Source organism: Confluentibacter flavum, from assembly GCF_002843175.1.
Lineage (GTDB): Bacteria > Bacteroidota > Bacteroidia > Flavobacteriales > Flavobacteriaceae > Confluentibacter > Confluentibacter flavum.
The window spans coordinates 1-48,444 of sequence record NZ_PJEO01000021.1; the positions used below are offsets into that span (position 1 = coordinate 1).

Sequence of the window (48,444 nt, forward strand, 5' to 3'; positions counted from 1 at the left end):
TATTTAGTTTTATAGGTTTTCATTTTAAGTTTGTTTTGCTGGTGCATTAGATTTGGAGTCAGCATATGATTTGATAAATGCGGTCTTTTTTCATTATAAATCGCTACTGTTTCTTTAATTATTTGCTTCATAATTGGTAAGTCTTTGTTGTATTTGTCAATATTGAATTCCTGCTTTAAGATGCCGTTTATTCTTTCTGCCACAGCATTTTCGTAGGGATCAGAGTTTTGGGTCATACTTGGGTTTATTTTGTGCTTACTGAGTTCTTTTTGATATTCATTGGCGCAATATTGCAATCCTCTGTCAGAATGGTGTATCAACGGTAATCCCGTGTTTCCTCTCTGCTTAACAGCTAGTTTCAAAGCTACCAAACTGCTTTCTGTATTTAAATTATCAGACACATTATAGCCCACTATTTTCTTTGAATAAGCATCAGTTATCAAACTTAAATAACAAGGTTTCTCTCGTTTTCCGATATAAGTGATGTCCGACACCCAAACCTGTTCTGGCCTGGTTATTTGTAAATCCAGTAGTTGGTTTTTGTACTTTCTAAAGCGATGGTGTGAGTTTGTGGTTATGTGGTACGAACGCTTTGGAACGATCAATAAGTGGTTGGCCCTTAGTATATCAATAAATTTATCCCTTCCTATTTTCAATGTTTTTAAATCTTGATTTAGTAAATAGTACAACTTTTTGGCTCCTAACCTTGGCATTTGTGTTCTGATTTCTAAAACCATTTTCACAACCAATGCTGCCTTGTCCTGCTTGATAATGCGACGTTTTATACTTCGATAATAAACCTGTCTGTCTACCCCGAACAAAGTACAGGCAAACATTACTGTTTGTTTTTCTTGTTCTTTAAAATGGTCGATTGTTCGGGTGACGAGTTTTTTCGGATGTCAATTTGATATTCTTTTTCGGCAATATCAATCATCATATCGAATATGATGGCCTTCTTATCGGCAACGAAAGCTTGCTGTTCTAAAAATGCTTTTTGCTTTTCAAGTAGCTTGACCTTTGCTTCCAGTTCCATTATTTTTTGTTCAGGGGATTTTGGCATATTGGAGGGCGTTTTGTTTTCCCAATCAAAGCTACCAAATTTTCTTAACCATTCAACTATTGTTGAACGTGCCTGGATCCCATATTTGCGGCAAGCTTCATGAGTTGACAACTTGCCATGTTCAATTTCCTGAACTACTTGTAGTTTAAAAGACATTGTGTAGTCTTTCTGTGTACGCTTTACATAGCGGTTTTCTTGGTGGTTTTCCATAAGGATACTTTTTGTGTATCGCTATTTCAGGACAAGACAGCCTGTTTAATTAAAAAAGCCTCCAATTTCTTGAAGGCTTTTGTTTTTATAAATGGGTTCCTTCCCGATAACTATCGGGATTCAGGAATGACAAAAAAATTATTTTTTTGCTTTTTTGGCAGGTTTGCCATCCATTTTATCTTTAAGAGCTTGTAAAGCTTCATTAGCATCGCCTAAAGTTGGTTTTGCTTCTGCTGCTTGAGCTTCTGCTTTTTTAACAGCCGCTTTTACGTTTGCTACTTCTTCTGCTTTAAATACAGCAGTATGAGACGCTACAACACGTTTAAACTCTTTATTGAACTCAATAATTTTAAATTCGGCTTTTTCACCTTGTTTAAGTTTACCACCATCTTCTTTTTCAAGGTGACGTGTAGGAACAAAAGCAACGATATCTTCGTTAAACTCTACAGTAGCTCCTTTATCAACTATTTCAGAAATAACGGCTGTATGAACAGTTTCTAAAGCGAAATCTGTTTCGTATTCATCCCAAGGATTTACAGTGGTTTGTTTGTGACCTAAACTTAATTTACGTCCTTCAACATCCAATTCTAATACGACAACATCTAATTTATCACCAACGGCACAGAACTCACTAGGATGTTTGATTTTCTTAGTCCAAGATAAATCTGAAATGTAAATCAATCCATCAATACCCTCTTCTAATTCAACAAAAACACCAAAGTTTGTAAAGTTACGTACTGTACCAACATGTTTAGAACCTAATGGATATTTAGTTGTAATATCTGTCCATGGATCTGATGTTAATTGTTTGATACCAAGTGACATTTTACGCTCTTCTCTATCTAAAGTTAAGATAACTGCTTGAACTTCATCTCCAACAGACACGAAGTCTTGAGCTGAACGTAAATGCGTTGACCATGACATTTCAGACACGTGGATTAATCCTTCAACACCATCAGCAACTTCAATAAATGCACCGTAATCTGCAATAACAACTACCTTACCTGTTACTTTATCGCCAACGGTAACTGTATCTGCTAAAGCTTCCCATGGGTGTTTGCTTAATTGTTTTAAACCTAATTGGATTCTTGATTTGTTTTCATCAAAATCAAGGATTACAACATTCAGTTTTTCGTCTAATTCTACTATTTCATTAGGATGGTTAATTCTAGACCAAGATAAATCTGTGATATGAATTAAACCGTCAACGCCACCAAGATCAATAAACACACCGTAAGATGTAATGTTTTTAACAACACCTTCCAATACTTGACCTTTTTCTAACTGACCAATAATTTCTTTTTTCTGTACTTCAATATCCGCTTCAATAAGCGCTTTATGGGATACTACAACGTTTTTGAATTCGTGGTTGATTTTAACCACTTTAAACTCCATAGTTTTATTCACATATTGATCGTAATCCCTGATTGGTTTCACATCAATTTGAGAACCTGGTAAGAATGCTTCGATGCCAAAAACATCGACAATCATACCACCTTTAGTTCTGCATTTAACAAAACCATTAACGATTTCACCTGTGTCATGCGCTGCATTAACACGATCCCATGCTTTAATAACACGAGCTTTTCTGTGCGATAATACTAATTGTCCTGTTGCATCTTCACGAACATCAATTAATACTTCTACCTTGTCTCCTACTTTTAAGTTCGGATTGTAGCGAAACTCATTTAAAGAGATAACACCTTCAGATTTTGCATTGATATCAATAATAGCATCTCTATCAGAAATGTGTACTACGGTACCAATAACAACTTCATCATTAAGTGTGTCAACAAAGTTTTCTGCTACTAATTTTTCAAATTCTTTTAGTTGTTTGTCATCAACCTCATCAATACCTTCTTGGTAATTGTGCCAGTTAAAGTTTTCTAAGAATTTTTCAGGATTTGCTTGAGCTTCAGATACTACTGGAGCTTCTACGGTTGCTGCATCTACTGCTTCAACTTCAGCTTGATTTGCTTTTTCAGCCATTTAAGATAATTAAGTAATGTAATGGGATTCTGCTTTTGCGAAACGTCATTACATAATATTTTGTATTCTGTATGCTTCGGAAGATTTAAGCAATTTACACACAGAAGTGTTATAAATATTTTTAGTCTCGTTCCTTCTGTCGTTCCTGTAATTGCCAAAAGGAGTGCAAAAATACACAAATTCAATAAATTAGCCTAATTAGAATAGAAATATTTTATGTAGGAATATTTGTGATTGAATTAATTTGAAAATGCATTAAACCTTAGTATATTTAGTAAATTATAAAATTTAAAGTTATGACAACAAAAGCAAAATATCAACGCGTACTCGATTTAGGGGAAACTTTAAACATTAAGGATGGCGATGTTAAAGAAGAGAATGGTGTTTTAAAAGTTAAAGGAACTGCCAAAACCCAATATGAAAAAAACCTGCTTTGGGATAAAATCAAGGAAATTGGCGGAGAAAATCCTTCTGATATCATGGCTAATATAAAAGTTGCCGATGAAAGCGTTTACCATAGACATACCGTAAAAAGTGGGGAAACTCTAGGGAAAATTGCTAAACAGTATTATGATAATCCTTCTAAATACCAAGTGATATTTAAAGCAAATTCAGATATTTTAAAAAATCCTGATCTAATTCATCCGGGACAGGAATTAATTATTCCGAACTTATAAATTCAAAAAGAGGTTTTAAACCTCTTTTTTTATGCGTTCTCTTTTAATGCTTTGTTTACTATGCCTAAAATAACATGGAATTGTTCGTCTTTGGACATATTGGAATTATCAATTTCTATAGCATCTTCTGCTTTAACCAAAGGAGAATCCTTTCTATGTGAATCAATATAATCACGCTCTTGAACATTTTTCAGAACATCGTCATACAAGACTTCATCGCCGTCTTTAATAAGTTCATCAAAACGTCTTTTTGCTCTATTCTCCGGACTGGCAGTTAAAAATAATTTAAGTTCTGCATCAGGAAAAACAACAGTGCCTATATCCCTTCCATCCATAACAACACCTTTCCCTTTCCCAAGTTTTTGTTGTTGGTTGACCAATTGACTTCTAACTTCTGAAACTTCGGCAACCTTACTTACAAAACTCGATACTTCCAAGGTTCTTATATGTTTTTCAATGTTTTCACCATTTAAATACACTTCAGCAAAACCGACATCTTTATTAAAAATAAAGTTAATATGAATAGCATCTAAATGGGACACCAGCGAATCGATGTCAAATTTTTCTTTATTTATAAAATTATGAGTCATGGCAAACCAAGTCACCGCTCTGTACATAGCGCCAGAATCTACATAAGCATAACCCAAATGTTTAGCCAATCGCTTAGCTACCGTACTTTTCCCAGTAGAAGAATATCCGTCTATAGCTATGGTTATTTTGCTCATTGGTTGTTGGCTGTTGGCTGTTAGCTGTTAGCTGTTAGCTGTTAGCAAAATTAACTTTTAACTTTTAACTTTTAAAACTTATTACTTTAAATCTATTTGTAAGCCAAAAAAATTGGAATTGGCTGCACTGGTATATTTAGCGTGGGTATAGCTAAATCTCATTTTATTCAGTTTTATAGAAAACCCTGCCGATATTCCTGAAAAATTTCGCTGTTCGTTAATCCTTAGCTCCTCACCTCTTCTAAAATTATAACCCAAGCGGATATTAAATCCTTTTTCGGGAAATAATTCGGCCCCTAAAATGGTATGCCTGATAACCTGACCTAAAAAACCGATTTTTTCTGTGGATTGATTACCGCTTAAATCACTTGTGGTGCGCGCAGGATTTGGTCTGGCAATAGGCCATTCCTGTAAATTCTCCAGAGTTATATGCCATCTAATTGGGACATTTTCCAAGCGTTGCGACATGCCAAAATCAACCTCAAAAGGCAATGGCTCGTTTTGTCCTGCATACGTGGTAATTTGAGTTCCCAAGTTTCTTATAGCTAGAGCTGCGTTAAAATTTATATCGTCGTTTATGTACAACAAACCTAAATCTGCTGCAACACCAAATGATGAATATTGTTCTAATTTGGATGTTATTAATTTTAGGTTTCCACCAAAATAAAAATCTGTATAGCCTATTTGCAAAGCATAACCTAAAGAAAGAGCAGCTTCATTTCCTGTAAATGTTCCTGTTTTGTTTCCATTTTCATCATAGCCATCAAAATCACCGTAATTTACATACGTAATGCCCGCATGAAATGTTTGAGTACGCCTATCCACCGTGTATGCATACGCCGCAGAACCATAACTGATGCCTCCCAAATAACTTACATAGTTTACAGCTAATTGATTATCCATATTAGCATTAATAGTAGCAGGGTTAAAAAGTCCTTGTGTCACATCATAATCAACATTGGTAAGCACTTTTCCACCTAAAGCTGCTTGCCTAGGCGACGATACCAGATTGAGAAATTGATATGTTGATTCTCCCCCAACTTGTGCCATAGTTAAGAAACTAAAAAACAAACAAAAAAGAAAGCTGATTTTTCTAATCATAAATACAATACAAAGAAAGCAAATCTATCTTAAAACGGTAGCACGTATTTTTTATTTTAAAACAGAAAATGAGGCTGAATAAAAAGGATTCTTTTGTCAACCTGAACTTGTTTCAGGTTCTCATAGTGATTGATAATCATTTTGATGAGATTCTGAAATATCCCGATAACTATCGGGACAGAATGACAAATTTTTAGCTTTTACTCAGCCTCTTCTATTATAAAAACGTTAACCCTATAATGTCTTAGCGTTTACTACTTTTTGATTTGTTAATGCCAATTTAATAACATCACTCATATCGGTTACGTAATGAAACGTTAACCCTTTTAAATATTCGGCTTTAATTTCCTCAATATCCCGTCTATTATCTTCACATAAAATAATCTCTTTTATGCGTGCGCGTTTTGCTGCTAATATCTTTTCTTTAATTCCACCAACAGGCAACACTTTTCCACGAAGTGTGATTTCGCCCGTCATTGCCAAGCTTTTCTTTACTCTTTTTTGGGTGAATAATGATACTAATGATGTTAGCATCGTAATACCAGCACTAGGCCCATCTTTAGGCGTTGCGCCTTCAGGTACGTGAATGTGTACATTGTAATTTTCAAACGCCAAAGACTCGATACCAAATTCTTCGGCATTGGATTTTATATATTCCATCGCAATGGTAGCGGATTCTTTCATCACCGTACCAAGATTCCCCGTTATAGTAAGTAGTCCTTTTCCTTTCGATAAAATAGATTCTATAAACAATATATCGCCTCCAACACTCGTCCAAGCCAATCCCGTAACAACACCAGCCACATTGTTATTTTCATATTTATCACGCTCCATTTTAGGTCCGCCCAAAACTTTAATAATATCTTCATTTGATATTTTAACAACGTATTCTTCTTCCATAGCAATATTTTTGGCGGCATAACGCACCATTTTTGCTATTTGTTTTTCCAGACCACGAACACCAGATTCCCTAGTGTAACCTTCTACTATTTTTTCTAACTGCGCTTTGCCTATTTTAAGATGGGTCTCCGTTAAACCATGTTCCTTTAATTGTTTTGGCAATAAATGACGTCTTGCTATTTCAACCTTTTCTTCGATGGTGTAACCAGACACATTAATCACTTCCATTCTATCTCTTAATGCCGGTTGAATGGTTGATAAATTATTTGATGTCGCTATAAACATCACTTTAGAAAGGTCGTAACCCATTTCTAAAAAATTATCGTAAAACTCATTGTTTTGTTCTGGATCCAACACCTCTAACATCGCAGATGATGGGTCTCCTTGGTGTGAGTTGGACAATTTATCAATTTCATCTAAAACAAACACAGGATTTGAGGTACCAGCTTTTTTCAAACTTTGAATAATACGTCCTGGCATGGCGCCAATATACGTTTTTCTGTGACCGCGAATTTCCGCTTCATCACGTAAACCACCCAACGAAATACGCACATATTCCCTACCCAATGCTTCTGCAATGGATTTCCCTAACGATGTTTTACCAACCCCTGGAGGACCGTACAAACAAAGAATAGGTGATTTCATATCGTTACGCAATTTCAAAACAGCCAGATATTCTATAATTCTTCGCTTAACATCTTCCAGTCCGAAATGGTCCCTGTCCAAAATTCGCATGGCACGTTTTAAATCAAACTTATCCTTGCTAAATTCATTCCAAGGCAAATCCAAAAGCAAGTCTAAATAATTACGTTGAATAGAGTACTCGGCTACTTGCGGATTCATGCGTTCTATTTTCGCTAACTCTTTTTCAAAATGCTTGGCTACTTTTTCGTCCCATTTTTTATCCTGGGCACGCAACTTCATTTCCTCTATTTCTTCATCATGATTAACGCCACCCAATTCTTCCTGAATGGTTTTCATTTGTTGATGCAAGAAATATTCCCGTTGTTGTTGGCTCATATCCATTTGAACCCTAGACTGAATATCGTTTTTAAGTTCTAACTTTTGAAATTCAACATTCATATATTTAAGGGTTGCCAATGCCCTTTTTTTCAAATCGTCAATCTCTAAAAGCTTTTGTTTTTCGGCAACCGAAAGATTCATATTAGACGACACAAAATTCACTAAAAACGAATTGCTTTCTATATTTTTTATGGCAAAAGAAGCTTCACTGGGAATGTTCGGACTCTCTTTAATGATCTGTAAAGCCAAGTCTTTAATAGACTCAATAATTGCAAAAAATTCTTTGTTGTTGATGGTTGGTTTGGCCTCGGGAAGTTCTCTGATGGTCGCATTCATATAAGGCTCCTCAGTAATAACCTCTGCCACCTTAAAACGTTTTTTACCTTGAATGATAACAGTAACATTGCCATCGGGCATTTTTAAAACACGTAAAATTTTAGCAACGGTTCCTGTTTCATAAATATCTTTTGCCGAAGGATCTTCTAAAGATTCGTCTTTTTGAGATACCACGCCGATAACTTTATTCCCTTTGTTGGCATCATTTATCAAGCGAATGGATTTATCCCTGCCCGCCGTAATAGGAATGACTACGCCTGGGAATAACACCGTATTTCTTAAAGATAAAATAGGTAATGTTTCCGGTAGTTTTTCGTTGTTTATTTCTTCTTCATCTTCAGGCGTCATTAATGGAATTAATTCTGAGTTTTCATCAAATTCCTGTAATGACAAACTGTCAAGTGTTATAAAATTAGATTTCTTCATATATATATTTAAGTCAATCTGTCATTAAAACAAACCGAACTATTTATAATGTTGATTTATATAAAACACAAAAGTATTAATTATCAGAAGGTTATAATAATAATAGAACTTTTATTCGTATTTTAATTTCAATAGTTGTGCCAGAAGTTATTTTAAGTTTCTAAGCTGCAAAGCTCCTAAGTTGTCAATATGTAATTTTTTTCTTTTCTACTTTGAATCTTTGAATCTTTGAGACTTTGAACCTTTGAACTACATCTTCCCAGCTTTCTTCAAAACAAATAATAATACAATAGGAATAGCCAATAAACCAATCATCAATAAATTGGTTTGAAACAACCAAGGTGATAAGATTAACGTGATGGCATAACCGCCTATGGCACCACCAAAATGGGCATCATGACCAATATTACCGACTTTGTTTTTCATACCATAAATGGAGTACAATAAGTAGCCAATGCCAAAAATATAAGCTGGGATTGGTATGGGGATAAAAAACAGCATAAGACTCATATCTGGCTGTAGCAAGATAGCAGAATACAAAATACCTGTAACAGCACCACTCGCCCCAACTGCACTGTAATAATATTCGTTTTTATGAAAGTAAAGTGACAGTAAACTACCAAACAACAAACTAGCAAAATAGATGATAATAAAATTGAATTGTCCTAAATAGTTAATGATTACACTGGAAAAAAAATACAATGTTAACATATTGAACAACAAATGTTGCGTATCCACATGCAAAAAGCCTGAACTAAACATTCTTATTTTTTCACCTCTTTGAATCGGCCCTACTTGAAATTTGTATTTTTCAAAAAAAGAAAAATCACCATATCCTTTATAAGAAATGATAACATTGGCGGCTATAATAACAATAGTAATGATATCTAAATCACCCATAAGGTATAAATGTTAAATTGTAAATGACATATATTTGCAAATCTAAAATTAATTCATGCAATTTCTAGTTTATATTTTAGTTTATCCCTTTTTATGGCTTGTTTCTATATTGCCTTTTCGGTTATTATATCTAGTGTCCGATGGTGTTTATGTATTGCTTTATTATATTATTGGCTACAGAAAAAAAACCGTGACCCAAAACTTAAGATTGGTCTTTCCTAAGAAATCGGATAAAGAAATCGCAACCATTAGAAAGGCTTTCTATCATCATTTAAGCGATATGTTTTTAGAAATGACCAAAACCATTACCATTTCTGAAAGTGAACTGAAAACACGTTTTAAAATTACCAATCCCGAAGAATTTAAGCGATTGGAATCTTTAAATAAAAGCATCATTGTAATTTTTGGGCATTATGGTAGTTGGGAATGGTCTATCGTCCTGCAGCAATATATTAATTTTAAAGGTTTAGGAGTCTATAAGCCTCTTGCTAACAAATATTTTAATAGGTTGGTGAAAAACATTCGTTCAAAATTCAATACCGATTTAATAAGCACAAAAGAAACTATTAGTGTTATTAACAGCCATGAAGCAAAAGGCATTAAAAGCATTACTGGTTTTATAAGCGACCAATCTCCACGACTGACCAAAGATGTGTATTGGGGGGAATTTATGGGTGTAAAAGTGCCTTGTTTTACAGGCGCAGAACGATTGGCAAAAAAATTGGATTTAACAACGGCCTACCTAAAAGTGACCAAAGTTAAACGTGGTTTTTATGAAGCTGAAATTATAACACTTGCTGAAAATCCAAATGATTACCAAGATTACCACTTGACCGATATGTTTTTGGCTGAAGTTGAAAAACAAATTTATGAAGCTCCCGAATACTATTTTTGGACGCATAAACGGTGGAAGCATCGGGAGAAAAGAATTTAATTCTGTTTTTGGTTTAGAAATTTTTCAATCATTGGGACAACCAAATCGCGATCTTTAAAATCAGTTTTTAATGTTGTTACCTCTCCTATATACTCGCCATGCCCACCTGGTATGATTGCTAATTCAGAATTAGCAATTTGTCTGTGCATCTCAATGGCATGTTCTGGAGTAATCACATCTTTATCACCTATTATAATTAAAGTCGGTACTTTGATGGATTTGATTTGTTCATCAGGAATATCTTTAAAGTTAACCATTCTTTTGGCGTCTCTGTCATGCATTATTTGCAAACCATTTGGGTCTCGTGACACTTTTAAATAAGCTTCTTTTAATTGCTGGGGCATATTTTCCAATCTTGCTTGTTCCATAAATCCCCAAAATTGTTCAGGAACGCCGTTACGTTTGGCGAGAGCTGAACCTAAAATAATTTTGCCAACTATTTCAGGATGGCGAATGGCAATTTGTAATGTAGTTGTACCGCCGTTGCTGAAACCGAAAAAATCAGCGCTCTCAATTTTTAAGTTTTTGAGAAGTGTAGCAACATCATCAGCATCTTGTTCGAATGAGGTTTCTGTATTTCTATCATTTGTTCGACCATGAGACTGTAAATCCATAGCTATCACTTTTCTGTTTTTAGCTAATAATGGAATGATTTTTTCAAAACTGGACTGAATAGTTGAACCTCCCCCATGGATTAAAACAAGAGGTTTACCTTGTCCATACGTTTCATAGTACATTTTTAGCCCATTCACTTCTGAATAGCCACTTTTGAAGTCCAAACTATCTGTTAGTGTTTCCATTATGCTAACTGTTGTTTTTTCTTTTTCTTTACATGAAGTCACTGTTAAAAGAGCTAAACTAAAAATCGCTAGAATTTGCTTCATTATACCATAACTTTAATTCATGTGATTACTTCGTCGTGCCTCCTCGTAATGACGTTATATTTTCGCAATCTCCCCAATCTCATCAATAAACCTATCCGCCAAAGTATCCGCTTCTTGTTGCGATTTGGCTTCTGTATATATTCTAACAATAGGTTCGGTATTGCTTTTACGTAAATGCACCCAACTTTCGAGAAAGTCTATTTTAACACCATCAATCGTGGTTAATTGTTCGTTTTGGTAACGTTTTTCAATGGTTTTTAAAATGCCATCTACATCCAAACCTGGCGTTAATTCTATCTTCTTTTTACTCATAAAGTAATTGGGATAGGTTTTTCTTAGGGCACTAACGCTTATTCTTTTATCGGCCAACAAACTTAAGAACAGGGCAATACCAACCAAGGCATCACGCCCATAGTGCGACTCTGGGTAAATAACGCCCCCATTGCCTTCGCCACCAATAACAACCTTATTTTTTTTCATTAAACTTACCACATTCACCTCGCCCACGGCACTGGCCTCATAACTGCCTCCGTACTTTTCGGTAACATCTCTCAAGGCCCTTGTAGAACTCATATTGCTAACGGTATTTCCCGGTGTTCTGCTCAATACATAATCGGCACAGGCCACCAAGGTATATTCTTCGCCAAACATCTCGCCGTTTTCATCAATAAACGCTAAACGGTCCACATCGGGATCGACTACAATCCCAAAATCAGCTCCCGTTTCCACTACTTTTTTTGACAAATCCGTTAAGTGTTCCTTTAATGGCTCTGGATTGTGTGGGAACTCGCCATTTGGTTCACAATACAATTTCACGACATGCACGCCTAAACGCTCTAAAAGCAACGGAATCACAATACCACCTGTTGAGTTTACGCCATCAACCACAACCTTAAATTTGGCATCTTCAATGGCTGGCACATTTACTAGATCCAAATCCAAAACTTCAATAATATGTAAATCAAAATAAGCCTTATTTTTAGTTATTTTTCCCAAGCTATCAACATCGGCAAAAGCAATGGTATCACTTTCGGCTATCTCTAAAATTTTGGCGCCTTCATCAGCATCTAAAAACTCGCCTTTGCTATTCAATAATTTTAAGGCATTCCATTGTTTTGGGTTATGACTTGCTGTTAAAATAATACCACCATCGGCATGTTCCATGGGTACTGCCATTTCTACTGTTGGTGTGGTGGATAAACCCAAGTCAATCACGTGGATTCCGAGTCCGACCAAGGTATTCATCACCAAATTTTGAATCATTTCCCCAGAAATTCGGGCATCCCTCCCAACTACCACTCTATAAGTGTCTTTATCACGTTGTTGTTTGATCCAAACCCCATAAGCGGCTGCAAATTTAACGGCATCGATAGGTGTTAGGTTATCGCCAACGTGTCCGCCAATAGTACCTCTAATTCCTGAAATTGATTTTATTAGTGTCATATGTAGTTTCTTATTTTTAACAAATATAACAGTAATAAATTGTAAATCTAAAATTGCAATTTGTAAATTACACCAATGAATTTTCTAGCACATATTTATCTCTCTGGAGACAACGACTTAGTTACTATTGGAAATTTTATTGCGGATGGCATTAAGGGCAACGACTATAAAAAATTCAATAAAGAGTTTCAAATCGGCATTTTATTGCACAGGCATATAGACACCTTTACAGATGCCCACGAAACCGTTAGGCTAAGCACCAAGCGTTTACATGAAAAATATGGGCATTATTCTGGGATCATTGTCGATATTTTATATGACCATTTTTTGGCAAAGAATTGGCATTTGTATTGTGATATTCCTTTAGAGGACTATACTGAAAATTTCTATAATTCCTTAGAAGAACATTATAATTTACTCCCCATTGGCATTCAAAAAATGATGCCATTCATGTTGGCTGATAATTGGCTTTTAAGTTATGCGTCCATTGATGGTATTTCTAGAGTTTTAGTAGGTATGAACAGGCGGACAAAAAATCGTTCTGGAATGGATGAAGCCGTGCATGAGTTGGAAGTTTTTTACGAAGAATTTGAAACGGAATTCACGCTCTTTTTTGATGAACTCATTATTTTTTCAAAACAGAAATTAAAGGAATTATCAAAAAAGTACGCTCGTTAGAATTCTGTTTTCATGGATTAAACGCAAATGAAGGTACCGATAATCGAAGTGATATTACCTGCATCGGATTTTAATATTTTTCCTTGAACGGGTCAATTGTATTTAATATTTTAGAACCCATAAACCTTATCTAACAAAAAGATAATCAATATAATGACCGCCAAATCTAAAAGAATATTCAAAATAATTACTGGTATCATTATCTTTTTTACCCTACCTAGTTTGTTGCTTTTTGGATATGTTATATTTAAATATAATGAAGATTTACCGACGGGAGTTTCAGGAGAAAAAGCCGATTTGTTAGCCCATAAAATGCTAAATTCCTTAAACTACGAAGCTTATAAAAACACCGATTACATAGCGTGGAATTTTAAAAGGAGGCATCATTATGAATGGCAAAAACAAGACAATATTTGTGATGTATATTGGAAAGAATTTAGAGTTACCCTTAATTTAAACAATCCCGAGTTAAGCAAAGCCTATGTACATAGTTTTAAGGTGGAAAACGACATCGCAAAAGAACTCAAGGACAAAGCATTAAAATATTTTTACAACGATTCTTTTTGGCTTGTAGCACCTTACACTGTTTTCAATAAGGATGTTGATAGAAAATTGGTTAGCGAAAATTCATTCCTGGTCACATATAATTCTGGAGGGGACACCCCTGGCGATTCCTATTTATGGGTGCTAGATGATGATGGTAAACCTATTAGTTTTAAAATTTGGGCATCTATCTTACCAATTGACGGATTGGAAGCTACCTGGACGGATTGGACAACCACCGAAACGGGTGCCATACTACCAACCTTTCATAAGTTATTGTTTTTTGGATTGGAAATGGATGGTATAAAAACATCTAAATAATATCTAAAATAGCCTCGGTTGGTCTGCCAATCACCGCTTTTTTACCATTAATAATAATGGGGCGTTCAATAAGTTTTGGATTTTTAACCATAGCTTTTATAATATCACTATCGTTCAAATCTTTTCCTTTAAATTGGTCTTTCCAAATAGATTCACTTTGCCTTACCAAATCAATAGGTTTCATGCCTAAAAGCTTGATGATGTCTTTTAACTCTTTTTCAGTTGGGATATCTTCAAGGTATTTAATAATCTCAAAAGATTTTCCGGATTTTTCAAGAACTTCCAATCCGCTACGTGATTTGCTGCAACGATTATTGTGATATATTTTAATCATTATACATGAATATGATAGGCTTTTAATTGTTCTAAAAGCAGGTCAGGGTTTTTAAAATGAATACCGTTAATATTTAATCTCTTTGCAGCTTCAATATTGCGTAAATTATCATCGATAAACAAGGCCTTTTCTGCTTTTATGTTGAAACGGTTGAGGGTTAAATGATAGATATCGTCAAACGGTTTTCTTGTTTTTTCTTCACCAGATACCAATATGCCTTCAAACCAGTGTAAAAATTCGAAGCGTTCTAAAGCAATTGGGAATGTTTCGTGGCTCCAATTGGTCAGTGCAACGACTTTGTATTTTTTTGATGCAATGAGTTTATCTAGAATGTCTACCGTGTCCTGAATAGCACCTCCAAGCATTTCTTCCCATCGACCATAGAAAGCCCTAATCTCTGTTTCATAATCTGGAAAGCGTGTCACTAAATCTTCTGTCGCTTGAGCTAACGGATAACCAGCATCTTGGTTTTCATTCCACTCATGGGTACAAATGGTATCAAAAAACCATTTCATTTTTTGTCGGTCGCCATTAAAAATACCCAAAAATACATACTCTGGATTCCAATCAATCAACACGCCACCTAAGTCGAATATAATAGTATCAATATGTTTCATAAATATTATAAAGAATCTGGAGCTTCTTCTTTTTGTCCCATAGTCATTAAATAGGCTTTTAAAAACGGGGTAATGTCACCATTCAAAACCGTATCCACATTACCTGTTTCATGTCCTGTTCTAACATCTTTAATTAATTTATAAGGATGCAACACATAGTTTCTAATCTGGCTGCCCCACTCTATTTTCATCTTGCCTGCTTCAATATCATCTCTTTGGGATAATTGTTTTTGAAGCTCAATTTCATAGAGTTGCGATTTTAACATTTGAAGTGCTCTGGCTCTGTTATCGTGTTGCGAACGCGTCTCTGAACAAGAAATTTGAATGCCTGAAGGCTTATGGGTTAATTGAACTTTTGTTTCTACTTTATTAACATTTTGTCCGCCAGCACCACTAGAACGCGCCGTTGTAATTTCAATGTCCGCTGGATTGATTTCTATTTCAATGGTATCATCAACGAGCGGATACACATATACGGAAGCAAAACTGGTATGTCGCTTGGCATTGCTATCAAAGGGAGAAATACGTACCAATCGGTGTACACCATTTTCACCTTTTAGCCAACCAAAGGCAAAATCGCCTTCTATCTCTAAAGTAACGGTTTTGATACCGGCTACATCGCCTTCTTGAAAGTTGAGTTCTTTAACCTTAAAACCACTTTTTTCGGCAAACATTAAGTACATACGCATCAGCATACTTGCCCAATCGCAACTTTCGGTACCACCAGCACCTGCTGTAATTTGCAAAACAGCACTTAAGCTATCGCCTTCATCAGAAAGCATGTTTCTAAATTCTACTTCTTCTAAAAGCAAAACAACTTTGTTCTGTAAGTCGTCAATTTCCTTTTCAGTAGCTTCACCGTCCTTATAGTATTCCAAAAGAATTTCCAACTCTTCAATTTGAGTGGCAATGGTATTATAATCCTGCACCCATTTTTTTAATGAGCGAAGGTTTTTCATAATTATTTCTGCTCCTTTGGGATCGTTCCAAAACGCTGGATTGGCAACTTTTTCTTCTTCATTCTGAATCAGAATTTGTTTTTTGTCAATCTCTAAATAGGTTTTAAGCTTTTTACTCCGTTTAGTAAGCTCTGCAAATTGCTCGTTTGTAATCATAATGGCAAAAATACAATAAAGGAAATTAATTTATTGCACAGAAAACGTCATGATTTCATGCAATGGTATACCAGAATCTGAAATACCTTCAATCTCAATAATATAATCACCTGTATTATCACTTGTAAAAAATGAAATCTCTTTTGTTGGTTCTTTTATGGTTGTTTTAATAGTTGGTTCCCAATGCAGTGTGGTTCTAAAATCTGCTTTCATGACATTGCTAGATTCTTTGCTATAGTCTGGTGCATAGAACTCCCTGGCTGTGTAAAATCCTTTCATTTTGAAATCAATTATACCCGGTTTACGTTTCTCATCAAAAACCCTTGCCCCTTCTCTGGTAAAAATAGCAATAACCCAAATAGTTTCGCTAGTGTACATAAGTGCATCTGGCGGTTTAAGTACGTCTATAAAGGAAACCATCTCTAATGGTATTGACTCTATATGTTTAGGATGTACCTTCATGTTGTTTAATAAATATATTGGAGCTGAAGTGTTATTATTAAGTGAACTAAATCTAGCACGTCCTGGAACCATTGCCTCTACTAAAGCGCCTATCGGATTAAGGCCAGTAAAAGCTCCGTACTCATCCAATTTACGAGTTTCTACATCTATCCTAGTATTTGCCGAGCCACCATGTTGAGCTCTATTGTTCATTTCTTCTTGTCTTTCCTCATACTTTTCTTTTCTTTTACCAACAACGGTTACCTCTGCAAGTCTTTCCGCATTTTTATCATATTCAGTATTAATCTGATTGATGTATTCAGACATTTTTAGAAAATTATCAATCTGGATTTCATTAACACTTTTATTTTTTAAAACAGTATTCCTATTTACTTCTGGACTTTGATAATTGTCATCATCAATGAGGATTTCAACATTCCTATCATTTAACTCCTTTGATTGAAAATCTGTAAGTCTTGATTCAATCATCATGGGTATGGAATCAAAAAATACAAAAGGGCCAAAACTAAATTTTCCTTGCGAATTGGATTTTTGAACTGGTTCTTGGGACAATATATCTCCCAAAAAAGTTAACCTTGTTGCCGCACTAGTAATGGTATAGGGCTTTTTTAACAATTTGGTAGTACCAGAAATAGTTATGCCTTTTTCTATATCGAATTCATTGCCCTGACCTTGTCCATTCAAAAGATTTTGCCATGTAAAGCGTCTCCAACCGTTGGTCATCATCACCAAATCCAAAAGAAAATTGGTTTTATAATTCGCTTCTTTGGTGAAAAAATAACCTGGGTCCTTAATGTCTCCCCTTAAATCTGAATTGAGCAACAACCATGTTTTTATGTTCTCTTGCCTGTTATTGTGGGGAAACATGCCCATGTCCCTTACACTCATGGATAATTGACTTGGAAGGTTTTTGCCATCGGTATCTTTGGTGCTGATATTTAAAGCTATTTTTTCTCTTTTACCCAAAGTCTCCTTGTCCTTCAATATTTTAATGGTTCCCTTATCTTTTGGTACATCTACAAAAATCAATCGCTCGCAAACAGGATTGCTGTTGGAATCAAACAATGTTAAGGTTACAACACCATCTTTCAGATCTTTAGTTGGTAATTTTAATGAATAATCGTCAGTATCTTCAGATTCCAATCTGCTAAATATCATGTGACCTCGTTGATGTGCTACAAAATAAGTACCCTTTAAGCCTAAGGGCATATTCGATTTTACATTTACCAAAAAGTGGTACTCATCATTTGTAACGTTGAGGACATAACCTTTTGGCAAAGCAATTGGCAATGGATATTTATATTCTGAGCCATTAACCTCAACATTGGCAAAGTATGATTTGTTTGCCTCTGGAACAAACGTAAAAAAACCCATTCCAAATTCGGTTGTTGAAAATTGGGCAACGATGTTGTTTTCATTATCGGTAACAAAACAGGAAAGGTATATTTTACTGTATATGTGGTTCTTTATTTTAACGGCTACCTTGCTCCTAATATTCTCAACTAAATGGCCTCCTTCTGGATAGAAATTCAAATCGGGCATTTCGGCCATCAAGCTTAGTTCATCCGTTTTTTCACCTAAGGGCGCATTACCTGTTTTGTCCGAACCCAAAACGTAAAGTTCCTTTTGAAAGAAATAGTTTGGATCACCATTTCTCATATAATTGGTATAAGCCCTTAGCAGATAGCTTCCCTGTTCCCAGTCTTCATTGATTTTAAAATCGCCCGTGAAACTGATGTCTTCCGTAAAAAGTCTTTTTTTGCCCACTATACTATCCCTGCCATTGATCAGCTCTACGTAAACCACATGGCTTTTTGAACTCTTGGCATGAGTGATGCCATTGACCAAATAACCTGTAAACCAAATGTTGTCATCCAAAGAATAATAAGGCTTGTCTATTTGGACGTAGATTTTTTCAGGCCAATCGTTTTCAGAGTAATTTTTGAGGTTTTCATCAACCAAATCGGTAAATAGACCCCTGTTTAAAACAGCAAATGATGTTAAAACGATGAATACTAGAAAGTAAGAAATGGCTTTTTTCATAAAATTTTTTCAAAATTTAAAAGCTTCAAACCCATGATGCTTTTTCCAAATTTATGAAAAAAAGATAAATCTTACAATCGTCTCGATTCTTATTTAATTTCTGTACTATAAGGAAATAACAACTGTACACCTTTTTTTTGTGTCATGGACTTTATTCTTTTAAGAATCTCGTAATTTTCTTCACCCAATTCTTCTTTTAAGATATTTTCTTTGGTTTTAACCAAACCAAAATCCCTCAATATTTTATCTAAGTCTTTTTCAAAAATAGGGAGTTCCTTGATTTTATAATCTTCAATATTGGCAGCTTCGGCAGCTCTTTTTAAAGCTAAATCCAAACCACCTAATTCATCAACCAAACCATTATTTATGGCATCTGCACCTGTCCATACACGTCCTTCAGCAATTATTTTAACATCATCTTGCTTCATATTTCTACCATCTGCGACGCGCTTAGTAAACAATTCATAAATATCAATAACGCCTTCTTTAATAAAATCGTGTTGCGATTCACTCAATGGTTCAAAAAAGCTATAGGTAACGGCATTTTTATTGGTCACAACTTGTTCTGCATTAATACCCCAACTATCAGCTAATTCCTTGCCATTGGGCAACATACCAAATACACCGATACTTCCTGTAATAGTAGTAGGTTCAGCAATAATTTTATCCGCGTTACAGGCTATATAATAACCCCCAGAAGCTGCCAAATCGCCCATAGATACAATAACAGGTTTTGTTTTTTTTGTCAGTTCAATCTCCCTCCATATAAGTTCGCTAGCTAAAGCATCTCCTCCAGGAGAATTAATCCGGAGTACAATGGCTTTCACTTTATCGTCTTCTCTTGCTTCTTTTAAGGAGACACTCATCGTGCCTTGTCCGACATTATCCTCATCACCTTCACCATAAATAATATCGCCTTCGGCATAAATAACGGCGATGCTATTTTTACTGCTTTTTGATTTTAGTTTATTAGCCGTGTGAATGGCATAATCTTCAATAGTGATACGCTCTATATCATCTGCATGATCAACATTCAAGGCCTGTTTTATGCCGCTAATATATTCATCATAATAGGCGATTTTATCAATTAGATTGGTGTTTTTCGCCAAAGCGGCATTTCTAGCCAATAAATTATCTGCGATGCTATCTAGATGTTCAACTGAAATATGCCTGCTTTCCGAAACATCTTTTTTTACTTGTTTCCAGATAGAATTTAAGTAAACACTTATTTGTTCCCTGTTTTCATCACTCATTTCATTAACCAAAAAAGGCTCTACAGCACTTTTGTATTTTCCATAACGGATGACTTCCATTTTTAAACCCGTTTTATCTTGGATATCTTTTAGGTATAACTGTTCGGAATAGAGTCCTTTAAACTCCAAAGCCCCAGCTGGGTTCATATAAATAGTATCTGCAACCGAACATAAATAATAATCTTTTTGGGTATATATATCTGAATAGGCTGTGATAAACTTGCCTGATTTTTTAAATTTCAATAATGCATCACGAATTTCCTTGGTTTGGGTAATGCCTGCATCGATAAAACTATTATCTATAGTTATTCCCTTGATTTTATTATCAGTAGCTGCATATTCTATGGCATCAATAATATTAAAAAGACCATTTTTTCTGTCTTCGTTCAAAAAAGTATATTCTTTAAACTCCACTTTACCTGCATAATCTTTTATGGGAAAATCTAAAGTTAGTTCCAAAACAGAATTAGGTTTTACGGTAACGGTTTCTTCTGAAGATGATCCAACTACCAATCCAACTATTATGAGCAATCCGAAACAAATAAACAGAAACACAAAAAGGCCAACAACTGTCGATAATACACGTTTTATAAAATTCATTATTTATATTTTTTTAATGTTTGTAGCATAATAGAAATTAATGTTACAAAGAACCTAAAAGTTTTAGTTTTTACAAGTTTTTATATCAAAAATAGCATGATTTTATATAAGCCATATATAAATGATTTCCCTAAAGAATTTTTAACTTTGCCCTTTTAATAGTTTTCACAAAACTTAATGATACATATTCACGAAAAGACATTACGCGATATAGAATTCCCAACTGTTTTAAAGCAGATTAGTGAGCTTTGTGTCACGCATTTAGGTAATGAACGTGCCTTGCAAATTTCGCCTTTAAGGACTAAGGAAGAGTTGCTTTATGCACTTAAATTGACCAATGAATATCTATCATCATTTTACAACGATAACCACATTCCCAATCATAGTTTTGATACCATCACCAAAGAATTGAAGCTTTTAAAGATAGAAAACACGTATTTAGAAGTTCATAGTTTAAAAAAAATAAAATCTATCTCTTCAACAGTCAATGAGATTATCATCTTTTTAAATAAGTTTGAGGAATATTACCCGACTCTTACCGATTTTGCTTCCCATATCGACGTAACAAAAGCCATCATTGAAAAAATAGATACTATTGTTGATAAATTTGGAGATATCAAAGACAACGCCTCTCACCTACTTTTTGAATTACGCCAGTCCATTAACAGTGTAAAAGGAAAAATAAACCAAAGCTTTACTTCAGCACTTAATATGTATCACGGTCTTGATTATTTGGACGATATTCGGGAATCTGTTGTAGATAACAAGCGTGTATTAGCTGTAAAAGCCATGTACCGTCGAAAGGTAAAAGGTGGCATTATGGGTGGCAGTAAAACAGGAAGCATTGTTTATATTGAACCAGAAACTACGTTACAACATTCTAGGGAACTAAATAATTTAGAGTACGAAGCGCAAGAAGAAATCATTCGCATTTTAAAAGAAGTCACTAATTATTTACGTCCGTTTTTACCGTTATTAGAAAATTATCAAACTTTTTTAATTGATATCGATGTCATTTCTGCCAAGGCAAAATATGCCCGTTCCATGAATGGCATTCTTCCAGAAATAACGGACGATAGACATATTTATTTGCGTGATGCCTATCACCCACTCCTTTACTTAAATCATTTAGACGAAAACAAAACAACTTATCCTCAAACTATAGAATTAAATAGCGAAGGTCGAATTATAGTCATTTCGGGTCCCAATGCCGGTGGAAAAAGTATCACATTAAAAACCGTTGGCTTACTACAAGTTATGGTGCAAAGCGGTTTGTTAATTCCTGTACATGAACGTAGTAAAGTGTGTTTATTCGATAGAATTTTAAGTGATATTGGTGATAATCAATCCATTGAAAACCATTTAAGCACCTATAGTTACCGATTAAAACAAATGAATTATTTCTTGAAGAAGTGCAATAAAAATACGCTTTTTCTGATTGATGAATTTGGAACTGGTAGTGACCCCGAACTTGGTGGAGCATTGGCAGAAACATTTTTAGAAGAATTTTACCATCGGGAAGCATTTGGAATCATTACCACACATTATTCGAATTTAAAAATGTTGGCAAACGAATTACCGTATATGTTGAATGCCAATATGCTATTTGATGAACGCTCGTTAGAACCCATGTTTAAACTTGTTATAGGGCAAGCAGGAAGTTCCTTTACATTTGAAGTAGCTCAAAAAAATGGGATTCCGTTCGGACTTATAAACAGAGCCAAAAAGAAAATTGAACGCAGTAAAGTACGATTTGATGAAACCATTGCCAAGCTTCAAAAGGAACGCAGCAAACTCGAAAAAACAGGGGCTTCTTTAAAACTTAATGAAAAGAAAAAGAGTGACGAAGCCGATAAGCTTGAAGAAATCAATCTTAAAATCCAAAAGAAACTGGAAAGCTACCAAGAATTATATGATAGCAACCAACGCCTTATTTACTTAGGACAAAAAGTAAATGATATTGCCGAAAAATACTTTGAGAACAATCAGAAAAGAGAGCTCATGGCAGAACTCTTTAAACTTGTACAAATTGAAAATTCCAAGCGTAAAAAAGTAACCGTTAAAGAGAAAAAAGTCATCAAAGCGAAAGAAGAAGCGGTTAAACAGGAAGCTGAAAAAGTGGTCGAAGTCATTAGAGAAAAAAAGAAGGAAGCTAAGAAAAAAGCCATTGAAACTCCGAAACCGAAAACCCTTTTAAAAGTCGGCGACCGCGTGCGTATGGAAGATGGCCGTGCTATTGGAAGTATTGATAAAATTGAAAAAAATAAAGCAGTAGTCAATTATGGTATATTTACTACCAATGTGAGTTTAGAGCAATTGGAATTGGTGGAGGCTAAGAAATAACGGTGAATTTTTAAGGTTCGCTTATCGATTTTGTATATGAGCTGTTGCGTGTCTCGGCACGAACCATTAAAAGTACAAAACTCCGCTGGAAAATCCGCGAGGCTTTTCCAAAGAAACACTAACCAAGCAATGGCTTATATACGGCAAATCGTTATTTGTTTTCATTCAGATATATTTTCAAATCGTCATTTTCCTCAATCTTGTTTTTTAATTCATAAAGGTCTGAATCGTAAAAAGCTAAATCCTCTTTAATAACATTCGAAAAAGCTATGTAAAAATTCTCTTTAACATCTTTAAGTTCAATTCTATCAGCGAGTAATAACTGTGTAGTATATTCTGTAATTTGGTTTTCGAAAAACTCTTTTAACAATAATTCCTTATGTGTCTTATTTAACTGTTTATGTTGTGAAATCTCATCTATCATTAGAGAATACCTTTTCAATAAAATATGAAGTTTTGTCCTGAAGTAGCGAACATTACCTAAAATCTCGTCATATTTCTTGCCTTTACTTGACACTTTTATTCCTTTTTTGAAATCATTTAAGTCTGTAAAATATTCAGGAAATTTTTTTAACTCGTCATATTTGTCGTCACAATAAAGCGTAAAGTCAAGTAAATGAATAGTGCTTAAATTGTCGTCATTTTCTTCTGTTAGAAAATTATTAATAGCAGACCTATAATAATCGAAATAATTTGAGCTTTGTAAGTGTCTAAATTGGTCAAACCCTAAAATTATAGTCACAATTATTCCTATAAAACCGAAAAATGATATTATAGGTGAAGCTATATTATTAAATTCAATCGAGTCAAATTTTAGGTTGATTTGTTGACAATAAAATATTCGCACACAAATATCTATTGTAATTGCAAAAATCAATAATGAACAAAAAAATAATTAATATTCTATTTTTCTTCGTCATTCTTGGCAAATCGTTAATTGCTCTGATTACTTTTTTCTAAACATAATTTGCCTAGGTCATCATCTGTTCCATATGCATTAGCAAAGTATAACCATTGTTTTTTATTTCGCCATTTAATTAAACTAGTTATTTCAATTTCATTCTGACCTAAATCTACTTTTCTTTCAGAACAAAATTTAATTTGTTTAAATTTATCTTTAGGTATTTCTTCGTAATCATTTTTCACATAAGTTAACAGCATATGCATATGTAAGCCTTCTAGTTCGTTCTTTTGTTTTTTGTTCTCATATATAGAACAATTTTCATCGAACATAATACTATCGATTAAATAATTAAAACCTAATTCTATTGATTCTTTTGTAAAACTTAAACTCATATAGGATTTGCAGTAATTGTCAATAAAAATCTCATTATTTTCAATAAGACAAGTAACAGCTTTTAAAGCTAAGCCAAAATTATACTCAGAAAAACATTCAGCATTAAATTCTTGTTTGGTATTACTGTAAGTTTTAATTTTTTTGTGTCTGTAAATCACAAAAGCGCGTTTAGTTTTTAGTTGAATTATTTCTATGCATTTTGAATCATCATAACAATCTACAATAGACTTCATATATTCAGAGTCTTTGTCATAAACTTTTTTTAGAATGTCTAAATCTGTACCAATCTCAAACTCACAAACGACAGTTAAAATCGCATATGTAAAAATTCTATCATAAAATTTTACTTTTTTATCATATTTTTCAATTAATTCGTAAAATTCACATCTAGGTTGTCTTATATCATATGATACTTTTTTAAACGTTCTTAAAATATATTTGTGTTCAAAATAATTTTTAATCTTTTTTATAAAGTTCATTTTTTAATGTTTGCCAACGTTTAAGATATGGTTCGGTTTTAATCAGCTATATCATCTGATACTGAAACAAGTTCAGCACATGTAAGCGAAGTTAGTTTTTTAAATTCTGAAAATCAGTAAGTAACGCCAACAGTTTTAAGAAAAGTTATAAACACTAATGAACTAATTTAGCCACAATATCTTTTACAGGCAAAATAGCCTTGGTCTGTTCAATACTAGGCCCTGCAACCCAAACGGTTTTATAAGTGACCTCATTCGCTGCTTTTTGAGTGTCCCGCATACCTTTAGCAAAACGTAACATTTTTACCCATTTTTTTAGTTTTTTGTTTCTGTTTAAAACGGATTCCAACCAAGTGGTTTTAGTGCCCACTTTTTGAACATAAGGTGTATTGATAACAGTACATGGTGTCCCTGAAATACGTTCGGTCATCACAATATCCTTAGCCCCATAATCCACGCAAGCTTGTTTGTATTCGTTTGTGACATTAGCTTCCACGGACGCTATAAACGGACTACCAACAGAAACGCCAGCGGCACCATAGCTTAGCATTCTATCAACATCAGCTTTACAACCTACACCACCAGCAGATATGATGGGGATGTTACAATGCGTGACCAATTCTGTTATTAAGCCTTTCGGACTCATAGTGCCTCTATGACCTCCTGCTTCATTATTAACAGCTATAATGGCATCGGCACCTAAGAGTTCTACTTTTTTGGCAAAATTTAAATCCACCACATCACAAAATACTTTTATACCAAATTTATGTGCTTGTAATATAGTTTCTTCAGGACTTCCAAGCGACGTGATAATAAAATCGCAACCGGTTTCACAAATAACACGTAATTGTTCCTTAAATTTTAAATTAGACTTGTTTACAATCAAATTAAACCCAAAGGAACCACCGTCTACTTTGGCTAATTTCAGCTCATTGATGGCTGATTTTAATTCCTCTAAAGTTCTATAATTAAGTGCCGGAATACAGCCTGCAATACCACTTTTCATGGCTTCTTTTACCATGGCAGTATTGGAAACCAAAAACATTGGCGCTTGTATTATGGGGTATTTTATATTAAGAAGTTCTGTTAGTTTCGTTGCCATGTTTCTGTCATTCCTGCGTAGGCAGGAATCCATTTAATTAAAATGATATTTTTATGTGATTCAAACAAATATACAAAAATAGTATGCACGCATAATAAGCTATTTTATTTTGGAAATAATGAGAATAAAAAAGCAACTTTCTGATAGGAATTAGAAAGTTGCTTTAAATAAAAAATTGATCTTTATATTTATCTTACAAAAGTTACTTTAGCTACTATGGTGCTTATAATAGTTGTTCCTTGTTCTGATAAATCTTCAATGGTTTCTACAGATAGAACTAATTCATTTTGTGTTAATTTCTCAATAGTCCCTTCAGTTTCTTCGCCTTGAGATTCTATTATAAGCTTATTGCCATTTTGCTCCCAAGAGCCATCTTCCAAAAACTCTAAATTCTCAATATCTTGAGTATAAGTTTGTCCCAAAACCGTATTGGTTAAATGAATACTATAACTCCCATCTGAAATATAAGTCTTTGGAATATCATTAAAGGTAACTGTAAAATCAATATCATAGCCTTCACCAATAAAAGTGTTTGATAAAGATTGTCCTGAAACTTCAGTAACTGTTTGTCCGCCATAATCTACAGAGGTAGCAATCCAAGTGCCTACAATATCCGAAGATATGTCGGGTGTTACCTCTTCATTGGAACAAGAACATAAAACGAGTACTATTGAAACAATAAGCAAGTTGATGTTTTTCATAATATTTGGATTTGTTAATTCTTCAAATATATAATATTTTTATTACAGGAAGATTATTGAAGTATATTTTTATAAGACGCAACCATTTTGTGTATTTTACATCTTTTAGAAAACACGATGATGAAAATTAAACACATATTCATAGCCTCTTTTATCCTTTTAAATTTTTCATGTTCAAATGATAATGAAAATAGTATGAATAGCATGCTTTGGATAGATTCTGAAAGGGTAAGTTGTATAGATGTTGGCGAACAAACTTGTTATAGAATACAAGAAAATGATGTTATTAACGAAAATGACTGGTTACTATTCTACGATGGCATTGAAGGTTTTGACGAGCAATACGAAACTGGTTATACTTACAAAATTAGCGTTACCAAAATTAAATTAAAAAATCCTCCTGCCGATGGTAGCTCTATTCAATATAAACTTAATAAAATATTAAGTAAAGAACTTGATGAATAAAAAAACGCAACCATTTCTGATTGCGTTAATTTATTTTCATGAGATCCTGAAACAAGTTCAGGATGACAAGTTCTTATTTTACTTCTTCAAAGTCTACATCTTCTACATCACTATTTTCAGAAGATTGTCCGTTGCTACTTGCATCCGGCCCTGGAGCTGCACCACCTTGTTGTGCATCTGCCTGAGCTTTGTACATTTCCTCTGAAGCCACTTTCCAAGCTTCGTTTATTTTTTCTAAAGCTGGGTCTATAACCGCTAAATCTTTAGTTTCATAAGCTTTTTTAAGTTCTTCTAATGCATCTTCAATTGGTTTCTTTTTATCATCAGATAATTTGTCACCAAATTCTTTTAACTGACTTTCTGTTTGGAAAATCATTGCATCAGCTGCATTTAATTTTTCAGCAGTTTCTCTTGCTATTTTATCTGCTTCAGCATTTGCTTCTGCATCTGCTTTCATTTTTTTGATTTCTTCTTCAGTTAAGCCAGAAGACGCTTCAATACGGATATTTTGAGTTTTTCCTGTAGCTTTATCGCCTGCAGTTACATGAATGATGCCATTAGCATCAATATCAAAAGTAACTTCAATTTGTGGTGTTCCACGTCTTGCTGGTGGAATACCATCTAAGTGAAAACGTCCGATTGTTTTATTGTCGGCTGCCATAGCTCTTTCTCCTTGTAATACATGTATTTCTACTGATGGCTGATTATCGGCCGCTGTAGAGAATACTTGTGATTTCTTAGTCGGAATCGTCGTATTGGCTTCAATAAGTTTGGTCATCACATTACCCATAGTTTCAATACCAAGTGATAATGGAGTCACATCTAACAACAATACATCTTTTACATCGCCAGATAATACACCACCTTGAATACCAGCACCTAATGCCACTACTTCATCGGGGTTAACACCTTTACTTGGTACTTTTCCGAAGAATTTCTCAACAGCAGCTTGAACTACTGGGATACGTGTAGAACCACCTACCAGGATGATTTCATCAATATCACTTTTTGATAAACCGGCTGCTTTTAAAGCAGATTCACAAGGCGCAATGGTACGTTTTACTAAATCGTCGATTAACTGTTCAAATTTAGAACGTGTTAATGAACGCACTAAGTGTTTTGGACCACTTGCTGTAGCCGTGATATATGGTAAGTTGATTTCAGTTTGTGCAGAAGAAGATAATTCAATCTTCGCTTTTTCTGCAGCTTCTTTTAAACGTTGTAAAGACATAGGGTCTTTACGTAAGTCGATGCCTTCATCAGACTTAAACTCATCAGCTAACCAACCAATGATTTTTTCATCAACATCATCACCACCTAAATGAGTATCACCATCTGTTGATAATACTTCAAATACGCCATCGCCTAACTCTAATATTGACACGTCATGTGTTCCTCCACCAAAGTCAAACACAACAATTTTCTGGTCTTTTCCTTTTTTATCTAATCCATAAGCCAATGCAGCAGCTGTAGGTTCGTTAATAATACGTCTTACGTTTAACCCTGCTATTTCGCCAGCTTCTTTAGTTGCTTGACGTTGTGAGTCGTTAAAATAAGCTGGTACTGTGATAACCGCATCGGTTACTGTAGTTCCTAAATAATCTTCAGCTGTTTTCTTCATTTTTTGAAGAATCATAGCTGATAATTCTTGTGGGGTATATAAACGCCCATCAATATCAACTCTTGGTGTGTCGTTATCGCCTTTTACAACTTTATATGGTACGCGTTCTGCTTCTTTTTTAGATTCAGAATATTTATTTCCCATAAAACGTTTAATGGAATAAACCGTTTTTGTTGGGTTTGTAACTGCTTGACGTTTTGCAGGATCTCCTACTTTAATTTCGCCTCCTTCTACAAAAGCAATCACCGATGGTGTAGTACGCTTACCTTCTGCGTTTGGGATGACAACAGGTTCGTTACCTTCCATTACAGAAACGCAAGAGTTGGTTGTTCCTAAATCGATTCCAATAATTTTACTCATAATATGTATGTTTTTTAATTGTGTTGAATGTTCTTTTTAATTCATGGTGTTAAAGTCAATGATTATGCCAACTAAAAGAGCACTGACATGATGTCATATTATTAACCCGGTGCCCCATTGTTAGTCGATTCGTTAATTTTACTCTGCAGTTTCCATAAGATAACCTAACCTAAATTGCTAAGATTTTAAAGGCTATCTAAAATCAATAGGCAGCTTTTTTTATTTAAACTATATTTGTTTGTCTTATTTCTATAAAATGGAATGTATCTCAGTCTTCGACATGCTTAAAATTGGTATTGGTCCCTCAAGTTCCCACACACTTGGTCCGTGGCGTGCTGCCGAACGGTGGATTAAAGAATTAAAAGAAAAAAATCGTTTTGACACCATTGAAAACATTACTGTTGATTTATACGGTTCATTATCTTTAACGGGAAAAGGCCATGCAACCGATTATGCCATTATGTTGGGATTAAGTGGTGCTGACCCGGAATATATTCCTACTGAAAGCATCCAAAGTATTATTGATAATATTAATCACACAAAAACGCTCAATTTAAACAACGAGAAACCAATAGCTTTTGATCCTAAAACTCAAATCATATTCAATAAAACCTTTTTACCTTTCCATGCCAATGCGTTAACTTTTAGAGCAACCATAAATGGAAAAAACAAAAAATCCACATTTTATTCCATTGGTGGTGGTTTTGTTGTAAAGAAAAAACGTAAAAATGCTAAAATAAAAGAGTCTATTTTTAACACGTTTCCTTACCCAATAACCTTAGGCACAGAACTCCTAGACTATTGCAAAAAACTTGATGTATCAATTTCTGATGTGGTACTAGAAAACGAAAAATATATAAGAACTGAAAAACAAATAGATTTCGAATTAAGCCGTATTTGGAACACCATGTTAGAATGCATGTATATTGGGTGCCATACAAACGGCAATCTCCCTGGTGGTTTAAATGTAAAGCGACGCGCACACGATATTCATGAAAAATTATTAAGTAACCATTTATATTCTAATCCGCAAGAGTGGTTGGAAGCTATTCGTAAAACAGAGGTTAATTTTAGAGCCATCCTTAAATGGGTAAGCTGTTTTGCATTAAGTGTTAATGAAGTTAATGCGTCCTTTGGTCGCGTCGTTACGGCGCCCACCAATGGCAGCGCTGGTGTTATCCCGGCAGTTCTCATGTATTATTTGGTTAATGAAAACCACGAAGCCGATTTTAGTCATATTAAAAAATTCTTATTAGTTGCCGGTGAAATTGGTAGTATTTTTAAAAAGGGAGCTACTATTTCTGCCGCTATGGGTGGTTGCCAAGCCGAAATTGGCGTGTCATCTGCCATGGCTGCCGCTGCTTTATGCGAATTGATGGGTGGCACGCCCGAACAAGTTTTAATTGGCGCCGAAATTGCCATGGAACACCATTTGGGCTTAACCTGTGATCCTATTGGGGGTTTGGTGCAAATACCCTGTATAGAGCGTAATGCTATGGGCGCTATAAAAGCAATTAATGCAGCCGAATTAGCATTGGAAACGAATCCGAAAGATATAAAAGTTCCCTTAGATAAAGTAGTGAATACCATGTGGGAAACCGCAAAAGATATGAACTCTAAATATAAAGAAACCAGTGAAGGCGGTTTGGCTATTGGTGTTAATATGACGGATTGCTAATGAAATTTATTTGGAGTTACAACTTTCTAATTCAAGTTATAATAATCCATAAACAAGCAATAAATCTGACCATGCTTTTATATTTTAAAACCAAATATAAACTCAAAATCCTTCCTTTAGATAACGTTAAAGATATTCTAGCTTCATAATATTTAGTACTTTTACAGCCTTATAATTAAAAACTATGTCTACAGCAAAAAAAGAATATAAACGCATTACGGTTAAAACCTTAGTTGATATGAAAGCCAATGGCGAAAAAATATCGATGTTAACGGCTTACGATTATACCATGGCGAAAATTGTGGATGGTGCTGGCGTAGATGTGATTCTTGTTGGAGATTCGGCGAGTAATGTGATGGCGGGGCACGAAACCACCTTACCAATTACTTTAGACCAAATGATTTATCATGCCTCTTCTGTAATCCGTGCCATAGACAGAGCGTTGGTGGTGGTCGATTTGCCTTTTGGTAGTTACCAGAGTGACCCTAAGGAAGCGTTGCGTTCTGCTATCAGGATCATGAAAGAAAGCGGCGGACACGCTATAAAAATGGAAGGTGGCAAAGAAATAAAAGAATCCATAAAGCGTATTTTAAATGCTGGTATTCCTGTTATGGGACATTTAGGCTTAACGCCACAATCTATATATAAATTTGGGACTTATACCGTTAGAGCCAGAGAAGAACAAGAGGCTTTGGATCTTATTGAAGACGCAAAAATGTTGGAACGCATTGGTTGTTTTGGAATTGTACTGGAAAAAATACCTGCCAAACTTGCCAAAGAAGTTGCAGAGAGTGTTAGCATACCTATTATAGGAATTGGTGCGGGTAGCGATGTTGATGGGCAAGTTTTGGTTTTACATGATATGCTGGGAATGACACACGAATTCCACCCTCGGTTTTTACGCAGATACATGAATTTATATGAGGATATGACCCATGCCATTTCCCAATATGTTAGCGATGTAAAAGCGGTTGATTTTCCTAATGAGCATGAGCAATATTAGTTAGTTGTTAGCTGTTAGCTGTTAGCTGTTAGCTGTTAGCTGTTAGCTGTTAGCTGTTAGCTGTTAGCTGTTAGCTGTTAGCTGTTAGCAAAAATAATTTTTGAATTTGTGATTAAAAAAATACTTTCCAATAAAAATAATCTATTAGTTCTCTATGAAGACAATCACATTATCGTTGTCAATAAACGTGCTGGGGATATTGTGCAAGGCGATAAAACGGGTGATAAACCTTTAAGCGAGGTTGTAAAAGAATATATAGCCGAAAAATATAATAAGCCTGGTAATGTATATTTAGGGGTGGTGCATCGACTTGACAGACCAACTACGGGTCTTGTTATATTTGCAAAAACCAGTAAAGCACTCCCCAGATTAAACAAACTTTTTGTAGATAAAGAAGCTAAAAAAACATATTGGGCTATTGTTAAAAATGAACCTAACAAGCTAGATGACACCTTAATTCATTGGTTGAAAAAAAATCCGAAGAACAATAAATCCGTAGCACATATTAAAGAAGTGTCGAATAGTAAAAAAGCAATACTTCATTATAAGGTTCTAAAAAAATTAGACAATTATTTTTTATTGGAAGTGAATTTGGAAACCGGTAGGCATCACCAAATACGCACTCAATTAGCGAGTATTGGTTGTCCTATTAAAGGCGATTTAAAATATGGTTTCGATAGAAGTAATCCTGATGCCAGTATTCATCTGCATGCTAGACAGATTAGTTTTATTCACCCCGTTAATAATGACATTATAGACATAACAGCGCCCTTGCCTAAGGATGCGATTTGGGATGCTTGTGAGGTTTAATGTCATGCAGTGAAACTAATACACAGTCATTCCCAAAGTGAAGGTCTATAAATTATTTCCATTTGCAAGGCATTCATGAAAATCGTATTATTACAAGGATAAATCTACAATTACATGGATAGCCAAAACATAAAGCCAACACTACCACAAGACGAACATATAGTTGAAAACAAACAATTAAATATTTGGGAAGCCCTAATTCCTGTATTTGTGCTTGTTGGCATGCTGGCTTACAATGTCTTTGTTTTTGGAAATGATGCATTGAGTGGCTCAAATCAGTTTATATTATTACTCGGTGGTGCTGTAGCAGCTATTGTAGGCTTTTTTAATAAGGTGACTTTTGCACAAATGATGGAAGAAGTTGCCGAAAATATTAAATCGACTACTGGTGCTCTTCTTATCTTACTCATGGTTGGAGCTCTTGCAGGCACTTGGCTTATAAGTGGCATTATTCCAACCATGATTTATTATGGTTTGCAAGTTTTAAACCCAACGATATTTTTGGCTGCTTGCGTCATTATTTGTGCTATTATTTCAGTAGCCACAGGAAGTAGCTGGACCACGTCTGCTACGGTCGGTATTGCGCTTATTGGCATTGCCGATGCTTTGGGAGTACCATTGGGCATGACGGCAGGTGCTGTCTTGTCCGGCTCTTATTTTGGAGATAAAATTTCTCCTATGAGTGATACTACAAATTTAGCGCCGGCAATGGCTGGAACCGATTTGTTTACACATATTCGATACATGCTTTATACAACAACGCCAACCATTGTCATTACCTTGATTGTTTTTGTCATCATTGGTCTAAACCTAAAAACCAAAGGAGTAGCAGATACAAATACGCTGTTAGAAGCCCTTGAAAAATCCATTAATGTGAGTCCTTGGTTATTTGTAGTGCCTATACTGGTTATTTTTTTAATTGTTAAAAAAACATCGCCATTGATTGCTCTTTTAATTGGTACCTTATTGGGTGGCATAGCAGCTCTTATTTTTCAGCCAAACATCATAACAGCTATTGGTGGTGGTACAACTTTAGACTTTTCCACTGGCTACAAAGGCATGATGAATGCCATTACGGTTGAAACATCCATACCAACAGACAACGAAGCTTTAAAAGGATTATTCACCTCTGGTGGTATGAGTAAAATGTTGGGGACTATTTGGTTAATATTATGCGCTATGGTATTTGGTGGAATTATGGATGCCATTGGTGCATTGACTACCATAAGCACAGCACTTTTAAAATTATTCCATACCACTTTTGGTTTATTTGCAAGTACGGTAGCTAGTTGTTTGACTATTAATATAACCGCAAGCGATCAATACCTATCTATTGTTGTGCCGGGTAAAATGTACGCTAAAGCATTTAAAGATAAAGGCCTTGCACCAGAAAATCTATCAAGAACATTAGAAGATAGTGGTACTGTAACATCTGTTTTAGTGCCTTGGAATACCTGTGGCGCTTATCAAAGCAGTGTTTTAGGGGTTGATACCTTACACTATGCTGGTTATGCCATTTTCAATTGGTTGAGTCCGTTTATGACATTATTATTTGCTGCATTTAGAATAAAAATAAAAATGCTGACATCTAAATAATTTCTCATCAAAAAACCTACTGATTTAACAAGTTTATATTTTCTTGCGCCATATTTTATCTAATTACCAAAGCAAGCGGGTGTTTATTGTTTCCATATTAAAAATCTATCATCTTATAAAATTTAATAATTAATATTTATTAAAAAGACTGTATTGTTACCCTAATTTTGCACCAAATCAAATAATAATTAAAAAAACAAATACATATGACATTAGTTGGAAAAAAATTCCCAAATTTAAACGTTGACGCCATGAATGATATGGGCGATACTTTTAAAGTAAACGTTCTAGAAGAAGCTGTTAACAATAACAAAAAAGTACTTTTATTCTGGTATCCAAAAGATTTTACTTTTGTTTGTCCGACCGAATTACACGCTTTTCAAGCGGCTATTGGTGAGTTTGAAAAAAGAAACACAATTCTTATTGGTGCTTCTTGTGATACTCCAGAAGTTCATTTCGCTTGGTTAAACACATCAAAAGATAATGGTGGCATTGAAGGTGTTACCTATCCTATACTTGCAGACACTAATAGAAATCTTTCAAGTATCTTAGGCATTTTAGATATCACCAAAGAAACCTATGATGAAGAAACCGGTACAGTTTTATTAGAAGGTGATAATGTTACTTATAGAGCGACCTATTTAATTGACGAAAATGGCTTAGTACAACATGAAAGCGTTAACAACATGCCTTTAGGTAGAAATGTAAATGAGTATTTACGTCTTATTGATGCCTTAGCCCACAATCAAAAACATGGTGAAGTTTGTCCTGCGAACTGGGAAGAAGGTAAAGATGCGATGAGTGCTAACAGAAATGGTGTAGCTAGTTATTTAGCCTCTCACTAATAAACAAAAAATATTGAAAATGGAAGAATTATCAGAAGATAACTTACAAGAGATTATAAATAGTAACGATACAGTTGTTGTTCAATATGCTGCAACTTGGTGTGGGAACTGCCGAATTATGAAGCCTAAATTTAAAAAATTAGCTTCAGAAAATGAGCATGCTAAGTTTGTAATAGCCGATGCTGAAAAATTTCCAAATTCAAGAAAATTAGCAACAGTGGACAATTTACCAACATTTGCTACTTTTAAAAATGGTGCTTTTGTTAATCAAGTTCAGACGAATAAATTTGAAGTTTTAAACGATTTAGTCAATGAAGTTACCAGTAATTAAACATCTTACTCAATTTATTGAGGATAACGATGAGGACTTTGTGGTTGAAACCATTGAAACCCTTGAGGCATTAACTGAAGTACCTTCATTAAAAGATGAAGAATTAGATGTTATAGGTGAACTTATCTCAAACATGTATGGTGCCCTAGAAGTGAACAAAATGATAAAAGAGGGCACGCCTAAAAAAGAAGCTTTAAATATGTTTATGCAACGTGTTTTAGGGTCTATTGACAAGTAAAAAAACTCAAAATCAATTATCAAAAAAGCCATTTCAGAAAAATTGAAATGGCTTTTTTTTTGACTAATTCCGATTTTAAGTTTTATGTTTTTTGATTAAAAAAATAGATTACACCAACACTAACAAACATTAATAAACATCGGTTTTAAAAAAATTTGTTGTATTAACACAATGTTAATACAACAAAAAAGTCAATTATTAGATTAACTCCTGTAATAACAAGGCTTACTTTCTATTTTTAGTGTTTGAATATTATTTTAAATCATCTCCATTTATTACCTAGTAATGTCTATTTTTAAGCCTTAAAAAAAATAAACATCTTTATGACAATTATAACATTAGGTGGAAATGAAATTACATATACCGAGCAAGTTCCAGAAATTGGTCAAGAACCAAATTATGAGGCAGCCCTAAAAGCTTTGATTAATGAATAAAAAAGAAACTTTCTTAGCTAATAGAATAAAAAGTATTGGTTACGCTTTTAAAGGGGCTTTGTTTCTTTTGAAAACCGAGCCGAGCATTAAAGTGCAGTTCGCAATAGGAATCACCGTAACTGCTGCTGGATTTTATTATCAAATATCAACAACGGAATGGCTTATACAATGTTTGGCTATTGGGTTGGTTATTAGTATTGAGGGCATTAATACAGCTATTGAAGAAATGGCGAATTTTATTCACCCAGAACATCATAAAAAAATAGGAATCATAAAAGACATAGCGGCTGGTGCTGTATTTTTAGCAGCTGTATTCGCCATTGTTGCTGGTCTTATAATATACATTCCTAAAATTTTTAAAATACTATTACCTTTAGGATAAACGTTAGTAATTTGTATTTTTGTTTAAACTAACAGCGCATTGATGGCGAAGAAAAAAACCGAAACTAAAAAAACACCTAAAAAACCCTATAAAATGCCAAGCTTTAAGTTGTCTAGCCAGCAAAAACTGGTATTAGGAAGCTTTTTAGCCATTTTTGGTATTTTGCTATTTATAGCTTTTGTCTCCTTCTTTTTTACAGGTGAAGCAGACCAAAGTAGTTTGTCAAATTTTGCATCAAGAGACACCGTATCCAAAAATTGGTTAAGCAAAAGTGGTGCTTGGTTAAGTGATTTTTTTATACATCGTGGATTTGGAATTTCTTCATTCATATTCTCTGTCCTTATTTTCCTTTCCGGTCTTTATGTTTTGATGGATATCGACAAAGCCAAACTCAGAAAACATTGGTTTTGGGGACTTATAGTCATTATTTGGCTATCTGTTTTTTTTGGTTTTTTTGTCAGTCTAAATGATAATCTTGGTGGTGCTATAGGATTTGAGTTAAATTCATATTTACAGGATTATATTGGCATCATAGGCACCATATTAGTTCTATTATTTTGTTTAATAGCTTATTTAGCCATTCGCTTTAAATTAACGTTTGAAAGTATTGCCAAACTGTTTTCGTTTGCGAAAAAAGATATTAAAGAAGAATTTTCGAATGATGAGGAAGATGAGTTTTCCATTGCATTTGACAATAATTTATCTGTTGAAGCTGAAGATATTAAATCTGCTTTTGATTTAGCTTTGGAAGCAGAAGACATTACCAAAGAAAAAGTTGTTACAAAAGACACCGCATCTAAATTAAAGGTACATGTTGTTGCTGATGAAGACGACATTGAATTAGAAGCATTGGAAATGAAAGTGGTTAAAGTCAAAGAAGAACTTTCTGAAACAGATAATCTCGCCAATAAATTAGTAGAAGACTTCGGTCAGTTTGACCCAACACTAGAACTTGGAAATTATCAGTTTCCACCTCTAGACCTGTTAACAAAATACGATTCAGAAAGTATTACCATTAACCAAGAAGAATTAGAGGACAATAAAAATAAAATTGTAGATACCCTAAAAAATTACAGTATTGGAATTGCCAGTATTAAGGCCACCATTGGTCCGACGGTGACACTCTATGAAATTGTTCCAGATGCTGGGATTCGGATTTCAAAAATTAAAAATTTAGAAGACGATATTGCCCTGTCGCTTTCTGCACTTGGCATACGTATTATTGCCCCTATTCCTGGCAAAGGCACTATTGGCATAGAAGTGCCTAATAAGAATGCCACGGTTGTTTCCATGCGCTCGGTCATAGCGTCTAAAAGGTTTCAAAGTTCCGATATGCAACTTCCTATTGCTTTAGGAAAAACCATTAGCAACGAAACCTTGGTGGTAGATTTAGCAAAAATGCCGCATTTACTTATGGCGGGTGCTACAGGACAAGGTAAATCGGTCGGATTAAATGCCGTTCTAACATCGTTACTTTATAAAAAACATCCTGCTGAAGTTAAATTTGTGTTGGTGGACCCGAAAAAGGTAGAACTAACACTTTTTAATAAAATAGAACGTCATTATTTAGCAAAATTACCAGATAGCGAAGATGCTATTATAACGGACAATACAAAGGTTATCAACACCTTAAATTCCTTATGTATTGAAATGGATAACCGTTATGAATTGCTTAAAAATGCCCTTTGCAGAAACATAGCGGAATACAATGTGAAATTTAAAGCACGGAAGTTAAATCCGAATGAAGGCCACCAATTTTTACCATATATTGTTTTGGTGGTGGATGAGTTTGCCGATTTAATTATGACGGCTGGAAAGGAAGTAGAAACGCCCATTGCCAGACTGGCACAATTAGCGCGTGCCATTGGGATTCATTTAATCATTGCCACTCAAAGACCATCCGTAAACGTGATAACAGGTATTATTAAAGCGAATTTCCCTGCCAGAATAGCGTTCAGGGTAACCTCTAAAATAGATTCAAGAACTATTTTAGATAGTTCTGGTGCCGACCAACTTATTGGTCGCGGTGATATGTTATTTACCCAAGGAAATGATGTCACTAGAGTGCAATGTGCATTTATTGACACACCCGAAGTTGAGAGACTAACAGACTTTATAGGGTCTCAAAAAGCATATCCAGAAGCCTATGCCCTACCCGAATATGTTGGGGAGGAAAGTGGCATGAGTATTGATATAGACATCTCAGAAAGAGATAAACTTTTTAGAGATGCAGCTATAGTTATCGTGCAAGCGCAACAAGGCTCTGCTTCTTTGCTTCAGCGTAAATTAAAATTAGGCTATAACCGTGCCGGACGATTAATCGATCAATTAGAAGCTGCCGGTATTGTAGGGCCGTTTGAAGGCAGTAAAGCCAGACAGGTTTTAATAACAGATTTAACATCTTTAGACAAGTTTTTAGAAAATGAAATTTTATAAATAAAAAAATGAACATTAGAAACACCATAACCTTATTATTTTTAACACTAGCCCTTAATAGTTTTTCCCAAAATAAAGGCAAGGCGCTTTTAAACGACGTATCCCAAAAAGTAAAAAGCTACCAAAACATTTCCATCGATTTTAAATATGTTTTAGAAAATACGGCTGAAAAAATAAAGCAAGAAACACGTGGCGATGTGGTTTTACAAGGAGATAAATATAAATTGAACATACTTGGTGTGACACGTCTTTTTGATGGTAAAAAACTGTATAGCATCAGCCCTGAAGATGAAGAAGTCACTATTTCTTCGCAAAATGAAGATTCTGAAGACAATATTACGCCCAGTAAAATGCTGTCATTTTATGAAGATGGCTATACCTATGCATTAGATATAGAACAAAATGTGCAAGGCAGAAAAATTCAATATGTAAAACTGACGCCTATTGATTCAAATTCCGAGATTAATTATATTCTTTTAGGGGTTGATGCACAAACAAAACATATTTATACACTCATACAAATAGGGAAAAATGGTACTAAAACAACGCTGACCGTTAATTCTTTTAAAACAAATGAGCCATTATCAAAAACCTTATTTAACTTTGATGCCAATAAGTACAAAGACTACTACATCAATAAACTAGATTAGGTTAATTACGTGTGAAAATATTAGACCGCTACATACTAACAACGTACCTCAAAACTTTTATTAGTGTGTTTTCCATTCTCATACTAATTTTTGCACTACAAACCATTTGGCTGTATATAAGGGAATTAGCTGGAAAGGATTTGGATATTTGGGTCATATTTAAATTCCTTTTTTATTTTTTACCAAAACTTATCCCCCTTGTATTGCCCCTTACAATATTATTGGCATCAATTATGGTTTTTGGAAGTTTTGCCGAAAACTATGAGTTTGCCGCAATGAAATCTACAGGCATTTCGCTCCAACGAGCCATGTCTAGGCTGAGTGTTTTTATAGTCATTCTCGGGTTTACAACATTTCTATTTGCTAACAATGTCATTCCTTGGGCAGAGTACAACTCTTTCAATCTTCGCACAAATATTGCAAAGTTAAAACCAGCTATGGCCATTGCTAAAGGCCAGTTTAATGAAGTTGGCAGCTATAATATTAAAGTTGAAGATAAAAGTGGTGATAATGACAGATACTTAAAAAATGTGACCATCCATATAAAAGACGCCGCTGGTAGAAGAATTGCCGAAACCATAAAATCTAAAACAGGCGAACTTATAAGTGATGAAAAATCAAGTGTACTGAAACTGGTTCTTAAAGATGGTAATTATTATAATGACTTACTACCCAAAGATGTTACTGAAAGACAAAAAAAACCGTTTGCCAAAAGCACGTTTAAAATATATACCATAAACATCGATTTATCGCAAATGCATAATGTAGACTTAGACGATAAATCTTTAACCGATAAATATAACATGTTAAATATTAGTGGCCTAGATTATACGTTGGATTCACTTACTAATAAACATGAAGATGAGCAGCAACTTTTTTCCAAATCACTTTACCTACGCAGTAACATTGATAAAAACGCTGCTGCTATTACAAAAAGAAACCAATTAAAAGACAGCATAACAGTTAAATCTGATTCCATATTCACTGGAAATATTCTAGATTTATTCACAACAAATAAAAAAGTTCAGTTTGTAAGAACATCCGTTAGTACCCTAAATAGCGATCAACAATTTATTGAAGTAAAAAAAACCAATATAAAAACAGATACCATTATTTACAACAGGCATATCATTTCATTGCATGAAAAATTAGCATTGGGTTTTGCTTGTATTATTTTGTTTTTCGTGGGAGCGCCTCTTGGCGCTTTAATTCGAAAAGGTGGTATGGGTCTACCTATGATTGTCGCTATTCTGATTTTTTTAACCTATCATTTTATTGGCATTTTTGCAACGAATAGTGCTAAAAGCGGTGGTTTAAATCCAATCATTGCGCCTTGGGTCTCCACATTAATCATGCTACCACTAGGCATCTATTTCACCAAAAGAGCCACCGAAGATAGAGGATTGTTCGAAATGGATCATATTATTGATCCTATAAAGAAAATGTTTAATATTAAGGACGATGACAGTGTTGACTACAAGTTTTTATACTCATTAAAAGATGATAAACTCATAGATGTCATTAACAATTACAACACATTAGGGCATCAAGAAGGTATTCGCTTTGAAGCTATTAATTTATTGAACCAAAGAGGTCATAAAACTAAAGATCTAAGCGACAAAATTAAATTCAACGCGGATTTCCCTAAGTCTCAAACCTTGTTTAAAGATTTTAATGACCACTCAAAATTCTCAATTGTTCTTTATAGCATTGGCGTTATTTTATTGGTGTTGTTTTTTGTTTTTAGAAATAACAAATTACCATCCCTAGCCTCTTTTTCTATACAATTTAGTTTGATTTCACTGGTATTGTTTGTTGTGTATTATCTGAAATCCGTATTAAACTTATGGCAATTTTATAAGCATATCAACAAAAAAATAAAAATTCCACATATAATTTTATTAATTATAGGTCTACCATTATATATGATGACCCATCCATTTTTAAAATCTAAAATCAGGGAAGACTTAAAACAAAATTGTTTAGATTTTTTAAAATAAGCAATACCTTTGTAACATGATGACTGAGACCGAAACAAAACATAGCGTGAAACAATTTAAATTAAACACCATTCATGATGCCATTGAAGACATTAGAAATGGAAAAGTGATTATTGTTGTAGATGACGCCAATCGTGAAAATGAAGGTGATTTTGTAGCTGCTGCAGACAAGGTGACGCCAGAAATGATCAACTTCATGGCTACCCAAGGCAGGGGCCTTATATGTGCGCCACTTACCGAAAAGCGTTGCAAGGAATTGCAGCTTGATATGATGGTAACTATTAATACAGACCACATGGAAACGGCCTTTACAGTCTCTGTCGATTTAAGAGGTCATGGTGTAACTACTGGTATTTCTGCAAGTGATAGAGCCAAAACGGTAAAGTCACTAATTGATGGAAACACCAAACCACACGATTTATCAAGACCTGGGCATATTTTCCCCTTAGTAGCTAAAGAAGGTGGCGTACTAAGGCGTACAGGCCATACAGAAGCTGCTATCGATTTTGCTAGACTAGCAGGTTTAAAACCAGCTGGTGTTATTGTAGAAATCATGAATGAAGATGGTAGCATGGCACGGTTACCACAGCTAGTTGATGTTGCAAAAAAATTGAATCTTAAAATCGTTTCTATTGAAGATTTGGTTGCTTACAGAATGCAACACGATTCGTTAATTGAGAAAAAAGAAGACTTTCAAATCGAAACTAGATTTGGAAGCTTTAGATTAAGAGCCTACAATCAAACAACTAATAACCAAATACATATAGCATTAACCAAAGGGCAATGGAGAGATGATGAAGGTGTGCTTACTAGAATCAATTCCACGTTGGTTAATAATGATATTTTAGGAACCTTAACCAATAATGTGGATGAGCAGTTAAATAATATGTTCAATGTGATTAATGAGGCTGGCAAAGGTGCCATCATTTTTATCAATCAACAAGTCCAATCCAGTGACATATTAACTAGATTAACTTTTTTAAAGGAAAATCAAAAAAGTAATGTTGTGACAAAAGCACCAAAAATCAATATGGACAATAGGGATTTTGGTATTGGCGCACAAATATTACACGATATTGACATCCATAAACTACGATTAATTTCTAATACTGAACAAACCAAACGTGTGGGCATGATTGGTTATGGTTTAGAAATTGTTGACTATGTGAAATATTAATTTATAAAATACCTTTTACAATATCAACCATTTTAGAAGCACGGGATTTTACCTCAGTTTCCGTCCACGACAATTTTATTAAGCAAGAGATGTTTCTTCCAATATAATGGTCGGATTGTGTGAATTCTTTGGTTTTAAGATATTCTAAACCTACTTTAATTTCAGCAGACATAGGAAAAAGTGATTTTAAATCTTTTAAATGATCCCATTTTCTAATGTAATGCCAGTTGTTGTCATAGTAATGAAAACAACCATCAATACCGTTTTCCTTAAAGCTTTTAGATACGTTTTGGGCTATTTCCAAAGTTGGTAAAAAGAAATTCAAAAAGGCATAACTCTCTTCGCCGCCTTCAGGAACCGTTCTAAAAGTGATGTCTGAAATCGTTGCTAATGAATCCCGTAAGATGGTATAATTTTTCTTTTGAATACTTAAAAATTCGGGGAGTCTTTTAATTTGAGCCAAGCCAACGGCTGCATGAAGCTCTGAAATCCTGTAATTATATCCTAAAAAAGGATGTGTTTCTGCACCTCTATCATTTCCTATATGGTCATGACCATGATCGCTATAATGATCGGCATTCAAATAATACATCTCATTATTGGTAATAACAGCGCCCCCTTCACCACAGGTAATGGTTTTAACAAAGTCAAAAGAAAAACAACCTAAATCACCAATACTTCCTAAAGGTTTATTGTTGTAAGTGCCGCCAATAGCTTGACAAGCATCTTCAATTAAAAATACATTATGGGCATTACAAATGCGCTGTAAAGCATCCATATTACCCATACTCCCGCACATTTGTACCACCATAACTGCTTTGGTTTTTGGTGTTATGGCTTTTTCTACCGCAATGGGGTCTAAGGTTAGTGTGGCGTCAATATCCACTAAAATGGGAATAGCTCCCAACGCCATAATAGCTTCAAAGCTAGCGACAAATGTAAATGTGGGCATAATTACCTCATCTCCTGCCCCAACACCCGCCGATGCCAAAGCTATGGTAACCGCTGCCGTGCCACTAGATACTAATTGCGCATAGTTTGTTTTAAATGTTTGTTGTAATTGTGCTTCCAGTTCTTTAGATTTCCAATGGCCATTACGCATGCCATCAAAGCCATAACGCATTAAAACACCATTATCCAAAACATCATTGACTTCTTTTCTTTCGGCGTCACCAAATAATTCAAATCCGGGCATATTGTTAATTTATAAATTTATAATTCAAATACGGTGTCTTGCATATTTTTTCTTACTTTCAGAAAGCCAGAAAACATATCGTTTTCGGCCCTGTAACCGACAGGAAGCAATAAAGCAGATTTTAAGCCTCGTTCTTTTAAATTAAGAATCTCATCATATTTATTAGTCACGAAACCTTCCATGGGACAAGAATCTATCCCTTCTATGGCACAAACGGTCATTAAATTTCCTAAGGCAATAAAGGCTTGGTTCATGGACCATTGCTGTTGCTCGCTTTTAGTCATGCGTTCCATAGTTTCAATCAGGTTCTGTCTATAAGGACTTAAAATGGTTTCAGAAGTATCGCGTATGTTCCTTATGTTATTAAAATAATCATTAACATCTTTGCTGTCAATGGTTTCCTTAATACAAATAACCAATAAATGGGAAGCGTCCAAAACCTGGGATTGCTTGTAAGTATGCTCAACAAGCGATTTTCTTATATCGGTATTGGTAACGACCAATAGACTAATGGTTTGCAACCCAAACGACGTCGCCGTTAAATTGAATGCCTGCTTTAAGATGTTTAATTTAGATGCTGATAGTTTTTTAGTTGTATCAAACTTCTTGGTGGCATATCGCCATTCTAACTGTTTTATAGTATCCATATATACATGTTACACAAAGGCAAAAATAAGATTTGAAACTTGGTTTTTTATTACAATAGTCGATTTATTTCATATAATTCATTTTAAATAGGGTATTATTTCACCTAAATAAAAAACTTTTAAAAAGTTAGGCTTTTATTTGAAAGAAATAAAAAAGGGTTCTATATTTGCACCCGCATTCAGCGAATAGCTGATGAGACATGCTTTTTTGGAGAAATGGCAGAGCGGTCGAATGCGGCAGTCTTGAAAACTGTTGAGGGTCACACCTCCGGGGGTTCGAATCCCTCTTTCTCCGCTGGGAATGTATCAAATTCCACTAAAACCCTGTAAATTAAATGTTTACAGGGTTTTTAATTTTATTCAATATCAAATAAAACCATAAAATGTCAAATAAAAAGTGCGGGATTCGGTGCGTATTTTTTAAAAATTATTTTACGCACCGAATGACTACTTTAATCACTGTAATACAGATACTTACATCCATTTTAAAAGTATCATAATTAATAATTTTTTTGTATATTTAGCGTACATAAAAAATACGCACCTATGCAAACTACATTCTCCATCCTATTCTACCCACGAGGAAATGACATTGACAAAAACGGTTATGCGCCCATATATGCACGAATCACTGTAAATGGTAAGAGAAGTGAGTTTAGTATAAGGCGTAAAGTGCAATTAACGCGATGGAATTCTGATGCAGGTAAAATAAGAGGCACTACTCCAGATGTTAGGGAATTGAACAAATATTTACTCTCAATAGAACTCAAGATTAATAAAATTCAAGAACAGCTATCTGAAAATAACATTTTGATTACTGCAGAAAAAATCAAAAACGTCTACTTAGGAAAAAATAGCAATCAAAAGATGCTTTTGGCAATTTTTCAAGAACACAATGATCAAGTTAATGAATTAATTGGCAAAGATTTTTCAGCAGGAACAGTGGAACGCTATAAAACGGCAATGAAGCATGTTACTGATTATATACTAAAAGAGTATCAAGTTAAAGATATTCCTGTTAGAGAAGTAGATCTTAAGTTTATTACTGGATTTGAATATTATCTAAAAACTACAAGAAACTGTGCTCACAATTCAGCAATTAAATACATAACGAATTTTAAAAAAATCATTCGCATTGCCTATGCCAATGACTGGATTAGCAAAGACCCATTTATCCATTGGAAAGCCAAACTTAAAATTGTGGACAGGGAATTTTTAACTAGTGACGAAATTCAAAGGATTGTTGAAAAAGATTTTTCAACTGACCGATTGAACCAAGTTAAGGACATCTTTATTTTTAGTTGCTTTACTGGGTTGGCCTATGCAGATGTAAAAAAGCTTACCAAAAATGATATTGTTATTGGTATTGATGGCCAAAATTGGATTAAAACCAAAAGAACAAAAACAGATACAAGAAGTAATATTCCTATTCTTTCAATCCCACAGGCAATTATTGATAAATACGAAGTACATCAGGAATCTTTGGACACTGAACTTTTGCTTCCTGTTTTAAGCAACCAAAAAATGAATGCTTATCTCAAAGAAATTGCAGATTTATGTGAAATAAATAAAAATCTAACATTTCATTTAGCACGTCACACCTTTGCAACTACTGTAACTCTTACCAATGGAGTTCCTATTGAATCCGTAAGCAAAATGTTGGGGCATAAATCTTTGAGGACGACACAACACTATGCTAAAATCATTGATAAAAAAGTAAGTGAAGATATGAATGCCTTGAGATTGAAAATGGATGCTATTGAACAAAACAATGCAAAAAAATCCATAAATCAATAAGTTAATTAAAGTCGCATCGATATAATATTCAGCCCTTTTAAATCCGAAAATCGATTAAAACCTTTGTTTTTATTGTTAATAACCCATAATCTTCCCAAAAACCGCGTTTTTTTGGTCATTTAGTTTCATGCTAAATGATGCCAAGTTTTATCAATTAAAATGTTTTTATTTTATTGTCATAAAAATTGGTTTATTTTAATTTAATATACTGTATATCAGTTATTTGTGAATAACTAATTAATTTTTTTTCTTCTATCAACAGCCCCGTTTTATACCTTTATTACCATAATCCCATAAGGGATAACAAAAGCGCTTTTGTTCATTTTATTAACCTAAAAACAATAAAAATGGACACTATTTTAATACTGGAACGATTGGATCGTTTAGAAAAACTACTTATAGGAAGCAAAGAAGTATTGACCTTTGATGAAGCCAGTGATTACACGGGTATATCCAGAAGTTATCTTTACAAGCTCACAGCTTCCGGAAAGATTCCACACTCCAAACCCAACGGTAAAATGGTCTTTTTTGATAAAAAGAAGCTTGTGGATTGGCTGCTTCAACATAAGCGAGAACCCAGAATGGAAATAAAGGACAACGCCCAAGCTGGTAATCTGGCGAATAAGCATACTTAAACTTTTATAAAGCAACAGCAAACAAGTCCAACTAGTTGCCGTGACTTCCCATGGCACAAAAACACTTCTTATGAAACAGATACCCTATATACGAGTGGGCACGTCCTATTACAAACGTGTCAAGGCCCCAACCATAGCCGGCCACTTCAACGAGATCCTAGTGCACTGGAATATGGAAACCATCAAACAAGATCATGGCAAAGACCATTTGAGTAAAATCCCAAAATATGATGGCTTTACCTGTATTCCAAGCCATATAGAATTTAAACAGGAATATTTGGGTTTTTACAATATCTACTCCCCTTTGGGCAAAGTGCCCAAAGAGGGAGACGTTACCTTATCTCTAAAATTTACAAAACACATCTTTGGTAAACATTATGAATTGGGCTTGGACTATTTACAATTATTGTATCTAAAACCTATTCAGGTACTACCAATATTATGCTTGGTATCCAAGGAACGTTCCACAGGAAAAAGCACCTTTTTAAAATGGCTCAAGGAAATCTTTGAGAACAACCTGACCTATCTGACCAATGACAGTTTTAGCAGCCAGTTCAATGCCGATTGGGCAAACAAGCTGTTGATATGTATTGACGAAGTCCTGTTTAATAAGGAGGAACTTACTGAGCGCATCAAATACCTCAGTACCACCAATATCAACAAGCTAGAAGCTAAGGGCAAGGACAAACGTGAGGTCGAGTTCTTTGGCAAGTTTATCCTTTGCAGTAACAATGAAGAAAGCTTTATTAAAATTGATGCCAATGAAACCCGGTTTTGGGTAATCAAAGTACCGGTTCTGGAAGAAGAACATACCAACTACTTGGAAAAATTAATTGAAGAAATCCCAGCCTTCCTTTATTATCTAGCAAACAGGAAAATAAGTTCAAAACACTTAACACGTATGTGGTTCACTGCCCAACAAATAAAGACAACCGCCTTAACAAAATTGGTACAGAACAATCGGAATAGGGTTGAAAAGGAACTGGCAAGTATTCTGATGGGGGTGATTGAAAAATTTGATTTGGAAGCCGTTGATCTATGCCCAATGGATGCACTGTTGGCACTTAACAAGACGCGGGTGAAAACCGATCTTACCCAACTGCGGAGACTGCTGAAGAAGGATTGGAAACTGGATAATCAGGACAACTCCAACAGCTACCAAAAATTCGTGATCTGGAGTGATGGCGATATCGCCTTGGCGGATGCCAAGGGACGCTATTTTACGGTAGATAAAACATTTTTGACCCAAAATTTTGATGATTTGATGACAGAGTGAAAAACCTACTGTATTTGTTGAACTAAAGCCGTCATCATTTATTCATCATTTTGTCATCAAAAAAAATAATGATGACAGTATAATACTTTAAAAAACCAAGAATGATGAAATGATGACATTTTGATGATTTGGAAAACCTAATGTTTATAAGGCTTTACAAGTGAAATCATCAAATCATTAAAAAAACACCTAAAAAAACATTGGCTTATGAAAAGAAAAATAAATTGTGAAACAGCCCGTAATTTTTCAGTGGAAAAGGCACTGGAAAAATTAGGGCACTTTCCCAATCGGACAACGGAGAAAGAAGCTTGGTTTCTGAGTCCTTTCAGGTCAGAAACCCAAGCCTCTTTCAAGGTCTCCAGAACCAAGAAC

At 34.5% G+C, this 48,444-nt stretch carries 42 protein-coding genes and 1 tRNA gene; 22 read left to right on the forward strand and 21 right to left on the reverse strand.

From position 1 onward, the window contains the following. From CSW08_RS07410 to rpsA, 3 genes are all read right to left on the reverse strand, one after another. Positions 1 to 836, reverse strand: an 836-nt coding sequence (locus CSW08_RS07410) for an IS3 family transposase (RefSeq protein WP_203226825.1), incomplete at its 3' end; no start/stop codon positions are given. Further along, complete coding sequence (locus CSW08_RS18250) at positions 836 to 1,270, reverse strand: transposase (protein ID WP_203226826.1); 435 nt, start codon at positions 1,268 to 1,270, stop codon at positions 836 to 838. The genes CSW08_RS07410 and CSW08_RS18250, both read right to left, overlap by 1 nt. 138 nt (positions 1,271 to 1,408) lie before the next feature. Beyond that, a complete protein-coding gene (gene rpsA / locus CSW08_RS07415; RefSeq protein ID WP_106659277.1) occupies positions 1,409 to 3,259 on the reverse strand; it encodes a 30S ribosomal protein S1 in 1,851 nt (616 codons plus the stop codon). Positions 3,260 to 3,555: 296 nt separating this feature from the next. Here rpsA and CSW08_RS07420 point away from each other — a divergent pair, with 296 nt between their 5' ends. Next, positions 3,556 to 3,936 carry a LysM peptidoglycan-binding domain-containing protein gene (locus CSW08_RS07420; RefSeq protein ID WP_106659278.1) on the forward strand — a complete coding sequence of 127 codons (381 nt, stop codon included), beginning with the start codon at positions 3,556 to 3,558 and terminating at the stop codon, positions 3,934 to 3,936. A gap of 29 nt (positions 3,937 to 3,965) precedes the next feature. Here the strand turns inward: CSW08_RS07420 and cmk are convergent, their stop codons facing one another. The 4 genes from cmk to CSW08_RS07440 form a co-directional block, all read right to left on the reverse strand. Next, on the reverse strand, positions 3,966 to 4,661 hold the full coding sequence (gene cmk / locus CSW08_RS07425; RefSeq protein WP_106659279.1) for a (d)CMP kinase: 696 nt from the start codon (positions 4,659 to 4,661) through the stop codon (positions 3,966 to 3,968). 81 nt (positions 4,662 to 4,742) lie between these two features. Beyond that, positions 4,743 to 5,762: a type IX secretion system protein PorQ gene (gene porQ / locus CSW08_RS07430; protein ID WP_106659280.1), complete on the reverse strand. Its 1,020-nt coding sequence runs from the start codon at positions 5,760 to 5,762 to the stop codon at positions 4,743 to 4,745. Between the two features lie 234 nt (positions 5,763 to 5,996). Beyond that, a complete protein-coding gene (lon, locus tag CSW08_RS07435; RefSeq protein WP_106659281.1) occupies positions 5,997 to 8,447 on the reverse strand; it encodes an endopeptidase La in 2,451 nt (816 codons plus the stop codon). Between the two features lie 249 nt (positions 8,448 to 8,696). Next, positions 8,697 to 9,347 (reverse strand): rhomboid family intramembrane serine protease, encoded by a 651-nt coding sequence (locus tag CSW08_RS07440; RefSeq protein ID WP_106659282.1) that lies wholly within the window; start codon positions 9,345 to 9,347, stop codon positions 8,697 to 8,699. A 55-nt stretch (positions 9,348 to 9,402) separates the two neighbouring features. On the opposite strand from CSW08_RS07440, the gene CSW08_RS07445 reads away from it, so the two are divergent. Further along, positions 9,403 to 10,281, forward strand: a complete 879-nt coding sequence (locus tag CSW08_RS07445; RefSeq protein WP_106659283.1) for a lysophospholipid acyltransferase family protein — start codon at positions 9,403 to 9,405, stop codon at positions 10,279 to 10,281. Here CSW08_RS07445 and CSW08_RS07450 read toward each other — a convergent pair. Together CSW08_RS07450 and glmM are read right to left on the reverse strand one after the other, a co-directional pair. After that, the gene (locus tag CSW08_RS07450) at positions 10,278 to 11,165 is read right to left on the reverse strand and encodes an alpha/beta fold hydrolase (RefSeq protein WP_106659284.1); all 888 of its coding nucleotides are present in this window, start codon (positions 11,163 to 11,165) and stop codon (positions 10,278 to 10,280) included. The two genes, CSW08_RS07445 and CSW08_RS07450, sit on opposite strands and share 4 nt — an antisense overlap. A 54-nt stretch (positions 11,166 to 11,219) precedes the next feature. Beyond that, positions 11,220 to 12,608 carry a phosphoglucosamine mutase gene (gene glmM / locus CSW08_RS07455; protein ID WP_106659285.1) on the reverse strand — a complete coding sequence of 463 codons (1,389 nt, stop codon included), beginning with the start codon at positions 12,606 to 12,608 and terminating at the stop codon, positions 11,220 to 11,222. Positions 12,609 to 12,683: 75 nt separating this feature from the next. On the opposite strand from glmM, the gene CSW08_RS07460 reads away from it, so the two are divergent. Together CSW08_RS07460 and CSW08_RS07465 are read left to right on the forward strand one after the other, a co-directional pair. Continuing rightward, complete coding sequence (locus CSW08_RS07460) at positions 12,684 to 13,286, forward strand: acyl carrier protein phosphodiesterase (protein WP_106659286.1); 603 nt, start codon at positions 12,684 to 12,686, stop codon at positions 13,284 to 13,286. Positions 13,287 to 13,439: 153 nt separating this feature from the next. After that, positions 13,440 to 14,150: a hypothetical protein gene (locus CSW08_RS07465; RefSeq protein ID WP_106659287.1), complete on the forward strand. Its 711-nt coding sequence runs from the start codon at positions 13,440 to 13,442 to the stop codon at positions 14,148 to 14,150. On the opposite strand, the gene arsC is transcribed toward CSW08_RS07465, so the two are convergent. From arsC to sppA, 5 genes are all read right to left on the reverse strand, one after another. Beyond that, on the reverse strand, positions 14,143 to 14,484 hold the full coding sequence (gene arsC / locus CSW08_RS07470) for an arsenate reductase (glutaredoxin) (RefSeq protein ID WP_106659288.1): 342 nt from the start codon (positions 14,482 to 14,484) through the stop codon (positions 14,143 to 14,145). The genes CSW08_RS07465 and arsC overlap by 8 nt on opposite strands. After that, positions 14,484 to 15,101, reverse strand: coding sequence for an HAD family hydrolase (locus CSW08_RS07475; protein WP_106659289.1), 618 nt, complete (start codon positions 15,099 to 15,101; stop codon positions 14,484 to 14,486). The genes arsC and CSW08_RS07475 overlap by 1 nt, the downstream gene beginning before the upstream one ends. Positions 15,102 to 15,106: 5 nt before the next feature. Next, positions 15,107 to 16,216, reverse strand: a complete 1,110-nt coding sequence (gene prfB / locus CSW08_RS07480; RefSeq protein WP_106659290.1) for a peptide chain release factor 2 — start codon at positions 16,214 to 16,216, stop codon at positions 15,107 to 15,109. A gap of 30 nt (positions 16,217 to 16,246) precedes the next feature. Beyond that, positions 16,247 to 18,721, reverse strand: a complete 2,475-nt coding sequence (locus CSW08_RS07485; protein WP_106659291.1) for a hypothetical protein — start codon at positions 18,719 to 18,721, stop codon at positions 16,247 to 16,249. Positions 18,722 to 18,810: 89 nt separating this feature from the next. Next, positions 18,811 to 20,574 carry a signal peptide peptidase SppA gene (gene sppA, locus CSW08_RS07490; protein WP_106659292.1) on the reverse strand — a complete coding sequence of 588 codons (1,764 nt, stop codon included), beginning with the start codon at positions 20,572 to 20,574 and terminating at the stop codon, positions 18,811 to 18,813. Between the two features lie 177 nt (positions 20,575 to 20,751). Here sppA and CSW08_RS07495 point away from each other — a divergent pair, with 177 nt between their 5' ends. After that, positions 20,752 to 22,917 carry an endonuclease MutS2 gene (locus tag CSW08_RS07495; protein WP_106659293.1) on the forward strand — a complete coding sequence of 722 codons (2,166 nt, stop codon included), beginning with the start codon at positions 20,752 to 20,754 and terminating at the stop codon, positions 22,915 to 22,917. Positions 22,918 to 23,068: 151 nt separating this feature from the next. Here the strand turns inward: CSW08_RS07495 and CSW08_RS07500 are convergent, their stop codons facing one another. The 4 genes from CSW08_RS07500 to CSW08_RS07515 form a co-directional block, all read right to left on the reverse strand. After that, a complete protein-coding gene (locus tag CSW08_RS07500) occupies positions 23,069 to 23,659 on the reverse strand; it encodes a hypothetical protein (RefSeq protein WP_157831438.1) in 591 nt (196 codons plus the stop codon). A 191-nt stretch (positions 23,660 to 23,850) separates the two neighbouring features. Further along, on the reverse strand, positions 23,851 to 24,693 hold the full coding sequence (locus CSW08_RS07505; protein ID WP_106659295.1) for a hypothetical protein: 843 nt from the start codon (positions 24,691 to 24,693) through the stop codon (positions 23,851 to 23,853). A gap of 154 nt (positions 24,694 to 24,847) precedes the next feature. Beyond that, entirely contained in the window at positions 24,848 to 25,795 is a 948-nt protein-coding gene (locus CSW08_RS07510) for an NAD(P)H-dependent flavin oxidoreductase (protein ID WP_106659315.1), read from the reverse strand. Positions 25,796 to 25,983: 188 nt separating this feature from the next. Continuing rightward, the gene (locus CSW08_RS07515; protein ID WP_106659296.1) at positions 25,984 to 26,496 is read right to left on the reverse strand and encodes a hypothetical protein; all 513 of its coding nucleotides are present in this window, start codon (positions 26,494 to 26,496) and stop codon (positions 25,984 to 25,986) included. 117 nt (positions 26,497 to 26,613) lie between these two features. On the opposite strand from CSW08_RS07515, the gene CSW08_RS07520 reads away from it, so the two are divergent. After that, positions 26,614 to 26,961 (forward strand): DUF4377 domain-containing protein, encoded by a 348-nt coding sequence (locus tag CSW08_RS07520; protein ID WP_106659297.1) that lies wholly within the window; start codon positions 26,614 to 26,616, stop codon positions 26,959 to 26,961. A 73-nt stretch (positions 26,962 to 27,034) separates the two neighbouring features. Here the strand turns inward: CSW08_RS07520 and dnaK are convergent, their stop codons facing one another. Beyond that, positions 27,035 to 28,942, reverse strand: a complete 1,908-nt coding sequence (gene dnaK, locus CSW08_RS07525) for a molecular chaperone DnaK (RefSeq protein WP_106659298.1) — start codon at positions 28,940 to 28,942, stop codon at positions 27,035 to 27,037. A 256-nt stretch (positions 28,943 to 29,198) separates the two neighbouring features. Here dnaK and CSW08_RS07530 point away from each other — a divergent pair, with 256 nt between their 5' ends. From CSW08_RS07530 to ribB, 12 genes are all read left to right on the forward strand, one after another. Beyond that, on the forward strand, positions 29,199 to 30,620 hold the full coding sequence (locus tag CSW08_RS07530) for an L-serine ammonia-lyase (protein WP_106659299.1): 1,422 nt from the start codon (positions 29,199 to 29,201) through the stop codon (positions 30,618 to 30,620). A 184-nt stretch (positions 30,621 to 30,804) separates the two neighbouring features. After that, the gene (gene panB, locus CSW08_RS07535; RefSeq protein WP_106659300.1) at positions 30,805 to 31,623 is read left to right on the forward strand and encodes a 3-methyl-2-oxobutanoate hydroxymethyltransferase; all 819 of its coding nucleotides are present in this window, start codon (positions 30,805 to 30,807) and stop codon (positions 31,621 to 31,623) included. A gap of 111 nt (positions 31,624 to 31,734) precedes the next feature. Then, complete coding sequence (locus CSW08_RS07540) at positions 31,735 to 32,433, forward strand: RluA family pseudouridine synthase (protein WP_106659316.1); 699 nt, start codon at positions 31,735 to 31,737, stop codon at positions 32,431 to 32,433. A gap of 114 nt (positions 32,434 to 32,547) precedes the next feature. Beyond that, the gene (gene nhaC / locus CSW08_RS07545) at positions 32,548 to 34,029 is read left to right on the forward strand and encodes a Na+/H+ antiporter NhaC (protein ID WP_106659301.1); all 1,482 of its coding nucleotides are present in this window, start codon (positions 32,548 to 32,550) and stop codon (positions 34,027 to 34,029) included. A 206-nt stretch (positions 34,030 to 34,235) separates the two neighbouring features. Then, positions 34,236 to 34,874 carry a peroxiredoxin gene (locus CSW08_RS07550; RefSeq protein ID WP_106659302.1) on the forward strand — a complete coding sequence of 213 codons (639 nt, stop codon included), beginning with the start codon at positions 34,236 to 34,238 and terminating at the stop codon, positions 34,872 to 34,874. 19 nt (positions 34,875 to 34,893) lie between these two features. Then, entirely contained in the window at positions 34,894 to 35,205 is a 312-nt protein-coding gene (locus CSW08_RS07555; RefSeq protein ID WP_106659303.1) for a thioredoxin family protein, read from the forward strand. Then, entirely contained in the window at positions 35,186 to 35,443 is a 258-nt protein-coding gene (locus tag CSW08_RS07560) for a DUF6952 family protein (protein WP_106659304.1), read from the forward strand. Before CSW08_RS07555 ends, CSW08_RS07560 begins: the two co-directional genes overlap by 20 nt. 426 nt (positions 35,444 to 35,869) lie before the next feature. Further along, positions 35,870 to 36,259, forward strand: a complete 390-nt coding sequence (locus tag CSW08_RS07565; RefSeq protein ID WP_106659305.1) for a diacylglycerol kinase — start codon at positions 35,870 to 35,872, stop codon at positions 36,257 to 36,259. Between the two features lie 42 nt (positions 36,260 to 36,301). Beyond that, entirely contained in the window at positions 36,302 to 38,695 is a 2,394-nt protein-coding gene (locus CSW08_RS07570; protein ID WP_106659306.1) for a DNA translocase FtsK, read from the forward strand. A gap of 8 nt (positions 38,696 to 38,703) precedes the next feature. Further along, positions 38,704 to 39,345, forward strand: a complete 642-nt coding sequence (locus tag CSW08_RS07575; protein WP_106659307.1) for a LolA family protein — start codon at positions 38,704 to 38,706, stop codon at positions 39,343 to 39,345. Between the two features lie 11 nt (positions 39,346 to 39,356). Next, positions 39,357 to 41,345, forward strand: a complete 1,989-nt coding sequence (locus CSW08_RS07580) for an LptF/LptG family permease (RefSeq protein WP_106659308.1) — start codon at positions 39,357 to 39,359, stop codon at positions 41,343 to 41,345. 16 nt (positions 41,346 to 41,361) lie between these two features. Next, a complete protein-coding gene (gene ribB, locus CSW08_RS07585) occupies positions 41,362 to 42,522 on the forward strand; it encodes a 3,4-dihydroxy-2-butanone-4-phosphate synthase (protein WP_106659309.1) in 1,161 nt (386 codons plus the stop codon). A 1-nt stretch (position 42,523) separates the two neighbouring features. Here the strand turns inward: ribB and CSW08_RS07590 are convergent, their stop codons facing one another. Then, positions 42,524 to 43,717: a DegT/DnrJ/EryC1/StrS family aminotransferase gene (locus tag CSW08_RS07590; RefSeq protein WP_106659310.1), complete on the reverse strand. Its 1,194-nt coding sequence runs from the start codon at positions 43,715 to 43,717 to the stop codon at positions 42,524 to 42,526. A 17-nt stretch (positions 43,718 to 43,734) separates the two neighbouring features. Continuing rightward, positions 43,735 to 44,364 (reverse strand): NAD(P)H-dependent oxidoreductase, encoded by a 630-nt coding sequence (locus CSW08_RS07595; RefSeq protein ID WP_106659311.1) that lies wholly within the window; start codon positions 44,362 to 44,364, stop codon positions 43,735 to 43,737. 210 nt (positions 44,365 to 44,574) lie between these two features. Here CSW08_RS07595 and CSW08_RS07600 point away from each other — a divergent pair. The 4 genes from CSW08_RS07600 to CSW08_RS07615 all read left to right on the forward strand — a co-directional run bounded on the left by CSW08_RS07600 (position 44,575) and on the right by CSW08_RS07615 (position 48,072). Continuing rightward, positions 44,575 to 44,659: transfer RNA gene (locus tag CSW08_RS07600), tRNA-Ser, on the forward strand. A 251-nt stretch (positions 44,660 to 44,910) separates the two neighbouring features. After that, complete coding sequence (locus CSW08_RS07605; protein ID WP_106659312.1) at positions 44,911 to 46,161, forward strand: site-specific integrase; 1,251 nt, start codon at positions 44,911 to 44,913, stop codon at positions 46,159 to 46,161. 347 nt (positions 46,162 to 46,508) lie between these two features. Further along, complete coding sequence (locus tag CSW08_RS07610; protein ID WP_106659313.1) at positions 46,509 to 46,796, forward strand: helix-turn-helix domain-containing protein; 288 nt, start codon at positions 46,509 to 46,511, stop codon at positions 46,794 to 46,796. A 70-nt stretch (positions 46,797 to 46,866) separates the two neighbouring features. Further along, positions 46,867 to 48,072, forward strand: a complete 1,206-nt coding sequence (locus tag CSW08_RS07615; protein ID WP_106659314.1) for a primase-helicase family protein — start codon at positions 46,867 to 46,869, stop codon at positions 48,070 to 48,072. The last annotated feature ends 372 nt before the right edge of the window (positions 48,073 to 48,444 follow it).

Bases quoted from the DNA above. Each gene is read 5' to 3' on its own strand.
- CSW08_RS07450 (WP_106659284.1), bottom strand. From the start codon at position 11,165: ATGAAGCAAATTCTAGCGATTTTTAGTTTAGCTCTTTTAACAGTGACT.
- CSW08_RS18250 (WP_203226826.1), bottom strand. From the start codon at position 1,270: ATGGAAAACCACCAAGAAAACCGCTATGTAAAGCGTACACAGAAAGAC.
- CSW08_RS07595 (WP_106659311.1), bottom strand. From the start codon at position 44,364: ATGGATACTATAAAACAGTTAGAATGGCGATATGCCACCAAGAAGTTT.
- CSW08_RS07590 (WP_106659310.1), bottom strand. From the start codon at position 43,717: ATGCCCGGATTTGAATTATTTGGTGACGCCGAAAGAAAAGAAGTCAAT.
- arsC (WP_106659288.1), bottom strand. From the start codon at position 14,484: ATGATTAAAATATATCACAATAATCGTTGCAGCAAATCACGTAGCGGA.
- CSW08_RS07485 (WP_106659291.1), bottom strand. From the start codon at position 18,721: ATGAAAAAAGCCATTTCTTACTTTCTAGTATTCATCGTTTTAACATCA.
- porQ (WP_106659280.1), bottom strand. From the start codon at position 5,762: ATGATTAGAAAAATCAGCTTTCTTTTTTGTTTGTTTTTTAGTTTCTTA.
- CSW08_RS07555 (WP_106659303.1), top strand. From the start codon at position 34,894: ATGGAAGAATTATCAGAAGATAACTTACAAGAGATTATAAATAGTAAC.
- CSW08_RS07520 (WP_106659297.1), top strand. From the start codon at position 26,614: ATGATGAAAATTAAACACATATTCATAGCCTCTTTTATCCTTTTAAAT.
- nhaC (WP_106659301.1), top strand. From the start codon at position 32,548: ATGGATAGCCAAAACATAAAGCCAACACTACCACAAGACGAACATATA.
- CSW08_RS07420 (WP_106659278.1), top strand. From the start codon at position 3,556: ATGACAACAAAAGCAAAATATCAACGCGTACTCGATTTAGGGGAAACT.
- CSW08_RS07610 (WP_106659313.1), top strand. From the start codon at position 46,509: ATGGACACTATTTTAATACTGGAACGATTGGATCGTTTAGAAAAACTA.
- CSW08_RS07570 (WP_106659306.1), top strand. From the start codon at position 36,302: ATGGCGAAGAAAAAAACCGAAACTAAAAAAACACCTAAAAAACCCTAT.
- CSW08_RS07615 (WP_106659314.1), top strand. From the start codon at position 46,867: ATGAAACAGATACCCTATATACGAGTGGGCACGTCCTATTACAAACGT.
- CSW08_RS07445 (WP_106659283.1), top strand. From the start codon at position 9,403: ATGCAATTTCTAGTTTATATTTTAGTTTATCCCTTTTTATGGCTTGTT.
- CSW08_RS07465 (WP_106659287.1), top strand. From the start codon at position 13,440: ATGACCGCCAAATCTAAAAGAATATTCAAAATAATTACTGGTATCATT.
- CSW08_RS07605 (WP_106659312.1), top strand. From the start codon at position 44,911: ATGCAAACTACATTCTCCATCCTATTCTACCCACGAGGAAATGACATT.
- CSW08_RS07575 (WP_106659307.1), top strand. From the start codon at position 38,704: ATGAACATTAGAAACACCATAACCTTATTATTTTTAACACTAGCCCTT.
- CSW08_RS07475 (WP_106659289.1), bottom strand. From the start codon at position 15,101: ATGAAACATATTGATACTATTATATTCGACTTAGGTGGCGTGTTGATT.
- CSW08_RS07550 (WP_106659302.1), top strand. From the start codon at position 34,236: ATGACATTAGTTGGAAAAAAATTCCCAAATTTAAACGTTGACGCCATG.
- CSW08_RS07565 (WP_106659305.1), top strand. From the start codon at position 35,870: ATGAATAAAAAAGAAACTTTCTTAGCTAATAGAATAAAAAGTATTGGT.
- lon (WP_106659281.1), bottom strand. From the start codon at position 8,447: ATGAAGAAATCTAATTTTATAACACTTGACAGTTTGTCATTACAGGAA.
- prfB (WP_106659290.1), bottom strand. From the start codon at position 16,216: ATGATTACAAACGAGCAATTTGCAGAGCTTACTAAACGGAGTAAAAAG.
- sppA (WP_106659292.1), bottom strand. From the start codon at position 20,574: ATGAATTTTATAAAACGTGTATTATCGACAGTTGTTGGCCTTTTTGTG.
- rpsA (WP_106659277.1), bottom strand. From the start codon at position 3,259: ATGGCTGAAAAAGCAAATCAAGCTGAAGTTGAAGCAGTAGATGCAGCA.
- ribB (WP_106659309.1), top strand. From the start codon at position 41,362: ATGATGACTGAGACCGAAACAAAACATAGCGTGAAACAATTTAAATTA.
- dnaK (WP_106659298.1), bottom strand. From the start codon at position 28,942: ATGAGTAAAATTATTGGAATCGATTTAGGAACAACCAACTCTTGCGTT.
- CSW08_RS07440 (WP_106659282.1), bottom strand. From the start codon at position 9,347: ATGGGTGATTTAGATATCATTACTATTGTTATTATAGCCGCCAATGTT.
- CSW08_RS07510 (WP_106659315.1), bottom strand. From the start codon at position 25,795: ATGGCAACGAAACTAACAGAACTTCTTAATATAAAATACCCCATAATA.
- CSW08_RS07505 (WP_106659295.1), bottom strand. From the start codon at position 24,693: ATGAACTTTATAAAAAAGATTAAAAATTATTTTGAACACAAATATATT.
- CSW08_RS07495 (WP_106659293.1), top strand. From the start codon at position 20,752: ATGATACATATTCACGAAAAGACATTACGCGATATAGAATTCCCAACT.
- panB (WP_106659300.1), top strand. From the start codon at position 30,805: ATGTCTACAGCAAAAAAAGAATATAAACGCATTACGGTTAAAACCTTA.
- CSW08_RS07460 (WP_106659286.1), top strand. From the start codon at position 12,684: ATGAATTTTCTAGCACATATTTATCTCTCTGGAGACAACGACTTAGTT.
- CSW08_RS07530 (WP_106659299.1), top strand. From the start codon at position 29,199: ATGGAATGTATCTCAGTCTTCGACATGCTTAAAATTGGTATTGGTCCC.
- cmk (WP_106659279.1), bottom strand. From the start codon at position 4,661: ATGAGCAAAATAACCATAGCTATAGACGGATATTCTTCTACTGGGAAA.
- CSW08_RS07560 (WP_106659304.1), top strand. From the start codon at position 35,186: ATGAAGTTACCAGTAATTAAACATCTTACTCAATTTATTGAGGATAAC.
- CSW08_RS07515 (WP_106659296.1), bottom strand. From the start codon at position 26,496: ATGAAAAACATCAACTTGCTTATTGTTTCAATAGTACTCGTTTTATGT.
- glmM (WP_106659285.1), bottom strand. From the start codon at position 12,608: ATGACACTAATAAAATCAATTTCAGGAATTAGAGGTACTATTGGCGGA.